The organism is Pseudomonas syringae pv. coryli str. NCPPB 4273, from assembly GCF_000972175.1.
Classification (GTDB): Bacteria; Pseudomonadota; Gammaproteobacteria; order Pseudomonadales; family Pseudomonadaceae; genus Aquipseudomonas; species Aquipseudomonas syringae.
In genome coordinates this window covers 1-54404 of sequence record NZ_AWQP01000028.1, presented here as the reverse complement: position 1 = coordinate 54404, position 54404 = coordinate 1, and the positions used below count along the sequence as shown (strand labels likewise).

Below are 54404 nucleotides of genomic sequence, written 5' to 3'. Positions count from 1 at the left end.
GTGGCTGCGCGTCGCCACTGGCTGGGCCGGAAATGCCTACGGTGGCATCGCCACTCCACGCGTGGGTATGGAAGTGCTCGTCACCTTCCTTGAAGGCGACCCCGACCAACCGCTGATCAGCGGCTGTCTGTTTCACAAGGAAAACGTCGTTCCCTACGACCTGCCGGCGAACAAGACCCGCAGCACCTTCAAGACGCTCAGCTCACCGGGCGGCAAGGGCTACAACGAGTTTCGTATCGAAGACAAGAAAGGTGCGGAACAGATCTACCTGCACGCCCAGCGCGACTGGGATGAAAACATCGAGCATGACCAGAAGATCCACATCGGCAATGAGCGGCATGACACGGTCGAGGCCGATGTGTTCAGCGAGTTCAAGGTGGAAGAACATCGGATCACGCACCTGGACCGCAAGACTGAAGCACGAGCAGATGACCACCTGACCGTCGGCGCGACCCGGCACGTGAAAATCGGCATCGCGCAGTTTGTAGAAGCCGGTACGGAGATTCACTACCACGCGGGCGACAAGGTGGTGATTGAGGCCGGAGTGGAACTGACCGCCAAGGCAGGTGGCAGCTTCGTCAAGCTGGACGCCGGTGGCGTGACAATCAGCGGTCCCGAGGTGAAGGTCAATACAGGAGGTTCTGCAGGTGTCGGGACCGGGATCGGTATTCTGACTCCACTCGTTCCGGGGGCCGCTGGCGCAGCCATTGCGGGGCAATTACTGAGTCCGCCCCCCGTGGGAGAGCTCAGTGCCCAGGCGCCGGCGGAAGAGGAGCTTGAGGAAGAGGAAGAAGAGGTTGAGCTGGAAGAGATCACCTTGCGAATCGGGATGTTCTTTGACGGGACGGGCAACAACCGCACCAACAGTGAGCGGGCGTTTGGCTGCTTTGCGTCAGACGTGAACCTGGAGGAAGCCGCTGAAGATATTCGTCAGTTCTGTGCGGCTCATGGTTTTGACGGCAAGGGAAGCAGCCCGGATAACAGTTATGGCAATGACGTCAGCAACGTCGCCCGGCTGTATGACCTTTACGTAGACCAGCGGAACATAACACTTCCGATTGACGCCAAAACCGCAAACCTGTCCGTTTATTTGGACGGGATCGGAACCAGCAGTACCGCAGGAGATTCCACCTTTTCGCAAGGCACGGGTATGGGGGTGCAGGGCGTCCGGGCGCGAGTTGAAGAAACCCCGCCGCTTATTCTTGAGGCTATACGAACATTTCAAGGCAACAACCCCGATAAGCGCGTGGCGAAAATCGAGTTCGATATTTTCGGCTTCAGCCGTGGTGCTGCCGCAGCCAGGGATTTTGCCAATGAAGTCCTCAAGGGCGAAGGAAGCATTCTGGCTAAGGCGATCCCCGCTGGCACTCCAGGGTTAGTGGACAGCTTTGCCTGGAAGCCGCATATCGATTTTTCCATCAATTTCATTGGCGTTTACGACACGGTCGCGGCCATTGCCAATCCGCTGAAGGGGGACTGGACGGGTAATAACGCTTATAACCCCGGCATTAACATTCATCTGGCGCCAGACGCGGCCCACAAAGTCGTCCAGTTGGTCGCTCGCAATGAACGCCGTTATAACTTTGCCCTCAACAGTCTCGGATCGGCCGATATCGTCCTGCCTGGCGCGCACTCAGACCTGGGCGGCGGCTATTTACCCAAGGCGATGGAGCGCATCCTGCTCAGCAAGCCGCGTAAAACCGCGGTCGAAGAAATGACGTCTTTCGCTGAAGCCAACAGTTACAAGCTTGCCCAGCAGGACTTGAGACGGCTTCAAGACCAACTGGCCCCCTATAACCTTCCGTTGGAAATCCGCACGTGGGAAGTGCCGTTTCGTAATACCGACAGAGACAACCGCAAAGACATGAAACACGTGTATGCCGCCGTAAGCAGCCAGCGCGAAGTCCGCGGTGATCTGTCCTTGATCTACTTTCGGATCATGCGCGAACTGGCCGTGGAAAATGGGGTGCCTTTCCGACAAGTTCCGGAGGACGATCCAAGACTTTCGTTACCTGCGGAGCTCGTTCCCATCTCCGAAAAATTGATGGCCTACACTCAAGGGAAAAGCAAGACAACCGGGCTAACCTCGCAGGAGGAGGAACTGCTGTTTCACCGTTATGTTCATATCTCGGATAACTGGAACGCTGCTAAAAATCTTAACAATAGCGACCTGAACGTTATCTTCATTAATCGACCAGACGAAAACTCTGTACGCACGGTGCATCCAAATGATTAATTTTATACGTATCGCGCTTGCCGCGTTTCTGCTCAGTGGCTGTACTTTCGCCAGTAGCCAGTCCATGCCTTACAAATCCTGGTACCTGGGGTTCTCGGTTCCCGACTATATGGAGGTCTGGATCGAAACAGCCGATGTTGTCGATATTCAGGAACAGTTATACCCACGCGCGATGAGTGGTACCGCGTCAATATCAACTCCCCCCAACAACTCAGGCGATCCACGTGGCTGGCCGAAAAGAGCCGGCATAGGTAAAGGTAAGCACGTAACAGGGGCCGACTTGCCCAAACAGATCTATGTCCGTTGGCAATCACTGGCCGAACCGCAAACCTACCAGATGGTGATTAAAATCCCCGAGGCGACCAGGGAGCTTATGCGCAAGGGCGAAAAAGTGTTCTGTGCATTTGATGGGAAATGGATCACGGGTTATCGTAATTCAATCGGCGTAACGCTAGTCCCCGGAGGTATTGCCAAAGTCTGGGTAGGCGGCGCCTGCATGACACCGGTCGAGGTGACTACGGTACACGCCGTGATTGATCCGCGCGGTCCGTATGAAGGTAAGTCTGGTGGTAAGTACGACTCTCTTTCCGATGTATCCAAAGCCTATATTGAGAAGTTTGGTGTGCCGTACGACTCTTGGAAGTAGATCAGCGATAGCCCTTTAAGCATCCTAGATGCGAAGGGCTGGCACGTCACATCTTTAATCGACCAGACGAAAACTCTGTGCGCACGGTGCATCCTAATGAGTAATTTTATCCGTATCGCGCTTGCCGCGCTTCTGCTCGGTGGTTGTACTTTCGCCAGTAGTCAGTCAATGCCCTATAAAGCATGGATGCTGGGGTTCTCGGCTCCTGCCTATATGGAAGTCTGGATCGAAACCGCTGATGTCGTCGACATTCAGAATCATATGTATCCACGCGCAATGAGTGGCATTGCGTCAATGATAAGGACCCCTAACAACACCGGTGATCCACGAGGCTGGCCGAAAAGAGGGGTCATCGGCAGCGGAAAACGAGTACTAGGGGCCAACTTGCCGCAACAGATCTATGTCCGCTGGCAATCACTGGTCGAACCGCAAACCTACCAGTTGGTGATAAAAATCCCCGAGGCCACTCGAGAGATCATGCGTAAGGGGGAGAAAGTGTTCTGCGAGGCTGATGGGAAATGGATCACGGGTTATCGTAGTTCAATCGGCATAAGACTGGCACCCGGAGGCATTGCCAAAGTCTGGGTAGGCGGCGGCTGCATGACACCGATCGAGGTGGCTACGGTAAAAGCTATTATTGATCCGCGCGGCCCGTATGAAGGTAAGTCTGGTGGCCACTACCGACCCCTTTCAGCAGTCTCCAAAGCCTATGTCGAGAAGTTTGGTGTGCCGTACGACTCTTGGAAGTAGATCAGTGATGGCCCTTTAAGCATCCTGGATGCGAAGGGCTGGCACGTCACATCTTTAATCTATCAGACGAAAACTCTGTGCGCACGGTGCATCCAAATGATTGATTTTATACGTATCGCGTTTGCCGCGTTTCTGCTCAGTGGCTGTACTTTCGCCAGTAGCCAGTCCATGCCTTACAAATCCTGGTACCTAGGGTTCTCGGTTCCCGACTATATGGAGGTCTGGATCGAAACAGCCGATGTTGTCGATATTCAGGACCAGATATACCCACGTGCGATGAGTGGCAATGCGTCAATATCAACTCCCCCCAACAACACTGGCGATCCACGTGGCTGGCCGAAAAGAGCCGGCATAGGTAAAGGTAAGCACGTAACAGGGGCGGACTTGCCCAAACAGATCTATGTCCGCTGGCAATCGCTGGCAGAACCGCAAACCTACCAGATGGTGATTAAAATCCCCGAGGCGACCAGTGAGCTCATGCGCAAAGAGGAAAAGGCTTTCTGTTCATTTGGTGGAGAATGGATCACCGGTTATCGTGATTCGATCGGTATAAGGCTGGCTCCCGGAGGTATCGCCAGGGTCTGGGTAGGCGGCGCCTGCATGACACCGGTCGAGGTGACTACGGTACACGCCGTGATTGATCCGCGCGGTCCGTATGAAGGTAAGTCTGGTGGCCACTACCGGCCCCTTTCAGCAGTTTCCAAAGCCTATGTCGAAAAGTTTGGTGTGCCGTACGACTCGTGGAAGTAGGTCAGTGCTGGCACTTTTATCATCCTGGATGCGAAGGGCTGGCACGTCACATCTTTAATCGACCAGACGAAAACTCTGTGCGCACGGTGCATCCAAATGATTGATTTTATACGTATCACTTTTGTCGTTTTTCTGCTCAGTGGCTGCACATTTGCTAGCAGTAGTTCAATGCCTTACAAATCCTGGTATCTGGGGTTCTCTGCCCCCGCTTACATGGAAGTCTGGATCGAAACAGCCGATGTCGTCGATATTCAGGAACACATATATCCACGTGCGATGAGTGGAGTTGCCTCTATGTTAAATCCTCCCAATAACTCCGGCGACCCGCGAGGTTGGCCAAAAAGAATAGCCCTCGGCAGCGGTAAGAATGTAACAGGGGCCGACTTGCCCAAACAGATTTATGTCCGCTGGCAGTCGCTGGTCGAGCCGCAAACCTACCAGATGGTGATTAAAATCCCTGAGGCGACCCGGGAGCTCATGCGCAAAGGGGAAAAGGCTTTCTGTTCATTTGGTGGAGAATGGATCACCGGTTATCGTGATTCGATCGGTATAAGGCTGGCTCCTGGAGGTATCGCCAAAGTCTGGGTAGGCGGCGCCTGCATGACATCAATCGAGGTGGCTACGGTAAAAGCCGTTATTGATCCGCGCGGCCCGTATGAAGGTAAGTCTGGTGGTGAGTACGACCCTCCCTCCAATGTCTCCAAAGCCTATATCGAGAAGTTTGGTGTGCCGTACGACTCTTGGAAGTAGATCAGTGATGGCCCTTTAAGCATCCTGGATGCGAAGGGCTGGCACGTCACATCTTTAATCGATCAGACGAAAACTCTGTGCGCACGGTGCATCCAAATGAGTAATTTTATACGTATCATTTTTGTCGTTTTTTTGCTCAGTGGCTGCACCTTTGCCAATAGCCAGTCAATGCCCTATAAAGCCTGGCGCTTGGGATTTTCTGCTCCCGCTTACATGGAAGTCTGGATCGAATCGGCGGATGTGGTCGATATCAAGGACCAGGTATATCCACGTGCGATGAGTGGCAACGCTGCAATACTAACGCCCCCCAACAACTCCGGCGATCCCCGAGGCTGGCCGAAAAGAGCAGGTTGGGGTAAGGGCAAGTACGTGACAGGGGCTGACTTGCCCAAACAGATCTATGTCCGTTGGCAATCACTGGTCGAGCCGCAAACCTACCAGATGGTGATTAAAATACCCGAGGCGACCCGGGAGCTTATGCGCAAGGGGGAGAAAGTGTTCTGCGCGGCCGATGCGCAATGGATCACCGGATATCGTGAGGCAATAGGTATAAGGCTGGTTCCCGGAGGCATTGCCAAAGTATCGGTAACCGGTCCCTGCATGACACCTATCGAGGTGACTACGATAAAAGCCGTGATTGATCCGCGCGGCCCGTATGAAGGTAAGTATGGTGGCCACCATCGGCCCCTTTCAGCAGTTTCCAAAGCCTATGTCGAGAAGTTTGGTGTGCCGTACGACTCTTGGAAGTAGGTCAGTGCCGGCCCTTAAGCATCATGGATGCGTAGGGCCATTGTGCTGTTTTCGAAATCGCCTTTCGCTGGACACTGCAACTAAAAAAGCCCCGACTCTCACGAGCCAGGGCTTTGTCATACCGCACAAACCACTATTCCTGAACCACCCGCACAATCCGTTGCGGCAGTGGGATCTCGATGCCTGCGTCCTTCAGGCGGTCGCGTGCTTCGATGTTGAACATCGACGTCACGTCGCCCATGTCGCCACTGCTGGTCCAGACGCGCAGGGACAAGGTAATCGCGTTCTCCCCCAGCGCTGCCACGACAGCCTGGGGGGCCGGGTCCTTGAGTACGCGCGGGTCATCGGCCATGTCCAGCAGGACCTGCAAGGCCTTCTTGAGATCGGCATCGTGGCTGACGCCGATGTCGAAGGTGATCTTGCGGGTCGGCTGTCGGTTGGTGTTGGTGATGATGCCGTTGGACAGGTTGCCGTTGGGAATGATCACGGTACGGTTGTCGCCGGTGCGCAGCACGGTGTGGAAGATCTGGATGTTGTCGACGGTTCCCGACACACCCTGGGCTTCGATCCAGTCACCGATACGGAACGGGCGGAACAACAGAATCAGTACGCCACCGGCGAAGTTCGCCAGGCTGCCTTGCAGGGCCAGACCGATCGCCAGACCGGCCGCACCGATCGCCGCCACGAACGAGGTGGTTTCCACGCCGATCATCGACGCGACGCTGACCACCAGCAGGATTTTCAGAATGACGTTGGCCAGGTTGCTGACGAAGCCCTGCAAGGCCAGATCGGCGTGTCGCAAGGCCAGCAAGGCGCCCAGTTTGCCGGTCAGCCGGTTGATCAGCCACCAGCCTACACACAGTGTGACGACTGCCAGCAGCAAGCGGCTGCCGTACTCCATGATCATCGGAATCCAGGCCTGCGATGCTTGCCACAGATGACCGACTTCTGCGTTTAAATCCATCGTTATCTCCTTACTCGTCACGAACTGCGATCAAAACCACGGCGGCCTGCCGTCATTTCAATGCTCAGGGCGATTCGGACTGGCGGGGGAACGCAGGGTTCCCCGGCTTTCAATGCAACGATCAGTCGCGGAAGTTGTTGAATTGCAACGGCATGCCCGAATCGTAGGCACGCAGCGCCGCGATGGCTTCTTGCAGGTCGTCGCGCTTCTTGCCGGTCACCCGCACCTGCTCGCCCTGAATGGCGGCCTGGACCTTGAGTTTGGCTTCCTTGATGTGAGCGACGATTTTCTTCGCCAGCTCCTTGTCGATGCCTTCACGCAGGATGACTTCCTGCTTCATCAATTTGCCGGAAGCATAAGCGTCCTTGATCTCGAGGCACTTCGCGTCGATCTTGCGTTTGACCAGCGCCAGCTTGAGGATTTCGATCATGGCCTCCAGCTGGAAGTCTGCTTCTGCGGTCAGCGTGACAGTCAGTTCCTTGAACTCGAACGTGCCTTTGCCTTTGAGGTCGTAGCGACGGTCCAGCTCTTTGATAGCGTTGTCGACGGCATTCGTGACTTCGTGTTTATCCAATTCGGACACTACGTCGAACGAGGGCATGTATGTTCTCCAGATAAACGGCGTGCGCACAATTCGGGCACGCATGACTTGACGGTGTGAAAGAACGCTCATTATAACGAGACTTTTCCGGCGTTCACTGTGAGCCTTCCATGCACATCCTTGTTTTCATCTTCTGCAGACCGCTTCAGCGCCATAACGTGCCGCTGTGAAGGCGGTGACATGGCATGTTCTCGGTGCGGGCAGCCTGGGCAGTCTCTGGGCGACGCGACTGGCACGCGCGAATCTGCCGGTTCGGTTGATCCTTCGCAACGCGGATCGGCTGGCCGCCTATCAAGCCAATGGCAGCTGCGTGACGCTGGTCGAGAACGATATTGCCCATGCGTACCCGGTCGAAGCGCAGACCGCCGACCATCGACAGCCCATCGAACGGCTGCTGGTGGCCTGCAAGGCTTACGAGGCCGAGCAGGCTGTCGCTCTGCTGGCTCCGCGATTGACGGCGCAGGCCGACGTCATCCTGTTGCAGAACGGCCTGGGCAGCCAGGACGCAGTGGCGGCGCGAGTCCCCCAGGCGCGCTGCCTGTTCGCCTCCAGCACCGAAGGCGCGTTTCTGGAGTCGGACTGGCGCGTCAGGTTCGCTGGCCACGGTTTCAACTGGCTTGGTGATGTATCCGACCCGACAGCCCCCGCGCTTGTGCAGGATTTGCACGACAGTGGCATTCCCCACGAATGGACGCCGGACATCCTGACCCGCCTGTGGCGCAAGCTGGCGATCAACTGCGCGGTCAACCCGCTGACGGTGCTGCACGACTGCCGTAATGGTGGCCTGCTCGAGCACGCCTGCGAGGTCGCCACGCTGTGCGCCGAGCTGAGCGATTTGCTGGGCCGCTGCGGCCAGCCAGCGGCTGCGCAGGAATTGCATGCGGACGTGCTGCGGGTCATCCAGGCGACCGCCGCCAACTACTCGTCCATGTATCAGGATGTGCTTCACGGGCGACGCACCGAAATCAGCTACCTGCTGGGTTACGCATGCGCAGCCGCAGCGCGTCATGGCTGCCCGGCACCGCACCTGCAGCATTTGCAGACGCGTCTGACCGCTCATCTGGCAAGCAAGGGTTTGCGTACCGACTAGCCCGCGCTACCCTGCTCGCATCACCCGCCACTGCGACTTGCCCAATGCCCTTGCGCCAACGCCTGGAAAACCTGCCCGTCGGCCAGAAACTGCTGGCCGCCCTGCTGGTCCTGATGACCACCGTGCTGCTGGTCGCCAACCTGACCTTCATCAGCGCGGCCTATTACATCTCTCAGGAGGCGATGGCTCCGCAGGCCCTGCAGACCATCGGCCGACTGATCAGCAGCGCCAACCTCAACGAGCGGGCCTTGTACTCGCCGGACGAGGCACGCGCGCTGCTCAAGGAGCTGAGAAGCTACGGGCCGTTGCGCGCCGCAGCCCTGTATGACAATGACGGCGAGCGGCTTGAACAGATGCATCAGGGCGAAAGCCTTGAGCTGCCCAGACACTTCAAAGACATGGACAACTGGCGCCTGACCGAATTTCGCAGCACGCAGGTCATTACCGTACCGAAGGGCGATGAGCCGCCAGGGCACTTGTTGCTGGTTGCCAGCAGCGAGCTGCCTCCTGCGTTCTACACCGGCACGCTGACCGCCAGCCTGGGCATTCTGGTGTTCAGCGTGCTGCTGTGGCTGGTGGTAGCGCGACAGATTCGGCGCCTGATCACCGAACCCATTTACCAACTGGAAGAACTGTCCCGGCAGGTGACCCGCGAAGAGAACTATGCACTGCGCGCAGAACCCGGTAACGAGGATGAAATCGGCAGCCTGGCCGAGGCGTTCAACACCATGCTGTCGCGTATCGAAGCACGCGAACAGCAACTCAAGCGCGCGCGCGACGACTCGCAGGAAGCCTACGATCAGGCTCAGGGGCTGGCCGAGGAAACCCGCCACACCAACCGCAAGCTGGAGCTGGAAGTCCAGGTGCGCAGCAAGATCGAGAAGAAGCTCACCGGCTTCCAGAACTACCTCAACAGCATCATCGACTCGATGCCCTCGGCGATGATCGCATTGGACGAACAGCTGTACGTCACCCAGTGGAATCAGGAGGCGACGGCCTTGTCCGGGACGACCCTGGACGAAGCGCTGAACCAGCCGATCTTCCTGGCCTTCGAGCCGATGCGCTCGTTTCTGCCGCAGATCAAGCACACCGTCGAGCGCCATAGCGTGACCAAGATCGAGCGCGTGACCTGGATCAAGAATGACGAGTCCCGCCACTACGCGCTGACGTTCTACCCGTTGACCGGCGATGCCGGGCGCGGCGTGGTGATCCGGATCGATGACATCACCCAGCGCATATCGCTGGAAGAAATGATGGTGCAGTCGGAAAAAATGTTGTCCGTCGGCGGTCTGGCAGCAGGCATGGCGCATGAGATCAACAACCCGCTGGGCGCCATCCTGCACAACGTGCAGAACATTCGCCGGCGGCTGTCCCCGGAACTGCCGAAGAACATCGAGCAGGCCGAGGCCGACGGCGTCGATCTGGCGCAGGTCAACCATTACCTGGAAAGCCGCGAAGTGCCGAAACTGCTCGACGGCATTCAGCAGGCCGGTGCCAGGGCTGCAAAAATCGTCAGCCACATGCTCAATTTCAGCCGCCTGAGCAGTCGTCAGTTATCGCCCTGTGACTTGCCGGCCCTGATCGATCAGGCCGTGGAGATCGCCAGTAACGACTTCGATCTGACCATCGGTTTCGACTTCAAGGGCCAGCACATCATCCGTCAGTTCGACCCCGAACTGGGTCCGGTGCCGTGCATTGCCAACGAGCTGGAGCAGGTACTGCTGAACCTGCTGAAGAACGCCGCGCAGGCCATTCACCAGCGGCCGGAGAGCGAAGAGCCCGGGCGCATTACCCTGCGCACGCGCCTCAATCCGCCGTGGGCCGAGATTCAGGTCGAGGACAACGGCATCGGCATGTCGGAGAACATCCGCAAGCGTACGTTCGAGCCGTTTTTCACCACCAAGGAAATCGGCCAGGGCACCGGACTGGGCCTGTCAGTGTCCTACTTCATTGTCACCAACAACCACAAAGGCCAGATGGAGGTACATTCCTCTCTCGGCACAGGCACCTGCTTTACGCTGCGTTTACCGCTGGTAGCCAACCAGGTGAGCGTTCAGCAGCAGGTCATTTCAAAATCCTGATCAGGAATCGCATCAATGGGCTTTCGTTTGTCGAAGATTTACACGCGCACTGGCGATGCCGGTGAAACCGGTCTGGGCGATGGCCGTCGGGTCTCCAAGGATCATCCGCGCGTCGAGGCCATCGGTGAGGTCGATACGCTCAACAGCCAGCTGGGACTGTTGCTGGCGGGGCTGATCGATGAAGCTCAGCGCGTCCCGGCCCTCAACGAAGTGATCGAGGTACTTGCACCCTGCCAGCACCGTCTGTTCGATCTGGGCGGTGAACTGGCCATGCCGACCTACAAGGCGCTGAACGAAGCCGAGGTCGAGCGACTGGAGGCCGCCATTGATGTCTGGAATGACGAACTGGGGCCACTGGAGAATTTCATTTTGCCTGGCGGTTCATCGCTGATCGCCCAGGCGCACATCTGCCGTAGCCTGGCGCGCAGTGCAGAACGTCGCTGTCAGCATCTGAATGCCGTCGAGCCGTTGGAAGGCGCAGGGCTGGCGTATATCAACAGGCTGTCGGACCTGCTGTTCGTCGCCGCCCGATTGATCGCCAGAAGACAGGGCATTGCCGAGATCCTTTGGCAGCCCGCGCCCAAGCCGGTTTGATGGGCATATCCATTAAACGGAGCATCACAGAAGACATCCTCACGCCAGCGTCCTGGCGTTAGGTATAGGTCTTGCGGGAGTGAGCGAGGCGGGCTCACGAAGACATCGGTCCAGACGCCCCATTTTCAGGGGTTTTACTGGCCTCTTCGCGAGCAAGCTCGTTCCCACGGCCTGCGGCCAGAATCAAGAGCAGACTTGTGTATAACGCTAGTTACTCCGCGTGGGCATGCCGTTCTGGACGCTCTGCGTCCTCTGCTGAGCGTCAGACGATCTCGTCAGGCCAGAACGCGCGAATCCCGGCCACGCCCTGTGCGCCGCTCTCCCAGGCCTGTTGGCGCTCGGCAGGACCTACGCCGCCCAGCAGAAAGGCCGGCCTGTTGAAATCTGCAATCAGTTGCGTTGCCTGCTGCCAGCCCAGCGGTTGCGCATCGGGGTGGGTCAGGGTTGGCTGAACGGGCGACAGGGTGACGAAATCCACGCCCATCTGCTCGGCCAAAGCCAGCTCTTCGGCGTTATGGCACGACGCAGCCAGCCAGCGGTTCTCAGGGAACGGACGCCCGCGACTGGCGTACTTGCGCAGTTGCTCCGCCGTCAGGTGCCAGCCGGCGGACGGAAAGTCGCCCAGCCACTCCAGAGGCCCTTTGAGCATGAGCTGCGCCTTGCCGGCACACAGGCCCGCCGCATCCACGGCCAGGTCACGGTACTTCGGGTCGTAACCACCCGGTGCACGTAACTGGACCAGCTTGATGCCGCCTGCGATGGCTTTCTGCATACCGCGCAACAGCTCGATATTGTCCAGCCCCTCAGGGGTGATCAGGTACTCGCCGGGCAAACGTGCCGCCGCGACGATCGGCTGATTGGCGGCCGGAAAGTCATAATTGGCCAGCTCACGCGGGCTGGCCCAGACCAGCGGCTGCCCTTCTGCACCATGCGCCTGGCCAGTGAAGGCCGAGACTTCCCAGACGTCCAGCAGCACCTGCTTGTCCGGATAGTCGTGACAGACCTTGATCAGCGGACGTGCCGCCGTCACCAGGATACCCAGCTCTTCCTGCAGTTCACGTGCGAGCGCGGCCTGGACGGTCTCGCCCTCCTCGACCTTGCCGCCAGGAAACTCCCAGAGGCCGCCTTGATGCTGAGTGTCGGCACGCCGGGCAATCAATACGCTGCCGTCAGCGCCACGAATGACGGCGGCGGCCACATGAACTCGTTTCACGATCAGGACTCCTCCAGACCGGCCTGCTGCCAGCGTTTGAAGGCAGGCCACTGGTAAATGGTTTCGATGTACTTCAGCGCTTCTTCAGGCAACTCGACACGGTAACTGCGCAGGCGAATGGCTACCGGGGCAAAGAACGCGTCGGCAATGCTCGGCTTACCGAACAGAAACGGACCGCTTTCGGCCGCCGCAGTGCGGCATTCGGCCCACAGTTCGACGATACGGTCGATGTCGTTCTGGGTATCGACCGGAATCACTTCCAGTGCCTGATCCTGGCGCAGGTCCATCGGCATGTTCGAACGCAGGCTGACAAAGCCGCTGTGCATCTGCGCGCAGGCAGAACGTGCCTGGGCACGCGCAGCGGTGTCACTTGGCCACAGGCCAGCGTCCGGAAAACGTTCGACCAGGTATTCGCAAATGGCCAGCGAATCGATGATCGTGCCGTGCTCGCACTGCAGCGCAGGGACCTTGCCGGTGGGTGAATACTTGAGAATGTTCGCGCGGGTGTCAGGCTGGTTCAGGCGGATGACCTGATCGGTGAACGGAGCACCGGTCATTTCCAGCACCAGCCAGGGACGCAGCGACCAGGAGGAGTAGCGTTTGTCGCCGATAATCAGATGCAGGCTCATGGTTCAGCTCCATTGAGCCCGGCGCGAAGACAGGATGCCGGCGCGCCGGGCATTGAATCAGGTGCGATATTCCGCGTTGATCTTCACGTACTCGTGAGAAAGATCGGTGGTCCAGATCGTTTCGCTGCAATCGCCGCGACCCAGCTCGATACGGATGGTGATCTCTTCTTCGGCCATTACCGCCGAGCCCTGCTCTTCGGTGTAGGTAGTGGCGCGGCAGCCCTGACTGGCGATGCACACGCCACCGAGGAATACGTCGATCTTGCTCACGTCCAGATCCGGCACACCGGCACGGCCGACAGCCGCCAGGATGCGTCCCCAGTTCGGGTCGGAGGCGAACAGCGCGGTCTTGATCAGCGGCGAGTGGGCCACGGCATAACCGACGTCCAGGCATTCCTGATGATTGCCGCCACCGTTGACTTCAACGGTCACGAACTTGGTCGCACCTTCACCGTCACGCACGATGGCCTGAGCGACTTCCATGCACACATCGAACACGGCTTTCTTCAACGCCTCGAACAACGGACCTTTGGCCTCGGTAATTTCCGGCAGATCAGCCTGACCGGTGGCGACCAGCATGCAGCAATCGTTGGTCGAGGTGTCGCCATCGATAGTGATGCGGTTGAACGACTTGTTGGCGCCGTCACGAATCAGGTCCTGAAGCACGCTCTGCGCCACTTTGGCGTCGGTGGCGATGTAACCGAGCATGGTCGCCATGTTCGGGCGAATCATGCCTGCACCCTTGCTGATGCCGGTCACCGTGACGGTCACGCCGTCATGGCTGAACTGACGGCTGGCGCCTTTGGGCAGGGTGTCGGTGGTCATGATCCCGGTCGCCGCAGCGGCCCAGTTATCCACAGACAGATCATCCAGCGCGGCTTGCAGGGCGCCTTCGATCTTTTCCACCGGCAACGGCTCGCCGATCACGCCCGTCGAGTAGGGCAGCACCGCCGAAGCATCGACGCCGGTCAGTTGCGCCAGCTTCTCGCAGGTCCGCCGCGCCGCCACAAGACCTGATTCGCCTGTACCCGCATTGGCATTGCCGGTGTTGGTCAGCAAATAACGCACGGTGCCCTGGACACGCTGTTTGGCCAGAATGACCGGCGCTGCGCAGAACGCATTCAAGGTGAATACGCCGGCCACGCTGGAGCCTTCGGCACAGCGCATGACCACAACATCCTTGCGCCCCGGGCGTTTGATGCCGGCAGAAGAAATGCCAAGTTCAAAACCGGGAACCGGGTACAACGCAGGCAAAGGACCAAGACCAACAGCCATCGGGGTGCTCCTCATGGAGTGTGGCGCCGTCCGCATCGGTACGGCAATCAATGAAAAAACGCCGCGACGGGCAAGCCGGTCGCGGCGCAGGTATTACAAAGTCAAAGGCTTAGTTGATCTGGCCGTGACAGTGCTTGAATTTCTTGCCCGAACCACACCAGCACAGTTCGTTACGGCCCAGTTTCTGGTCGTTGCGAACCGGCTCGGATGCAACGGCAACAGGCGCTTCGCCACCCTCTTCGTCGAGCAGCGGTTGCTCGATGCCCGGTGCAGGCGCGTGTTCGAACTGCATGCGACTGGCCAGCTCTTCGGCGTCCTGACGCAGGCGTGCTTCTTCTTCCTCTGGATCTTCGCGGCGAACCTGAACATGCGAGAGCACACGGATGGTGTCGCGCTTGATCGAGTCGAGCAGTTCCTGGAACAGCGTGAAGGACTCGCGCTTGTATTCCTGCTTCGGGTTCTTCTGAGCGTAGCCGCGCAGGTGGATACCGTGACGCAGGTGGTCCATGGTCGACAGGTGATCTTTCCACAGGTCGTCCAGCACGCGCAGGAGGATCTGCTTCTCGAAGGAGCGCAGAGCTTCGGCGCTGGCCTGGTCTTCCTTCTCGTTGTACGCCACCAGCAACTGCGCCATGATTTTTTCGCGCAGGCTGTCTTCGTGCAGGTTGTCGTCTTCGTCGAGCCACTGCTGGATCGGCATTTGCACCGCGAAGTCGGTATTGAGCGCCGATTCCAGGCCAGCAACATTCCACTGCTCCGGCAGGGACTGTGGCGGAATGTGCTGGATGATCAGGTTGTTGAGCACTTCCTCGCGGAAGTCGGCAATGGTCTCGCCAATGTTCTCGGCGGCCAGCAACGTGTTACGCATGTGATAAATCACTTTACGCTGTTCGTTGGCCACGTCATCGAATTCCAGCAACTGCTTGCGGATGTCGAAGTTGCGACCTTCCACCTTGCGCTGCGCTTTTTCGATGGCGTTGGTCACCATGCGATGCTCGATGGCCTCACCGGACTGCATGCCCAGCGCCTTCATGAAGTTCTTCACCCGGTCAGAGGCAAAGATGCGCATCAGGCTGTCTTCGAGCGACAGGTAGAAACGGCTGGAGCCGGTGTCGCCCTGACGGCCGGCACGACCGCGCAGCTGGTTGTCGATACGACGCGATTCGTGACGCTCGGAGGCGATGACGTGCAGGCCGCCCGCTTCGATCACCTGCTGATGGCGCTTCTGCCAGTCAGCCTTGATCTGTGCGATCTGCTCGGGAGTCGGGTCTTCCAGATTGGCGACCTCGACCTCCCAGTTGCCGCCCAGCAGGATGTCGGTACCACGACCAGCCATGTTGGTGGCGATGGTCAGCGCACCCGGACGACCGGCCTGCGCAATGATTTCCGCTTCCTTTTCGTGGAACTTGGCGTTCAGAACCTTGTGCTCGATACCTTCCTTGTTGAGCAGACTGGACATGTGCTCGGAGGTTTCGATGGTCGCCGTACCCACCAGCACCGGACGGTTTTCCGCGATGCAGGCCTTGATGTCGGTGACGATGGCGGCGTACTTCTCTTCCGCCGTCAGGTAGACCAGGTCGTTGAAGTCCTTACGCGCCAAAGGCTTGTTCGGCGGGATGACCATGACGGCCAGGTTGTAGATCTGGTGGAATTCGAACGCTTCGGTGTCGGCCGTACCGGTCATACCGGACAGCTTGTTGTACAGACGGAAGTAGTTCTGGAACGTGGTCGATGCCAGGGTCTGGCTTTCAGCCTGGATGTTCAGACCTTCCTTGGCTTCGATGGCCTGGTGCAGACCTTCGGACAGACGACGGCCCGGCATGGTACGGCCGGTGTGTTCGTCGACCAGCAGCACTTGACCGTCCGAAACGATGTATTCGACGTTGCGATTGAACAGCTTGTGCGCACGCAGACCGGCATAGACGTGGGTCAGCAGGCCCAGGTTATGCGCCGAGTAGAGGCTCTCGCCTTCGGCCAGCAGGCCGACTTCGGTGAGCATTTCCTCGATGAACTGGTGACCGGCTTCGTTCAGCTCGACCTGACGGGTTTTCTCGTCAACGGTGAAATGACCCGGCTTGGTGACTTCGCCTTCCACTTCCTCGATATGCTGCTCGAGCTTGGGGATCAGGCGGTTGATTTCGGTGTACAGCTTGGAACTGTCTTCAGCCTGGCCGGAGATGATCAGCGGCGTACGCGCTTCGTCGATCAGAATCGAGTCGACTTCGTCGATCACGGCAAAATTGAGTTCACGCTGGAACTTGTCGTCCATGCTGAACGCCATGTTGTCGCGCAGGTAATCGAAACCGTATTCGTTGTTGGTGCCGTACGTGATATCGGCAGCGTAGGCGGCGCGCTTCTCTTCTGGCGGCTGGAATGGCGTGACGATGCCTACGGTCAGGCCGAGGAATTCGTACAGCGGACGCATCCAGTTGGCATCGCGGCGCGCGAGGTAGTCGTTCACGGTAACGACGTGAACGCCCTTGCCGGACAATGCGTTGAGGTAGACAGCCAGCGTACCGACCAGGGTTTTACCTTCACCGGTGCGCATTTCCGCGATCTGACCTTCGTGCAGGGTCATGCCGCCGATCAACTGAACGTCGAAGTGGCGCATGCCCATGACGCGCTTGCCCGCTTCACGAGCGACAGCAAAGGCTTCCGGAAGCAATTGATCGAGGGTCTCGCCTTTGGCTATGCGGGCCTTGAACTCTTCGGTCTTGGCGCGCAGTTGCTCGTCCGAAAGGGCCACCATTTGCTCTTCGAAGGCATTGACGATCTGTACCGTCTTGAGCATGCGTTTTACTTCACGCTCGTTCTTGCTTCCAAAAAGTTTTTTCAACAAAGGCGCAAACATATCGACAGGATCTTCCACACATAGGAATGGAGGGCGGCCCCGTGAGTCGCCCGTGCAGCCCATATGGCCGCATGCGAACGAGCATTCTACCCGGAAACGATGGTGAGGAAAGTGGCGTTATTCCACGATGCTGGCACAGCGCTGTGACGGGGCAGGTTTACAATGGGGCCATTTTCAAGCACTTCAACCCGTTAGCCGGGGAAGTTACTCATTGATTTGCATATGAAAGCACGGAAATGCCCTGAAAAGCAGCCGTCAGAACGCTTTCTGTTAAGATGTTCATCTTGTTACCCAGGCATCCCTCCATGGCCTTTCGTCCTCTGAACGCCCGCCCGCCCGCGGTTTTGCTGCGTGAAGCCAAGCCCCTGAAGGCTATATTTCGCCACGCCGAGCGATTGAGCCACTTGCAGCGCCTGCTCGAAAGCCAGCTGCAGCCTGCGGCCCGCGAGCATTGTCGCGTGGCCTCGTGGCGCGAAGGTACCTTGTTGCTGATCGTGACGGATGGTCATTGGGCCACGCGCCTGCGCTACCAGCAGAAACGCCTCCACCGGCAAATGATGGCCTTCGACGAATTCATCAACCTGACGCGCATTGTGTTCAAGGTGCAGCCGCCTGAAGCGCCCCGCGGAGCCGCCACGCACACGATCGACCTGTCGGCAGTGGCTGCCGAAAACATTCAGGCCACCGCTGAAGGCATCACCGATCCGCGCTTGCGCGCCGCACTGGAACGGCTGGCCAGCCATGCGAAGGACAGGAAGTAGCCGTGTCTGATCGCTGCACGCCCTCCGCGAGCACTGACTTTCCCTGAAAAAGCCCATAAAAAAAGGCCACCCGAGGGCAGCCTTTAAAGAACAAAAGGAAAGAGAGTAAAGCTTGCTTACACCGCCGCGACAGGACGCATGTAAGAAATAGGTGCCGTACTGGCATCCTCGAAAGTCACCACTTCCCAAGCGTCTTTCTGGTCGATCAACGTGCGCAGCAGACGGTTGTTCAGTGCATGCCCCGATTTGAAACCCCGGAACTCACCAATCAGGCTGTTGCCCAGCAGGTAGAGGTCACCGATGGCGTCGAGGATTTTGTGTTTGACGAATTCGTCCTCGTACCGCAGGCCGTCTTCGTTCAGTACACCGTCCTTGTCGACCACGATGGCGTTTTCCACGCTGCCGCCGAGTGCGAGGTTGTGCTTGCGCAGGTACTCGATATCACTCATGAACCCGAAGGTCCGGGCACGGCTGACTTCCTTCACGAAGGAAGTACTGGAAAAGTCCACGCTTGCACTCTGGGTGCGGTCACGGAAGACGGGGTGATCGAAATCGATCTCGAAACTGACCTTGAACCCTTCGAAAGGCACGAAAGTAGCGCGTTTACCGCCCTCCTCCACTGTGACTTCACGCAGGATACGGATGAATTTCTTCGGCTCGTCCTGTTCTTCCAGGCCTGCCGATTGAATCAGGAATACGAAAGGGCCTGCGCTGCCGTCCATGATAGGAACTTCGGAGGCAGAGAGCTCGACGTAGGCGTTATCGATGCCAAGGCCAGCCATGGCCGAGAGCAAGTGTTCTACCGTGTCGACTTTGACATCACCATTGACCAGAGTGGTCGACAGAGTGGTGTCACCGACGTTTTCCGCACGCGCAGGGATCTGCACGACGGGATCAAGGTCAGCTCGGCAAAACACAATGCCGGTATTCACAGGTGCGGGCTTGAGGGTCAGGTAAACCTTCTCCCCGGAGTGCAGGCCTACACCTGTGGCACGGATAATATTTTTCAGGGTGCGTTGTTTTATCATGGCATGGGCCGCTTCAGCGCAAGTTGCGAACTGGTATCAACAAAGGCTGGCGATGATAGCAGACCATGCCTTTGCTGAACACCAATCACCCTAATACCCCTGATACATTTCATCAATCGGCCTGACGACGCAGGAAAGCCGGGATGTCCAGGTAATCAAGATCATCGTTAGGATTCATCTTCGCCGCGGCTGTAGCGCCTGCGTGTGCCTGGTTGCGCATCACGGTAGGACGATCCAGGTCACGGTAGTTGACCGACGGTGCTTCCTGGCGGGACGCCTGCTGGGCAGGAGCCTGCTGGGTGGTCTGCAGCGTGTTGTCGATGACCTTGACAGGTTTCTCGATTTTCGCGCCCAGGCCGGTGGCAACCACGGTCACGTGCAACTCGTCACGCATGTCCGGATCGATAACGGTACCGACCTTGACCATCGCGTGCTCGGAAGCGAACGCTTCGATGATGCTACCCACGTCCGAGTACTCACCCAGAGACAGGTCAGGACCGGCAGTGATGTTGACCAGGATGCCGCGAGCGCCCTGCAGGTTGACGTCTTCGAGCAACGGGTTGCGGATCGCCGCTTCGGTCGCTTCACGTGCACGGTTAGGACCGCTGGCGCAGCCAGTGCCCATCATCGCCATGCCCATTTCGCTCATCACGGTACGCACGTCGGCGAAGTCGACGTTGATCATGCCCGGACGCTTGATGATGTCGGAGATACCGCGAACGGCACCGGCCAGTACATCGTCAGCCTTGGCGAAAGCCGACAGCAGGCTGGCGTCTTTACCGAGGATGGTCAGCAGCTTCTCGTTGGGAATGGTGATCAACGAGTCGACGCTTTCGGACAGCATGCGGATGCCTTCATCGGCGATCTGCATACGCTTGCGACCTTCGAACGGGAACGGACGGGTCACGACTGCGACCGTCAGAATGCCCATTTCCTTGGCCACTTCAGCAATGATCGGTGCTGCACCGGTACCGGTACCGCCGCCCATGCCAGTGGTGATGAAAACCATGTTGGTGCCCTGCAGAACTTCTGCAATGCGCTCACGATCTTCCAGTGCGGCCTGACGACCGACTTCAGGGTTGGCGCCAGCGCCAAGGCCTTTGGTCACGCCGGTGCCCAATTGCAGAATGGTCCGCGCGCCGATGTTTTTCAGCGCTTGAGCATCGGTGTTGGCGCAGATGAATTCCACGCCTTCGATGTTGCTCTTGACCATGTGATTGACAGCGTTGCCGCCACCACCGCCTACGCCGATAACCTTGATAACCGGGCTTTGCGGGACGTTGTCTACGAGTTCGAACATTTTCTCTCTCCTTCCGCTTTCTAGTTAGTTTTGCCTACTGCCTGCCGATACTGCTGGTGAAGCCCTGAATCTGAAGCTGTGAAACCGTTGAACGTTGAAACTTAGAAATTGCCCTGCACCCAACGTTTGATACGCTCAAGCACCGGTGCCTTGGTTTCGTCGCTGTAACTGCTGTTGCCGACAATCCCGGACAGCGAAATGCCATCCGATTGTTTTTGCAGCCCGTACATCAACAGGCCTACGCCGGTTGAGTAGATCGGGTTGCGCACGACATCAGCCAGCCCTTTGACGCTGTGCGGTACGCCCAGGCGGACCGGCATGTGGAAGATTTCCTCGGCCAGTTCGACCGCACCTTCCATTTTCGCTGTGCCCCCGGTCAGCACGATGCCGGCCGGGATCAGGTCTTCGTAGCCGCTGCGGCGCAGTTCGGCCTGGATCAGGGTGAACAGCTCGTCGTAACGAGGCTCTACCACTTCTGCCAGGGCCTGACGCGACAACTCGCGAGGTGGACGGTCGCCCACGCTCGGCACTTTGATGGTTTCGCCCGCACCGGCCAGCTTGGCCAGCGCACAGGCATAACGAATCTTGATTTCTTCGGCGTACTGGGTCGGAGTGCGCAACGCCATGGCGATGTCGTTGGTCACCTGGTCGCCCGCAATCGGGATGACCGCCGTGTGGCGAATGGCGCCTTCGGTGAAGATCGCGATGTCGGTGGTGCCGCCACCGATATCCACCAGGCATACACCCAGTTCTTTCTCGTCATCGGTCAGCACGGAATACGCCGAGGCCAGTTGTTCGAGAATGATGTCGTCGACTTCCAGACCGCAGCGACGTACGCACTTTTCGATGTTCTGCGCCGCGTTCACCGCACAGGTCACCACATGAACCTTGGCTTCCAGACGTACGCCGGACATGCCCAGAGGCTCACGCACGCCTTCCTGGTTATCGATCACGTAATCCTGAGGCAGGGTATGCAGCACACGCTGGTCGGCAGGAATGGCCACCGCCTGAGCAGCATCGAGCACACGCTCCAGATCCGCAGAGCTGACTTCGCGATCACGAATCGCCACGATGCCGTGCGAGTTCAGGCTGCGAATGTGGCTGCCTGCAACGCCCACGAATGCCGAGTGGATACGGCAGCCGGCCATCAGTTGCGCTTCTTCGATTGCGCGCTGGATCGACTGCACGGTCGATTCGATATTCACCACCACGCCCTTTTTCAGGCCGCGGGAGGGATGGGTACCGATACCCACGATTTCCAGCGAGCCATCGGCCGCGACTTCGCCTACCAGTGCCACCACCTTGGAGGTACCGATATCCAGCCCGACGATCATTTTGCCGCTTTGCACATTTGCCATGGTCCTGCCTCTTATCAATTCTTCGCGACGGCGGGTTTTTCCGTCGCCGGCGCTGCCTGTTCGCGCCAACCGACCGCAAGGCCGTTGGAGTAACGCAAGTCGACGCGCGCGATATTCGTTATTTGGTCTTTCAGCGTTTTGTCGTAAATCGCGATGAAGCGGCGCATTTTTTCGACAAGGTGGTCGCGTCCAAGCAACAATTCGATACCCGGGCCAGCACTACCGGCACCTGTTGTCAGGAACCAGCTGCCACGCTCGCGCAGTTCCAGGCGCACGATGGAGAAGCCCAGCGGGCGCAACATCTGACTCAACACCTGATACTGCTGCATCACCTGCTGCTGGGCCCGCTGCGGGCCGAACAACTGGGGAAGATGTTCGTAATTGGACAGTTCACGCGGTGTGAAAGCCTGCCCCTGGTTATTCAACAGCGCTTCATCGCCCCAACGGGCAACCGGCAACTGCTCTTCAAGACGAATCACTACCTGATCCGGCCATACACGACGGACCTCGGCGTGCGCGATCCATGGCATCTGCTCAAGCTCGGTGCGCATGGCAGCCAGATCGATCTTGAAAAAGCTCGACGCCACATAAGGCGCAATCCGCTGCTGCACAGCCTGCTGGCTGATGTAACTCAAATCGCCCTGCACGTTGATGCGGGTAATCGGGCGGTCGGCGTACGGCAGCAGACGCTGTGCTGCCTCATAAGTACCGAAGCCCAGAACCACCAACAGCACAGGCCAGAGCAGACGCTTCAGAAAACTGAAGTTGGCCTTGGGCAAACGCGCCGACAAGGGCTCCTTGGCCACCATACGGCTGGCGCCGCGCGGCACCGGCTTGTTGCGGCCGGGTGCAGGTGGCTGAGGACGTGTCGACGGGCCGTACATGCCTTAACCCCTCGCCTGAACGCTGTCGGCCAGAATCGCCAACACCAGTTGTTGAAAATCCAGACCTGCCGCACGGGCCGCCATAGGCACCAGACTGTGATCGGTCATGCCCGGTACAGTATTGACTTCCAGTAACCAGAACTTGCCTTGTTCGTCCTGCATGACATCCGTGCGCGCCCAGCCTGCAATGCCGATGGCTTCGCAAGCACGTGCTGCAAGTTGTTTGAGTTCCTGTTCCTGCGCATCGCCAAGTCCGCACGGAATCCGATACTGAGTATCGGACGCCAGGTACTTGGCATCGTAATCATAAAAACTGTGAGGAGTGCCCAGGCCGATGGGAGGCAACACCTGGCCACGCAGAGACGCGACAGTGAACTCAGGTCCCTGAATCCATTGTTCGACTAATACTTGCGAATCGTAGGTACTGGCGGCTTTCCATGCGGCGATCAATTCATCGACGCTGTTCACCTTTGCCATACCGATACTTGAACCTTCATGGGCCGGTTTGACGATCAAAGGCAAGCCCAGTTCCGTCGCGGCGCAAATACAATCACTCTCGTTTTCAAGAACGGCATGCAGCGGTGTGGCGAGGCCGAGACTCTGCCAGACCTGCTTGGTGCGCAACTTGTCCATCGCCAGTGCAGAAGCCAGTACGCCACTGCCGGTATAAGGGATTTCCAGGCACTCCAGCAGGCCTTGCATGGTGCCATCTTCACCGCCACGTCCGTGCAGAACGATAAAGGCGCGGTCGATTTTCTCGCTGACCAGTCGCTGCAGGAAGTCATCGCCCACATCAATGCCGAACGCATCCACGCCTGCCTCGAGCAACGCACTGAGCACGGCGTTACCCGAGTTCAGCGAGACTGCCCGCTCGGCACTCTTGCCACCGAAGAGCACGGCGACACGGCCGAAGCTTTTCGGCTCGAGTGTCGAGCGCAGGGAGGACTGGGCGACGGCTGTCATTTCAGCTTCCCTTCGGTGGAGGCCACTTTGGCACCGGCGAACAGCGGGCTTTTCAGCAGCTGTGGCGCAAGACCGCCGATGTCGCCAGCGCCCTGGCACAGCAGGATGTCGCCCGCGCGCAGCAGCGGTTTGACAAGCGGCGCCAGCTCGACACCACGCTCGATGTAGATCGGGTCCAGTTGGCCACGCTGACGAATGCTGTGGCACAGGTTACGGCTGTCCGCACCGGGAATCGGTTCTTCACCGGCCGGGTAGACCTCCATCAGCAGCAGCACATTGGCGTCCGCCAGAACCTGGACGAAATCGTCGTACAAGTCACGGGTGCGGCTGAAACGGTGTGGCTGGTAGACCATGACCAGACGACGATCAGGCCAGCCGCCTCGCACGGCGTTGATAACGGCAGCGACTTCACGCGGGTGGTGACCGTAGTCATCGACCAGCATCACGTTGCCGCCATCGACCGGCAGCTCGCCGTAGACCTGGAAGCGCCGACCGACGCCCTGGAAGCCGGAAAGCCCCTGAACGATGGCCTCGTCGCTGACGCCCTCGTCAGTAGCGATGGCGATGGTCGCCAGCGAGTTGAGTACGTTGTGATTGCCGGGCATGTTCACCGACACATCCAGCGGCTCGCGGTCGCGGCGCAGTACGGTGAAGAAGGTCAGCATGCCGTCCTGACGCACATTGATTGCACGTATATCGGCAGACTCGCTGAAGCCATAGGTCAGCGTCGGACGCTTGACCAGCGGCAGAATTTCACGCACCACCGGATCGTCGATGCACATTACCGCCAGCCCGTAGAACGGCAGGTTGTGCAGGAACTCGACAAAGGTCTTCTTCAGTTTGTTGAAGTCGCCTTCGTAGGTCGCCATGTGATCGGCGTCGATATTGGTGACCACTGCGACCAGAGGTTGCAGGTGCAGGAAGCTGGCGTCGCTTTCATCGGCTTCGGCGATCAGGTAACGGCTGGTGCCCAATTGCGCATTGGTGCCCGCTGCATTCAGACGGCCGCCAATCACGAAGGTCGGGTCCAGGCCGCCGGCAGCGAATACCGAAGCGATCAGGCTGGTGGTGGTGGTCTTGCCATGCGTACCGGCAACGGCGATGCCGTGGCGATAACGCATCAGCTCGGCGAGCATCTCGGCACGCGGTACGACCGGGATGCGGCGCTCCAGCGCAGTGGCCACTTCCGGGTTGGAGGTGTTGACGGCACTGGACACTACCAGCACGTCGGCACCGATGGTGTTCTCGGCACGATGGCCAATGAAAATCTGTGCGCCGAACGATTCCAGGCGTTCGGTCACGGCCGAGCCCTTCAGGTCGGAGCCCGACACTTCGTAGCCCAGGTTCAACAGTACCTCGGCAATCCCGCACATGCCGACACCGCCGATACCGACGAAGTGGATACGACGGATACGGCGCATTTCAGGTTGTGGCATGGCGCGTTGATTCTCAACCATGGGCCACCTCCACACAGACGTTGACGACGGTGCTGGTTGCATCAGGCCTGGCCAGGCTGCGTGCAGTGCGGGCCATGCTGTTCAATTGTTCGGGTTGCATCAAAACCTCTTTCAGGCGTGCTGCCATCTCGGCGGCGCCAGTTGTCGCTTGCGGCATGACGAAGGCTGCGCCTTCGCGAGCAAGATAGTCAGCGTTACGTGACTGATGGTCATCAATCGCGTGGGGCAGCGGTATCAGCAACGACGGCAGGCCGGCGGCGGCCAGTTCGCTGATGGTCAATGCGCCTGCGCGGCAGACCACCAGATCGGCCCAGCCATAGGCTTGGGCCATGTTCTGGATGAACGGCGCAACCTGCGCCTCGACGCCCACGTTGCGATAGCGCTCGGCGGTGACTGCGTCATGATTCTTGCCCGACTGATGAAACACTTCGGGCTGGATGTCCTGAGGCAGCTGGGACAGCGCCTCGGGCAACAATTTGTTCAACGGCTCCGCGCCCAGGCTGCCGCCCAGTACCAGCAGACGAGCCTTGCGTCCGGCCAGTGCCTGACGCGGTGTTTCCAGAAACAGCTCGACACGCACCGGGTTGCCGGTGGTGCGACGCTTGGACGAATCCGCAAAGGTGTTCGGGAACGCTTCGCATACCCGGCTGGCAAACGACGCCAGACTGCGGTTGGCCGTACCGGCCACGGCGTTCTGCTCGTGAATGATCAACGGTACGCCTGCCAGCTTCGCCGCCAGACCGCCGGGGCCGGTGACGTAGCCACCAAAGCCGACCACGCAGACCGGTTTCACCTGACGCACGACCTTGCGTGCCTGCATCAGGGCCTTGAGCAACATGAAAGGCGCCTTGAGCAGCGACAGGCGGCCCTTGCCGCGCAGGCCGGTGACATTGATCAGGTGCAGCGTCAGACCGGCCTGCGGTACCAGTTCGTTTTCAATACCGCGCGGCGTGCCCAGCCAGTGGACCTTGTAGCCACGTGCCTGGAACTCGCGCGCGCAGGCCAGCGCCGGGAATACATGCCCGCCGGTCCCGCCCGCCATGATCAGCACGTTAGCGTCCATTGGGCGTGTCCTCGGCGAAGTCGCTTTCCTTGAACTCGGCTTCTTCACTGCCCATGTTGTTGCGCGATTCCCACTCGATGCGCAGCAGCAGCCCGAGACTCGCGCAGCAGATCACCAGCGAGCTGCCGCCGTAGCTGAGGAACGGCAGGGTCAGGCCCTTGGTGGGCAGCAGACCGACGTTCACACCGATGTTGATCAGGAACTGACCGATCCACAGGAACGACAGACCGTAGGCCACGTAGGCACCGAAGAACTGCTTGGCGCGCTCGGCCCACATGCCGATGTACATGCCGCGAATACTGACGAACAGGAACAGCGCGACGGTGATCAGCGAACCCACGACGCCCAGCTCTTCTGCAAGGACCGAAAACACGAAGTCGGTGTGCGCTTCCGGCAGGTAGAACTGCTTCTGCACGCTGTTGCCCAGCCCGACGCCGAACCACTCGCCGCGACCGAAGGCGATCAGCGCCTGGGTCAATTGGTAGCCGGAGCCGAACTGGTCGGCCCACGGGTCGGTAAAGTTGGTCAGACGCGCCATCCGGTAAGGTTGGGCCTGAACCAGCACCACAACAGAGGCAACCGCCAGTACCACCATCAGCGAGAAGCGGAACAGGCCGACACCACCGAGGAACAACATGGCCGCCGCAGCGCCCATCATTACCACGGTCGCACCGAAGTCAGGCTCCATGAGCAGCAGACCGGCCATCGGCAACAGCACGATGAACGGCTTGAAAAAGCCCATCCAGCTTTCGCGAACTTCCTGCTGCTGACGAATCAGGTAGCCGGCAAGGAAGATCACCACAAACACCTTGGCGATTTCCGACGGCTGCACGTTGAACGCGCCGAAGCCGATCCAGCGCATCGAACCGTTCACCTCGCGCCCGATCCCCGGCACCAGCACCAACAGCAACAGGCCGAACGCGCCAAGCAGCATCATCCAGCCCAGACGCTGCCAGGTGGCGACCGGGATCATCATGGTCACGCCGCAGGCACCCAGGCCGATCAGCAGATAAACCAGGTGACGGGTCATCATGTACAGCGTGTTGCCCGACTGCACTGCGGCCACTTCCGACGAGGCCGAGGTAATCATCACCAGGCCAAGGCCGAGCAGCGCCAGGCAGCCGACCAGCATCGGGAAGTCCAGGTCGATGCCGCGCCCGCTGATCAGTGGCGATGGATAAGGCTTGATCACACCGAAGATCATGACAAGCACTCCACTGCCTGCGCGAACACACGTCCGCGCTCTTCATAATTCTTGAACATGTCCAGACTGGCGCATGCAGGAGAAAGCAATACGGCGTCGCCACGTTGCGCCAGTTTTGCGCTGTGCTCGACAGCCGCCTGGACGGTGTCGACACGCAGCAGCGGAACGGCGTCGCCCAATGCCTGGGCAATCAGTTCGGCATCACGTCCGAGCAAGACCGCCGCGCGGCAATGCCTGGCGACTGGCGCACGCAAACCGCTGAAGTCAGCGCCTTTGCCATCGCCGCCGGCGATCAGCACCAGCTTGCCGTCGATATCCGAGCCCAGCCCTTCGATGGCAGCCAGTGCGGCGCCCACGTTGGTGGCTTTGGAATCGTTGTAGTAATGAATGCCGTCGTGCTCGCGCAGCCACTGGCAGCGATGCTCCAGGCCGGTGAATTCACGCAGGCTGGCAAGCATGGCGTCGAACGGCAGGCCGACTGCATGCCCGAGCGCCAAGGCGGCGAGCGCGTTGGCCTGATTGTGTGCACCGCGCACTTTCAGCTCACGCACCGACATGAGGTTTTCAAACTGGAAAGCCAGGTACTTTTCGCCTTTCTCTTCACGCAGGCCGAAACCATGGAAATCGGGCTTGTTGAGGCCGAATGTCCAGCACGGCAGGCCTTCGCCAATCAACGGACGGGACAGCGCGTCCTGACGATTGACCACCACTTGCCGCGCGCCACGGAAAATCCGGTGCTTGGCCAGGTGGTAAGCAGGCAGGCCGCTGTAGCGGTCCATGTGGTCTTCGCTGATATTCAGCACGGTCGCCACTTCAGCATTGAGCTGGTCGGTGGTTTCGAGCTGAAAGCTGGAAAGCTCCATCACATACAGCTCGACATCGTCGCTGAGCAGGTCCAGCGCCGGAGTGCCGAGATTGCCGCCCACTGCCACATGCTTTCCAGCGGCAGCGGCCATCTCACCGACCAGCGTGGTCACGGTGCTTTTCGCATTCGAGCCGGTAATGGCAATCACTGGCGCCTTCGCGTAACGCGCGAACAGTTCGATGTCGCCCGACAGTTTGACGCCGCGTGCGTGCGCCTGCTGCAGGGGCGGGGTCGCCAGGGCCAGACCGGGGCTGACATACAGCTCATCGGCACGGCAGAGGAAATCCACGTCCAGCTCGCCACAACGCACTTCCACCTGCGGATAGTCGCGACGCAAGGTCGCCAGCTCAGGAGGATTCTCCCGCGTGTCGGCCACAGCAAAGGACACGCCCTGGTTCGCCAGGAAGCGAACCAGGGACATGCCGCTTTTGCCTAGACCCACGACAATGCGGAAGCGGTCGGAAACGATCAGGGACACTCGTTCTACCTCAGTTTCAGCGTGGCAAGGCCAATGAGCACCAGAATCACGGTGATGATCCAGAAACGGACGATCACACGTGGCTCGGGCCAGCCTTTGAGTTCAAAGTGGTGGTGGATCGGCGCCATGCGGAATACGCGGCGGCCGGTAAGTTTGAAAGACGCAACCTGAATGACCACTGAAAGGGTTTCCATCACGAACACGCCGCCCATGATGAACAGGACCATTTCCTGACGAACGATCACCGCCATGGTGCCCAGCGCCGCGCCGAGCGCCAGCGCACCGACGTCGCCCATGAACACCTGCGCCGGATACGTGTTGAACCAGAGGAACCCGAGCCCCGCGCCAATCAGCGCGCCTGAGAACACAATCAGCTCGCCCGCCCCCGGCACGTAGGGAATCAGCAGGTATTCAGCAAATTTCACGTTACCCGACAGGTAGCAGAAGATGCCCAGGGCACCGCCCACCATCACCGTCGGCATGATCGCCAGACCGTCCAGCCCGTCAGTCAGGTTGACTGCGTTGCTGGAGCCGACAATCACGAAATAGGTCAGCACGATGAAACCGATACCCAGCGGGATGCGCACATCCTTGAGCATCGGCACGATCAGCGTGGTTTCAGTCGCCGACGGTGCAGTCGTATAAAGGAAGATCGCGGCACAGAGGCCAAACACCGACTGCCAGAAATACTTCCAGCGGCTCGGCAGGCCACGCGAATTCTTTTCGATCACCTTGCGGTAGTCATCGACCCAGCCGATGGCGCCGAACAGGAAGGTCACCAGCAACACAACCCACACGTAACGGTTGCTCAGGTCAGCCCACAGCAACGTACTGATACCAATGGACGAGAGGATCAACGCGCCGCCCATGGTCGGCGTACCCGACTTGGACAGGTGCGATTGCGGACCGTCATTACGCACCGACTGACCGATCTGACGCATCTGCAGGGTGCGGATCATCCACGGCCCCAGGCACAGCGACAGCGTCAGTGCAGTGAGCACGCCAAGGATCCCGCGCAATGACAGGTACTGAAAGACCGCGAAGCCTTTGTAGAACTGTTGTAAAAACTCGGCCAACAGCAGCAGCATTAATGTTTCTCCAGGCTAGAACCGCACAAGGCAGCCACGACGTGTTCCATCGCAGCGCTACGCGAGCCCTTGATCAGTAAAGTGGTATCAGGGTCCTGCTCGGCGCCCAGCGCCGCAATCAGTTCAGCCTGACTGGCAAAGTGGTAAGCGTGCTCGCCAAAGGCGCTGACGGCGTGAGTCATCAGCGGGCCGACGGCATACAGCGCCGACACCTTGCCAGCGGCATAGGCACCGACTTCGCGATGACCCTGCTCGGCCCAGTCGCCCAGCTCGCCGATATCACCCAGCACCAGTACGGTACGACCGGTGAAGCCGGTGAGGATGTCGACGGCCGCGTTGATCGAGGCAGGATTGGCGTTGTAGGTGTCATCGATGACGCGCGTGCCGTTGCTGGCGATTTGCGCCACGGCACGGCCCTTGACCGGCTGCACGTTGTTCAGTCCGGTGACAATCCCTTCCAGCGGAACCCCCATTGCGCAGCCGGCAGCCGCAGCGGCCAGGGCATTGGACACATTGTGCGTGCCGAGCAGGTTCAGTTGAACCCGGGCAGTGCCGAGCGGGCTGTTGAGGGTGAAAGCCGGGCAGCCCCGAGCATCACGGCTAAGCTCGCTGGCGTACACGTCAGCCGCAGAGTCGGTCAGTGCGAAGGTCAGGACATTACGATTGCCAGCGCGCTTGCGCCAGATCGGGAACGCCTTGTCTTCCAGGTTCAAGACTGCCGTACCACCCGCGTCGAGACCTTCCAGAATCTCGCCCTTGGCTTCGACAATTCTGTCCGGGCCGCCAAACTCGCCAACATGGGCGGTGCCGGCGTTGGTGATCATGGCGACGTGCGGCTTGGCGAGGCTCACGGTGTAGGCAATCTCGCCAACCCGCGACGCACCCAGTTCGATCACAGCCGACGTGTATTCAGGGGCCAGTTCCAGCAGCGTCAGTGGAACGCCCAATTCGTTGTTCAGGTTGCCTCGGGTCGCGAGCACAGGCCCGCGCGTGCGCAGGATGCTCGCGAGCATTTCCTTGACCGTGGTTTTGCCACTCGACCCGGTGACCGCAGCAACCGGCCGGTCGACGAACGCATTGCGATTCATGGCACCCAGTTGGGCAAGTGCCTTGCGGGTATCCAGCACGATCAGTTGCGGCAAGGCGGCGCCCTGCACTTCGCGCTCGACCAGAGCACCGACCGCACCTTTGGCAGCCACTTGATCGAGGTATTCATGACCGTCGAAACGCGGGCCGGTCAGGGCCACGAACAGCTGGCCAGGCTCGATGCCACGGCTGTCGGTGCTGACGCCGGCAAAGCTGCAGTCGCCGCCGACCAGACGGGCGTCGAGAGGCACAACCAGTTCGCTGAAGGTCATTGGCTTAAGCATTCGCAGGCTCCCATACAGCAAGCGCACTGGCGGCTTCTTGCAGGTCGGAGAACGGCTGCCGCTGACCGTTGATTTCCTGGTAGTCCTCGTGGCCCTTGCCGGCAAGCACCACGACGTCATCGGCATTGGCGCTGGCAATCAGCTCGGCAATGGCCTGACCGCGACCTTCGATGAAACGCACCTTGTCCGCAGCAACGAAGCCAGGGCGTATATCGTCAAAAATACTGACAGGCGATTCGGAGCGCGGGTTGTCATCAGTGACCCATACACCGTCGGCCAGACGCTCGACCACTTCAGCCATCAGCGGACGTTTGCCACGGTCACGATCACCGCCGCAGCCGAAAAGGCACAACAAGCGGCCCTTGGCGTGCGGGCGCAGTGCTTCGAGTACTTTTTCCAGCGCGTCCGGGGTGTGCGCGTAATCCACGACCACCAGAGGCTTGTCGGCACCACCCAGACGCTGCATGCGTCCGACCGGGCCTTCGAGTTTCGGCAGCGCCTTGAGAATTTCGTCCAGCGCGTAATCCAGGCCCAGCAGCGCGCCGACCGCAGCCAGCACGTTGCTCAGGTTGAAACGGCCCAGCAGGCTGCTGCGCAGGAAGTGCTCGCCCTGAGGCGTGACCAACGTGGCACGCACGCCATCGTCATCGAACTTCGCATCGCGGCAATACAGGTAGGCAGAGCTGTCCAGCTGGCTGTAGGTGATCAGGCGCGACTCTTGTTTGACAGCGGCCAGTTCACGGCCGAAATCGTCATCCAGGTTGATCACCCGGCATTTCAGATCGGGCCATGCGAACAGCTTCGCCTTGGCGGCAGCGTAGGCCTCCATGGTGCCGTGATAATCCAGATGGTCGCGGGACAGATTGGTCAGCACCGCCACATCAAAGGCCAGCGCCGCAGCGCGTCCCTGATCAAGACCGTGGGAGGAGACTTCCATCGCCACTGCGCGCGCGCCGGCCTGTCTCAGGTCGGTCAGCGTTGCCTGCACGGCAATCGGATCAGGCGTGGTGTGGCGGCCGCTTTGCAGCGAACCGTAGAAACCGGTGCCCAGCGTACCGACGATCCCGCAGCGTTGGCCGAGGGCATCAAGCGCCTGAGCCACCAACTGGGTCACGCTGGTCTTGCCGTTGGTGCCGGTAACACCCACCAGATTCAGACTGCGGCTCGAATCGCCATAGAAGCGACCCGCGATCGCGGACAACTGCGCGGCGAGCCCTTTTACCGGAATCAGCGGCACGTCAGTGATCGGCAGAACGATCGACCCTTCGACTTCATAGGCTACGGCAGCTGCGCCACGCTTGAGCGCGTCGGCGATGTGCGCGCGGCCATCGACCTTGATGCCCGGCACTGCCAGAAACAGGTCGCCCGGACGCACATTGCGGCTGTCGAGAGTCAACTCGCGAATCAGCGCATCGCGGTCGGTGTGAGCGAAAAGCTTGCTCAGATTAAAGGCCATCAACCACGCCCTCCTTTGGCTGCCGGTGCGGCGTTGACTTGTTCAGGTGGCGCAAGGTTGTCTGGCGTCACGTTCATCAGACGCAACGTGCCGGACATGACCTTGCTGAATACCGGGGCCGAAACCAGACCACCGTAGTAACCACCCTTGCTCGGCTCGTCGATGACCACCACGATGGCGTAGCGCGGGTTACTCATCGGGCCGAAACCGGCAAACAGCGAGCGATAGGAATTTTCCGCGTAGCCCTTGGTACCGATGGACGTCTTGCGCGCCGTACCACTCTTGCCAGCGACGTGGTAGGACGGCACACGGGCGCGATAGACGCCGCGCGGGTCCTCGATAACCTGCTGCAACATGCCTTGCAGGGTCTTCGCGGTTTTCTCCGGAATGGCCTGGGTCGATTCCGGCTCTTTATCTGTTTTGAGGATGGTCAACGGCACGATGCGGCCGTTGTTGGCCAGCGCGCCGTAGGCATGCACCAGTTGCAAGGCGGTAACCGACAGACCGTAGCCATAGGACAGCGTGGCGGTTTCGGCCTTGCGCCATTCGCGGTAGTTGGGCAGGTTGCCGACGCGCTCGCCAGGGAAACCGAGGCCGGTGTACTGACCGAACCCGACGCGCTGCATGGCACGGAAAATCGCCTCACCGCCCACATCGAACGCGACCTTGCTCATGCCGACGTTACTGGAGTTGATCAGAATGCCGGTCAGATCGAGAATCGGGCCTTCGGTCTTGGTCACGTCACGAATCGTGTATTTGCCGATCTGCAGGGTGCCCGGATAAACCTCGACCTTGTCGGTCGGCTTCCAGCGGCCACTGTCCAGCGCCGCAGTCATGGAGATCGGTTTCATGGTCGAACCGGGTTCGAACACGTCGATGATGGCCCGGTTGCGCATGGCGGCAGGCACCATGGTGCGGCGGTTGTTCGGGTTGTAGGTCGGCTGGTTGACCATCGCCAGCACCTCACCGGTCTTGACGTCCATGATCACCATGCTGCCGGCCTTGGCCTCGTTCTCGACGATGGCATTGCGCAGTTCACGGGTGGCCAGGTACTGCAGGCGCAGGTCAATAGACAAAGCCAAGGTCTTTCCGGCCTTGGCATTCTTGGTGACCTGAACATCCTTGATCAGTCGGCCACGCCGGTCCTTGATGACCTGACGCTTGCCGGGCACACCGGCGAGCCAGTCGTCATACGCCAGCTCGACGCCTTCCCGGCCATGGTCGTCAAGGTCGGTAAAGCCGACCATGTGTGCAGTAACATCGCCGGCAGGATAAAAGCGGCGGAACTCTTCGATGCCATAGACACCCGGCACTTTCAGGTCGATGACCGACTGGCCCTGCTCTGGCGTCAGGCCACGCACCAGGTAGATGAATTCCTTGTTCGCTTGCGAATCCAGGCGCTCGGTCAATGCCTTGAGATCCTGACCCAGCGCGGCGGCCAGCATCGGCCACTTGGACTTGTCCTGCTGCATTTCACGCGGGTTGGCCCACAGGGTGGTCACCGGCGTACTGACGGCCAGCGGCTCGCCGTTACGGTCGGTGATCAGGCCACGGTGTGCCGGAATAGGAATATGCCGAAGGCTGCGTGCATCGCCCTGCTCCTTGAGAAAGGTATGGTCGATGACCTGCAGGTCGACGATGCGCCAGCAAATGGCGAGCACGAGGGACACCAGCAGCCCTACGACTACGCGAAAGCGCCACGGATAAAGAGCACCATCGAGTTTCATCATGGCGCCACCATCCGTACTTCGGCTGCGCTCGGGATGCGCATCTTCAGTTGTTCGGTGGCCAGATTCTCGATGCGGCTGTGTGCAGTCCAGGTGCTCTGCTCAAGAATCAGCCGACCCCACTCTGCCTGCGCCTTGTCGCGCACGCTCATTTCCGAATACAGCGAGTTGAGCAGTTGACGATTCCAATGTGCACTATAGGAAACGCCAATCGCCGAAATCAGGACAGCAATGAACAGCAGCAGCATAATGAAGCTGCCGCCGGGCAGAGGTTTCAGAAACAGACGGCTCACCTGAGCTTCTCCGCTACACGCATGACAGCACTGCGCGAGCGCGGGTTTGCTTTTGTTTCGACATCCGAAGCGAATTGAGCCTTGCCGTGAATTTTGATTTTCGGTTCGAACGGTTTGAACTGGATCGGCAGATTGCGCGGCATGTTGTCGGCTTCGCCCTTGGCGAGCTTGCGCATGAACAGCTTGACGATGCGATCTTCCAGCGAGTGAAAGCTGATGACGACCAGACGGCCACCCACTTCCAGCGCATCCATTGCCGCTTCGAGGCCGGCTTCAAGATCGCCCAATTCGTTGTTTACGTGAATACGCAGGCCCTGAAAGGCACGCGTTGCAGGATTCTTGCCCTTTTCCCAGGCAGGATTGGCAACCTTGAGCACCTCTGCCAAATCGGCTGTGCGCTCGAAAGGCTGGACTTCGCGACGCGCGACGACCGCGTTGGCCATGCGCTTGGCAAACCGCTCTTCGCCGTATTCCTTGAAGACGCGGGCAATTTCTTCAGCCGGGGCAGTCGCGATGAACTCGGCAGCGCTCACGCCACGGGTAGGGTCCATGCGCATGTCCAGAGGACCGTCATTCATGAAGCTGAAACCGCGCTCGGGATCATCCAGCTGCGGGGACGACACACCCAGATCCAGCAGAATGCCACTGACCTTGCCCGCCAAACCGCGTTCCTGAGCCTCGGATCCCAATTCGGCAAAGCTGCGCTGCACAATGACAAAGCGGCCGTCTTCGGCCGCTAGCGCTTGCCCGGTGGCAATCGCTTGAGGGTCCTTGTCGAATCCCAGAAGCCGACCATCGGGGCCCAGCTGGCTGAGTATCAGACGACTATGCCCGCCACGTCCGAACGTGCCGTCCAGATAGCAGCCATCGGCGCGCACCGCGAGAGCCTCCACGGCTTCTTCGAGCAGCACGGTGATGTGGGTAAAGCCGCTATTCATAGTCACAGGATCAAATCACGTAATTCGTCGGGCATCGCGCCAGGTTTTTGAATGGCAGCCAGGTCAGCATCAGCAAGAGCATTCCAGGCGTCCTCGTCCCACAGTTGAAACTTGTTCAGCTGGCCCACCAGCATTACGCGCTTATCCAGCTTCGCGTACTCGCGCAGGCGCGGCGGTACCAGAAAACGCCCACTCCCGTCGAGTTCCAGATCGACAGCATTACCAATCAGAAGCCTTTGCAGACGGCGGTTCTCTTCACGAAACGTCGCCAGATCACGAAGTTTTGCTTCTATCAGCTCCCATTCGGAAAGCGGATAAAGGCAAAGGCATGGATCAACAGCATCAATGGTCACGATAAGTTGGCCGGCGCTACGCGAATCCAACTCGTCACGGTACCGGCTCGGCATAGCGAGACGGCCCTTGGCATCGAGATTGATCGCATTGGCACCACGGAACACAGGCGCATTCTCCGAATATTAGCTTTTTGCGCTAAAAAAACCCACTTCGTGCCACTTTCTGCCACTTGCGCACACTATAGGAACGCGCCCACCACACCGTCAAGGCACGGTCTTAAGGAAAACCCTTACATTTCGGAGATTTAGGAGAGGTATTGGGGATAAAAGGGTAATTCTGCGAAGGATCCGACGGATAAATCCCACGCTACTCAAATCGTTGCGACTCGAAGTTAATGTAATTTATGAGCTGTAAGATTTTTTTGGTATTACGGAGGGGTTTTGCTGCGTGAAACGAAGGGGAAGAAAAAAGGTGGAGAGTCGATCTGTAAGCCGGGTTCTGTCGAGAACAGTCATTCCTCTACGACGGCCATCACTGGACGCCTTTAGCAACCTACCCGGTTCCAGCGCGGGCCACGCCTAGGAACCCTATTTGGTCTTGCTCCGAGTGGGGTTTACCTTGCCACGAACTGTTACCAGACGTGCGGTGCGCTCTTACCGCACCTTTTCACCCTTACCGGCACCGAAGTGCTTAGGCGGTTATTTTCTGTGGCACTTTCCGTAGGCTCACGCCTCCCAGGCGTTACCTGGCACTCCGCCCTATGGAGCCCGGACTTTCCTCCCCCCCTTGTTGCGGAACAACAAGAGGCAGCGACTGTCCAATCGACTCTCCGCCGACAAGGTTAGCGGCACACGCCATCAAGAACAAGCTTTAATAGCATGCGTGTCCCCCTTACCCCTTTCAAAAGCAGGCCGCTACTCCTTCTGCTTCTCCAGCGCCACCTGATACAACAGGTTCTTGCGCACGCCGGTTATTTCGGCAGCCAGCGCCGCGGCACGCTTGAGCGGCATCTCTGCAAGCAACAGATCCAGCACCCGACGAGCCTCCTCACCAATGACGTCCTCGTCATCCGGCGGCGTCCAGCCAGCCACCAGCACTACGCACTCGCCACGCTGCTGATTACTGTCGGATTCAACGAATGCCCGCAGCTCACCTAAAGGCAGACCCTTGAGGGTTTCGAAAGTTTTGGTTATTTCACGCGCCAGCAACGCCTGACGGTCAGCACCGAAGACCAGTTCCATATCCTGCAGACACTCCAGGATGCGGTGCGGCGCTTCATAGTAGATCAGCGTGCGCGGTTCTTCTTTGACACGCTCGAGCCTGGCCTTGCGACCCGCAGACTTGGCAGGAAGAAAACCCTCGAAAATAAATCGATCCGACGGCAGCCCGGCCGCAGACAAAGCCGCAATCAAGGCACACGCACCCGGCACCGGTACGACCTGCACACCTGCGGCACGCGCCTGGCGCACCAGGTGATAACCGGGATCGGAGATCAGTGGCGTGCCCGCATCGGAAATCAGTGCGACGTCATCACCGGCCAGCAGACGCGTGATGAAACGACTACCCTCATCACGTTCGTTATGTTCGTGGCAGGCAGCCAATGGCGTCGAGATGCCGAAGTGCTGCATCAGCCGTGCGGAATGACGCGTGTCTTCAGCCGCAATCAGCGCGACGTCACGCAACACCTTCAAGGCTCGCACACTCATGTCGTCCAGATTGCCGATAGGAGTCGCCACTACATAAAGCGAACCCGGAGTGGAATTCGAAACAACCGGAACAGTCAAAACGCAAACCTCGCAGGTTAAAACAGGTGCTTGGAAAAAACGCATTGTACAGGCTGCGGCCCGGCGGAACGGTTCGCGCCTCAGGATGCCGACAAAAAAGGAATGAAAACATGTTCAGACCCGAGCCAGAAACGCGGCGCACCTCGCCAATTGAACGATTTGGCCGCCAGATGACCTTAACGCGACTGATATCACGGCTTTAAATACCATCGACATCGCACCCCGGCCAGCGCTTGGGTACAATCCCCCGTTAATTCGCTCGAGTTTCAGGAACATACCAATGATCGCTTGTCTGCGGCTGCTCTCTGCCCTCTGCCTCGCTGCCCTCCTCGCAGCCTGTGCCAGCTCGCCCTCGTCCAGTCTTGGCGAGCTGCCTCGAACCCCTGATGCCAGCATCGAGCAATTGCTCGAGCAGGCCGCCAGCGCCAAAACACCCGAGCAGGCCGCAACGCTGCGCTTGAGTGCTGCCGATCTGGCCAGCCGCCAGAATGACGCAGGACGCGCCGCGCAAATCCTCGGACAGGTGCAAATCGATCAACTCAAGCCCGGCTTGCAGGTTTTCGCCAGTACACTGTCCGCTGAGCTGGCGATGGGCCGTAATCAGCCCAAGGCAGCGCTGACCGCCCTGAATCATCCAAGCATGCAGCGCCTGGGCGAGCTGTCGGTCGAGCAGCAGATTCGTACACACATGGTCAAGGCACGCGCCCTGGAAGCCGATGGCCAGGCGCTCGCAGCCGCCAATGAACGTGTTTACGCCGGCCCGCTGCTGCAAGGCGCAGACGCCAGCGCCAACAATGACGCGATCTGGACACTGGTATCCGCCCTGCCTGCCGAACAACTGCAGAGCACAGCCACCGACGATATGGGCGGCTGGCTGAATCTGGCTCGCTCGATCAAGGGCGCAGGCACGCTTGAGCAACAACAGGCTGCCATCGACAGCTGGAAAGCGCAGAACCCTAAACACCCTGCTGCACTGCAACTGCCAACCGCCCTCGCGCAGTTGCGTGCACTGACCAGCGAGCCGATTACCAAAATCGCCCTGCTGCTGCCGCAGGACGGTCAGTTGGCCGCAGTTGCCAAGGCATTGCGCGAAGGCTTCATGGCCGCGCACTTCCAGGCTCAGCAAGCGGGCGAGAATCCTCCGGCCATCCAGGTCTTCGACAGCTCGCGAATCACCTCGATGGACGAGTTCTACCGTCAGGCTCAGGCCGCTGGTGTGCAACTGGTCGTCGGTCCGCTGGAAAAGAACCTCGTCAAACAGCTGAACAGCCGTCAGCAGCTGCCTATCACCACCCTGGCGCTGAACTACAGCGACACCAGCAACGAAGGCCCTGCCCAGCTGTATCAGTTCGGCCTGGCCGCAGAAGACGAAGCCCGCGAGGTTGCACGTCGCGCCTGGGCAGACGGCAAGCGCAGCGCCGTGGCGATGGTTCCGAAAGGCGAATGGGGCGACCGCGTACTGGACGCCTTCCGCAAGAGCTGGCAGGCCAAGGGCGGCACACTGATCGCTGCAGAGCACGTTGATCAGCCTGTAGAACTGGCACAGCAGGTCGCCGATCTGTTCCAGCTGCGCAACAGCGAAGGCCGCGCGCAGCGCCTGCAAAGCACGGCCGGCACTCAGGTCGCCGCTCAGCCAAGCCGTCGCCAGGACATCGACTTCATGTTCCTCGCCGCGACCCCGCAACAAGCGCAACAGATCAAACCCACCATGGTCTTCCAGTACGCAGGTGACGTTCCGGTCTACGCCACTTCGCACCTGTTCACCAACAGCAACGATCACGCGCAATACATGGACCTGAATGGCGTGCGCTTCTGCGAAACGCCATGGCTGCTGAACGCCGAAGACCCGCTGCGCCAGCAGGTCACCGCGCAATGGCCACAGGCCGCAGGCAGCCTGGGTCGTCTGTATGCGATGGGTATCGACGCCTATCGTCTGGCACCGCGCCTCGCCCAGCTCAAGGCGATGCCTGACAGCCGCATTGACGGGCTGTCCGGCAGCCTCAGCCTGAACCCTGGCCGTCGCGTCGAACGCCAGCTGCCATGGGCCGAGTTCGTCGACGGCAAGATCCAGCGCCTGCCGGACACCGCTCCTTGATGCAACGCAGCACCCGCCAGCAAGCAGGGCGCGAGGCCGAAGCCTTCGCCCTGCAGTTTTTGCAACAACAGGGCCTGCGCCTGATTGAACAAAACTGGTTATGCAAACGCGGCGAGCTTGATCTAGTCATGCTTGACGGCGATACAGTAGTATTCGTCGAAGTTCGCTACCGGCGCCATTCAGGCTGGGGCGGCGCCATGGAAAGCGTCGATTTTCGCAAGCAGGAGAAACTCGTCACGGCCGCACAGCTTTTTCTGCAGCACGCAACGGCCTGGGCCAATTCCCCCTGCCGTTTCGACGTGGTCGCCATTGAAGGCGAGCCCGGTAAGGCTGCACCGCTGAACTGGATCAAGAGCGCTTTTGACAGCTGACCTGGCGCAGTGAAGCAGCAATCCGACTTGAGTCATGACCTGCAATACACTACAGCCCTCACCGATTTCGCTATTTGTTTTGCCGGCTGCACACCTTGTGTGCCGGATAGCTCCCGGGAGAACCCGGCGCATCCGTCCCGCCGCCGTACGCTCTAATTAAGGTCACATTGATGGACATGCAATCCCGAATTCGCCGGCTGTTCCAGGCCAGCATCGAAACCAAGCAACAGGCGATGGAAGTCCTTGCACCCTTTATCGAGCAAGCCAGTCAGGTCATGGTTAATGCCCTGCTCAACGAGGGCAAGATGCTCGCGTGCGGCAACGGCGGTTCAGCTGGCGACGCACAGCACTTTTCCTCGGAACTGCTCAACCGCTTCGAACGTGAGCGGCCGAGCCTGCCGGCAATTGCACTGACCACCGACAGCTCGACGATCACCTCGATCGCCAACGATTACAGCTACAACGAAATCTTCTCTAAACAGATCCGCGCGCTGGGCCAGCCAGGCGATGTATTGCTGGCTATTTCTACCAGCGGCAACTCGGCGAATATTATTCAGGCCATCCAGGCCGCACATGATCGCGAAATGATTGTCGTAGCATTGACGGGACGCGACGGTGGCGGCATGGCCTCACTGCTATTGCCTGAGGATGTGGAGATCCGCGTACCCGCCAATGTCACGGCACGCATACAAGAAGTCCATCTGCTGGCGATCCATTGCCTTTGCGATTTGATCGACAGCCAACTGTTCGGGAGTGAAGAATGACCCCTAATCGTCTCAGCCTACTGGTTCTGACACTGTGCCTCAGCATCACCGGATGCAGTTCGGTGATCACGGCCACTCGCGAAAAACCGATCGAAGATGATCGCGGCACGCGCACCTTCGGCAGCAAGATCGATGACTCGCTGATCGAGACCAAGGCAGCCGTCAACATCTCCAAGGCCAGCCCTGACCTCGCAGAGGGCTCGCACATCGTCGTGACCAGCTTCAACGGCATCGTGCTGCTGGCTGGCCAGACACCGCGTGCCGACCTCAAGGCTATGGCCGAACAGGCCGCCAGCGCCGTTCAGCGCGTCAAGAAGGTCAACAACGAACTGCAGGTGATGGCACCCTCCTCACTGCTGGCGCGCAACAACGACGCCTGGCTGACCACCAAGGTCAAAAGCCAGATGATCGCTGACGCATCCATCCCCGGCTCACGCATCAAGGTAGTGACCGAGAACGGCATCGTGTTCCTGCTGGGCCTGGTAACCCAGGACGAAGCCAATCGCGCCACCAACCTGGTGCAGGGCGTCTCCGGCGTACAGAAGATCGTCAAACTCTTCGAGTACATCGACTGACGGGTAACCGACAGGCATGAAAAAGGCGATCCGAAGATCGCCTTTTTTATTGCCCGTTTTTTACTTCACGACCTTCAGACTCGGCCTGCCACTCGGACGCGGCGGTTCGCTGTCTGGCGGAGGCGTATCGTCTTCGATCTCGATCTCGATTTCTTCGCCCTCTTCCATGGAGGGCTCCAGATCGAAAACCATGCCCTGGCCGTTCTCGCGGGCATAAATACCCAGGATGGCAGCGACAGGCACATAAAGCGTATGCGGCACACCGCCGAAGCGGCCTTCGAAGCTCACCGCTTCGTTATCCATATGCAGATGACGCACGGCACTCGGCGAAACATTCAGGACAATCTGCCCGTCATTGGCAAACCCCTGCGGGACCTGCACAGCCGGGTAATCCGCATTGACCAGCACATGCGGGGTGCAATCGTTATCGACGATCCACTCGTAAAGAGCACGAACAAGATAAGGGCGACTGGAGTTCATTAACGGCTCCTTAAGCCTTAGCGCATTTCACGTTCGGCAGCAGACAGACTCGTCTGAAAAGCCTCACGCGCAAATTGGCGCTCCATGTAATCAAGCAACGGCTTGGCAGGCCGCGGCAATTCAATACCCAAAATTGGCAAACGCCAGAGTATGGGGAGTAGACAGCAGTCAACAAGACTTAGCTCGTCGCTCATGAAAAAAGCTTTTTCCGCGAACAACGGGGAAACCCCGGCCAGACTCTCGCGAAGCTCCTTGCGCGCCTGAACACGAGCGGGCTCTTTGCTGCGCGTATCCAGGATCAGGTCGACAAGGCCGCACCAGTCTCTCTGAATACGATGGATCAGCAAACGGCTATTGGCACGGGCAACCGGATAGACGGGCAGCAGAGGCGGATGTGGATAGCGCTCATCCAGATACTCCATCACCACGGTCGACTCGTACAACGCCAGGTCACGATCGACGAGGGTCGGCACGCTGCCGTATGGATTTACTTCAATCAGTTGCGGCGGATGACGACCTGCCACCACTTCAATGATTTCGGCGCTGACACCCTTCTCGGCGAGCACAATGCGTACGCGATGAGAATAGTGGTCGGCGGGGTCGGAATAGCAGGCCAACCGGTTGGTCACGCCCATGGCGATCCTCCTCGCTTGTTAAAATTTATCGGACAGACGAACGAACGCGCTTCAAGGGCGCATCCGATAATGAACGCAACAGGACAGGTGTTCGTCGCGGGCCACAAGATAGCTCATTTACGCGATGTAAATTCCGTAATCTTCGTCGACAGGCGGATAAATTTCACAATATCGACGTAAAACGAGCACCGCGAAAAAATCCTGACCGAAAAAATCACGACCATAAAAAAACGCCCAGCCCCGCGAGGGGATGGACGTTCTTTTTTCGAACGAAGAGCGTATTAACGCTTCGAGTACTGCGGACGCTTACGCGCTTTACGCAGACCGACTTTCTTACGTTCAACTTCACGAGCATCGCGAGTCACGAAGCCTGCTTTACGCAGAGCGCCACGCAGTGTCTCGTCGTACTGCATCAGAGCGCGAGTGATACCGTGGCGGATTGCGCCAGCCTGACCACTTACACCGCCACCGATAACGGTGACGTAGATGTCGAACTTTTCAACTGTCTCGGTCAGTTCCAGCGGCTGACGAACTACCATGCGGGCAGTTTCGCGGCCGAAGAAATTGTCCAGGGAGCGGTTGTTGATCGAGATGTTACCAGTACCCGGACGCAGGAAAACGCGAGCGGTTGCGGTCTTGCGACGGCCAGTGCCGTAATTTTGAGTCGCCGACATAATGAACTATTCCGTTAAAACTTCAGTTCTTGGGGCTGCTGAGCAGTATGAGGGTGTACAGCGCCCGCATAGACTTTCAGCTTACGATACATGTCGCGACCCAGCGGGTTCTTAGGCAGCATGCCTTTGACCGCGGTCTCGATCACGCGCTCAGGAGCTTTGGCGATCAGCTTTTCGAAGTTGATCGACTTGATCCCGCCCGGAAAACCGGAGTGTGAGTAGTAGATCTTGTCGGTGGTCTTGGCACCAGTAACGCGGATCTGCTCGGCATTGATCACGACGATGTAGTCGCCGGTATCAACGTGCGGAGTGTATTCCGGTTTGTGCTTGCCACGCAGACGGCTCGCGATTTCGGTGGCCAGACGACCCAGGGTCTGACCAGCAGCGTCGACGACGAACCAGTCGCGCTTAACTGTTTCCGGTTTAGCAGTAAAAGTTTTCATTCTTTATAGCCTCAGGGGCCGCCCTGAAAATTAGACGGCGGATCTTACTGAATAGTGCGTACTTTGACAAGTCAAAGGCAGCCGGAAACAGACGCTATCGGGGGCTCGGGTCAGCGCGTCCGTTATACGGCAAGATTCTTCGGCAGACGGCGCATCACTTCCACTGCAAAGAGCTGGCGGATTATACAGACTGTAAAAATAACCTCAACCGGATTTTTTGTTCACATTCTGTTTATTGCCTGCGAGGCGTGGATTGGCGGATATTGACCCCCTTAGCACAAAGCCATCATGGGTGCCCTGCCGAGGGCACCCACGTAACGAGGCTGGACAGTTTTGGCAAAAAATAAGACGATCCAGCCGTAGCATGACCATTTACCCATATAAGAATAACGATTATGCCGATCCGACACGCCACTCTTCTGCGCCGCGTAAGCATCCTGACCACAGACAAGATGTTTGCCTCCACTGTCATGCAGGCCAAGGATTTCTTCCATCTGGCGAGCCTGCGCTACAGCAAGCAACTGGGCCATGGCCTGGTACCCGCCTTCGAAACGCGCCTGGTCAGCCCGGACGGGCTTTCGGTCAGCAGCTTCAGCGACGTCACCCTGCCGGTCGACGGCGCGCTGTGCCAGAGCGACATCATCGTCATCCCGGCCTTCTGGGACGATTTTGAAACCCTCTGCCAGCGTTACCCACAGATCCTGCCGTGGTTGCGCGAACAGCACGCCAACGGTGCCGTACTCTGCGCCGAAGCCACCGGCGTCTACTGGCTTGCCGAAGCCGGCTTGCTGGACGGCAAGGAAGCGACGACCTACTGGCGCTTTTTCAGCGCATTCGCCGAGCGCTATCCCAAGGTCCTGCTCAATCAGGAAAAGCACCTGACCGACGCCGACAACGTGTATTGCGCGGGCGGCACGACCTCGGCCTGCGATCTGTACATTTATCTGATCGAGCGCTTCCGCGGCGCCAATGTCGCCCAGGCCGTCGCCCGCGACATCCTCTATGAAGTGCGTCGCACCTACTCGCCGGGGCGAATCGGTTTTGGCGGTCAGAAGCTTCATCAGGACGTGGTCATTCTGCAGATTCAGCACTGGCTGGAAGAGCACTTTGCCGACAAGTTCCGCTTTGAAGACGTGGCCCGCGAGCACGGCATGAGCATTCGCAATTTCATGCGCCGCTTTCAGACAGCCACGGGCGACAAGCCGCTGCATTACCTGCAACGGCTGCGGATCGAAACGGCGAAGGGGTTGCTCTCGGGGACGCGCAAGAGCATCAAGACCATCAGCTATGAAGTGGGCTACGACGACGCCAGCTTCTTTGCCCGACTGTTCCGCCAGCACACCGAGCTGTCACCCAATCAGTATCGGCAACAGTTCGAAGGTCATAAAGAAAGGCTTTGAGGTGCAAGCAGAGTGGTCGAGCTTCAGGCCTGTAGCCTGAAGCTCGCCGACTTTTCGTATACAGCCTAGGGCTTGTGTGCCCGCGAGAGGAATTCGTGGGATTGCATTTCCAGCAGACGGCTGAGGGTACGCTGGAACTCGAACATCAACCGGCCGCCGGTGTACAGGTCCTTCAATTCGACCTCGGCCGAGATGATCAGCTTGACGTTGCGATCGTAGAACTCGTCGACCATGTTGATAAAGCGTCGGGCAATGTCGTCAGTGGCGACGTCCATCTGCTCGACGCCGCTGATCAGTACGGCATGGAAGATCTTGCCCAGCTCGATGTAATCGTTCTGACTGCGCGGGCCGTCGCACAACTCACGGAAGTCGAACCACGCCACATCGTCACAGGTGCGCAGCGCACGGATCTCGCGGTTTTCGATCATCAACACATCGTTTTCGATGGTTTCCGCGCAATCCGGAGTCAGCGCCTTGAAGCTTTTACGCAGGCTTTCCTGTGCAACTTCGTTGAGCGGGAAATGGAACAGTTCAGCCTGCTCGAGGTGACGCAGACGGTAATCGACGCCACTGTCGACGTTGACGATGTCGGTGTTCTGCTTGATCAGCGCGATGGCCGGCAGGAAACGCGCCCGCTGCAGGCCGTCCTTGTACAGGCCGTCCGGAACGATGTTGGACGTCGCCACCAGCGTCACGCCGTTCTTGAACAGCTCTTCCATCAGCGTGCCGAGGATCATGGCATCGGTGATATCGGAGACGAAAAACTCATCGAAACAGATGACCCGCGCCTCGTCGGAAAACCTCCTGGCGATGATCGTCAGCGGGTTTTTCTCGCCCTTGAGGGTCTTCATCTCTTCGTGCACGCGCTTCATGAAGCGGTGGAAGTGCGTACGGACCTTGTCCTGAAACGGCAGTGCGTCAAAGAACGTATCGACCAGATACGTCTTGCCGCGGCCTACGCCACCCCAGAAGTACAACCCCTTGACCAGCGTCTGCTCTTTCTTGCCGAACAGTTTGCCGAATAGGCCGGGCTTGCTGTCGTGAGCGGCGATCAGATCGTCGTACAGGCGCTGCAGATGGCGCACAGCGTTTTCCTGCGCGGCATCGTGAAAGAAGTCCGGGCGTTTCAGATCAGCTTGATATCGTTCTAGGGGCGTCATAATTCGTTAGCAAGGCAACAAAAACGGGTCGTCACTGTAGCGACGACCCCGGGGATTGGCAATCAGTCCTGTTGAGGAGCGAGCGCCAGCTTGAGAGTTTCGATGGCACTGTCGCGCGCGGCAGCGTTGGCGAATACCGGACTGTCAGCCACGCAGGCGCCGTCCAGCCACAGCGTGAAGCGATCGTCTTCGCTGCGCAGGTCCAGTTCGCCGCCCTGCTGCAACTGCTTGCTGACCACGCCTGCAGCCTTGCCATCGGCAAAGTTGCGCGACAACAGCAACTGCTCGCCATCGGCTGCCAGCAGACGGAAACGGAAGCTGCCGTCGTCTTCACGGAAGCTGACGAAACGAGCGCCCTTACTGGCCTTTTTCTTGCCGGTGTCGGCGTTCTGCACCACGGTACGGAACGACCGCAGGCCTACCGCCTCGCGCAGTTCCTCGAGGAATGGGGTGGCGACACGTCGGGCTTTCTGCGCGCCAGCGAGCAGGATGTCTTCGAGATCGGCAGGACGCTCGATCAGCCCCAGATACTTTTCACGCGGCTCGCTCAGCTGTGCATCCAGCAACGTGAACAGACGATTCTTGGCTTCACCCCAACCCAGGCCCTGCAACAGGTCAGCGCGGAACTCGGCGCACTGCTCGGCCGTCGAGAAAGCCTGGTACAGGGTAAACAGGTGCGAGGTGTCCGGATCTTTCGCTTCGCCCGGCGCACGCGAGTCGGTGACGATGCGCGAAATCGCGCTTTTCATGTCCTTGGCACCGCTGAACAACGGGATGGTGTTGTCGTAGCTCTTGGACATCTTGCGACCGTCCAGACCTGGCAGCGTAGCCACGCTCTCTTCGATCAGCGCCTCGGGCATGACGAAGAATTCCTTGCCATTGCCGAACAGGTGATTGAAACGCTGGCCGATGTCGCGGGCCATTTCAACGTGCTGAATCTGGTCGCGGCCTACCGGAACCTGGTGTGCATTGAACATCAGGATGTCGGCAGCCATCAGCACCGGGTAGCTGTACAGCCCCATGGTGATGCCTGCATCCGGGTCTTCGCCACCTTCCACGTTCTTGTCCACCGACGCCTTGTAGGCGTGGGCGCGATTGAGCAGGCCCTTGGCCGCGACGCAGGTGAGCAGCCAGGTCAGTTCCGGGATTTCAGGAATGTCCGACTGGCGATAGAAGGTCACACGATCAACGTCCAGCCCCGCTGCCAGCCAGGTCGCGGCGATTTCCAGACGCGAGCGCTGAATGCGCAGCGGGTCATCGCATTTGATCAGCGCGTGGTAGTCGGCCAGAAAATAGAACGAGTCGAAATCGCTCTGACGGCTGGCGACAATGGCCGGGCGAATGGCGCCCGCGTAATTGCCCAGATGGGGAGTGCCGGTGGTCGTGATACCGGTCAGGATACGAGTGGTCATGGCAGGTCGCTTATCAATAGGATGCAATACGGGCTGCAATCAGCTGGAAAGTCGCGGCAGGAGCAGATCTTTAAGATCAGTCAGCTTGCCGTGAAAAAAGTGTCCGCATTCTGCCACTTTCAGCAGCTCATGGGGACGTTGCAACGCGGCGGACCATGCATAGACCGTCTCGGGGTCGATCACTTCGTCGTTCTCCGGCTGAATGATCGTCAGCGGGCAAGCCTTGGGCAGTACGCTCTGGTCCTCGAGGCGCGAGGCCGCAGCCGCAATCAGAAACACGTGCGTGAGCTTTTCACCCTGCGCTTCCAGCCTGCCACCCAGGTTTGCAGCAACGTAGCCGCCAAAGGAAAATCCGAACAGGGTCATCGGCAGATCAGGATGTTGCGCCCGCAGCCATTGGGCGGCAGCCTGGGCATCATCAATCTCGCCCGGCCCGGCAACCGAGGTACCGGCACTGGCACCGACGCCGCGATAATTGAAGCGCAATGTGATCAAACCCTGATCGCGTGCGGTACGCTGCAACGTCGAGACGACTTTATTGAGCATCGTTCCGCCCTGTATCGGGTTAGGATGGCAGATCAGTGCAACACCTCGGGCGTCGGGGACGTCCTGATACAGCGCTTCGAGCTGGCCTTCAGGGCCATCGATAAATAATGGGGTTTCACGCATGAGCAAAACAGAACTCCGTGACCTCGAAATGGGTCGACTCGTCTAGCTGATTGTCTGCGGCATGCATATCAACGATACGTCGCGGGTATACAGCGCAGGTTCGAGCCGTTAACGTAAAGCAAAGCCGTTTATAGAGGAAGGACTCGTGGAACACTCGCTCTTAGTCTGGTTGTTGCCGACGCTCGCCCTGGTGGCCGGTGTCGTCATTGGTTTTCTGGTGGCACGCCTGCTGCCCAACACCGTTCCGAACAGCACCCAGCGCCAGCTGGATGACATTCAGGAGCGTTTCGACGCCTATCAGAACGAGGTAGTCACGCACTTCAACAGCACGGCCAATCTGGTCCAAAAGCTCTCACAGAGCTATCAGGACGTTCAGGAACACCTTGCCGAGGGCGCCAACCGTCTGGCTCTCGACGAGCTGACCCGCCAACGCCTGCTGGCCGCCCTGCACCCTGAGGCCAATCATGCGCACCGCGATCATCGCGACCGCCTGACCCCGCCACGCGATACTGAAACACCCAAGGATTACGCCCCCAAGTCGCCCAACACCCCGGGCATGCTGGACGAGCATTACGGCTTGAAGAAGTAAGCTTTCGCAGCCACACAAAAAGCCCGCCGCAGAGATTGTCTGCGGCGGGCTTTTTTGTGGCCTACCCCTTCGCGAGCAAGCTAAGCGAAGAGGCTAGTACAGGCGCTGAAAACCATTGGTCATTCACGCCTGCATGCGTATCAGATCGCGCCGCGGCTGCGCAGCAGATCCAACACCTGCCTGACGCTTTCTTCCACGTTGAGTGTCTGCGTGTCGATCACCAGATCGGCATTCAGCGGCACGTCATACGGGAAGGACTCGCCAGGGATATTGTCGCCATCAGCGGCATACAGGCCCTGTGGATCACGCTCGCGGCAGACCGTTGGCGACGCCTGTACATAGACGGTGAGCAGGCGATCCTTGCCGATCAGCGCCTTGGCGCGCTCACGCCCTTCGGCGTCCGGCGCAACGAATGCCGCCAGAGTCAGCAGGCCGGCTTCGTTGAACTGACGCGCCACATGCGCGGCACGGCTCCAGTTCTCGTTACGACCGGCACGGTCCTGTGGCAAGCCCTTGTTCAGGTCATGACGCAGGTTCTGACCGTCCAGCACATAGACCGCACGGCCCATGTCAAACAGCTTGCGCTCGACCGCATAGGCCAGCGTGCTTTTGCCCGCGCCGGACAGGCCGCTGAACAACACGGTGGCCGGTTGCTGACCGAAGCGCTGCGCGCGCTCTTCGGTGGAGACGTGAGCCAGTTCGCCATGGTGCTGCGAGCCGCCACCTGAAACAGGCTTGGCGATGATCATGCCCGCCGCAACGGTGCCATTGGTCAAACGATCGATGACGATGAACGAACCCGTGGTGCGGTTGCTGCTGTAGCCGTCCAGCGCGATGGGCGCGTCGAGGCTGACCTTGACGCGGCCGATCTCGTTCAGTTGCAACGAGCTGGCAGGGCCTTCCTCCAGTGTGTTCACATCGACCCGATGGGTGATGCTGGCAATGGAGCCTGGCACATAGCTGGTGGCGCGCTTGATGTCGTACTTCTTGCCCGGCAGCATTGGCTCTTCGGCCATCCACACCAGCATGGCATCGAACGCATCGCTGACCTGCGGAACGTTGTCGGCATGCACCAGCAGGTCACCACGGGAAATGTCGATCTCGTCTTCCATGGTCAGTGTCACCGCCTGACCCGGCCCCGCCTGCTCCAGCTCGCCTTCAAAGGTGACGATGGACTTCACACGGCTGCTCTTGCCCGACGGCAGCACGACGATCTCGTCGCCCTTGTGCACGATGCCGCTGGCCAGCGTACCGGCGAAACCCCGGAAGTTCAGGTTCGGACGGTTGACGTACTGCACCGGGAAACGCAGGTCCGCATAGTTGCGATCGCTGGCGATTTCGACCGTTTCGAGAATTTCCATCAGCGACTGGCCGGTGTACCAGGGCGAACGCTCGCTCTTGTTCACCACGTTGTCGCCCTTGAGCGCCGACATAGGTACAAAAGCCATGGTGGTCGGTTTGAACGCGATGCCCTCGGCAAACTTCAGGTAATCGGCCTTGATCGACTCGAAAACGCTTTCATCGAAGCCGTTGAGGTCCATCTTGTTGATGGCGACGACGATATGCTTGATGCCCAGCAGCGAGGCGATATAGCTGTGACGACGGGTCTGGGTCTGCACGCCATAGCGGGCGTCCACCAGAATGATCGCCAGGTCACAGGTCGACGCACCGGTGGCCATGTTGCGGGTGTACTGCTCGTGGCCCGGAGTGTCGGCGATGATGAACTTGCGCTTGGCCGTGGAGAAATAGCGATAAGCGACATCGATGGTGATGCCCTGCTCCCGCTCGGCCTGCAGGCCATCCACCAGCAACGCCAGATCGACGTCATCACCCGTGGTACCGGACTTCTTCGAGTCACGGGTGATAGCTTCCAGATGATCTTCGTAGATCATCTTGGAGTCGTGCAGCAAACGGCCGATCAGCGTGCTCTTGCCGTCATCGACGTTGCCACAGGTAAGAAAGCGCAGCATTTCCTTGCGTTCGTGCTGGCCCAGGTAGGCGAGGATGTCCTCGCTGATCAAATCAGATTGATGCGACATGTGACACCCCTTAGAAATAACCCTGACGTTTCTTTTCTTCCATCGAGCCAGCGCCGTCATGGTCAATGACCCGGCCCTGGCGTTCGGAAGTTCGCGTCAGCAACATTTCCTGAATGATGTCGGTCAGGCTGGTCGCTTCGGACTCGACAGCACCGGTCAGCGGGTAGCAGCCGAGGGTGCGGAAACGGACCTTTTTCTTGACGATGCGCGACTTCTCTTCATCGGTGAGATGCTCGAGGATGCGCTCGTCGTCGATCATGATCAGCGTGCCGTTCTTCTCGATAACGTCGCGCTCGGCGGCGAAATACAGCGGCACGATCGGGATGCCTTCAAGGTAGATGTACTGCCAGATGTCCAGCTCGGTCCAGTTGGAGAGCGGGAACACACGGATAGACTCGCCTTTGTTGACGTTGCCGTTGTAGACGTTCCACAGCTCGGGACGCTGGTTTTTCGGGTCCCAGCGGTGCTTGCTGTCGCGGAACGAGTAGACGCGTTCCTTGGCCCGGGACTTCTCTTCGTCGCGTCGGGCACCGCCAAAGGCGGCGTCAAAACCATGCTTGTCGAGCGCCTGCTTCAGGCCCTCGGTCTTCATGATGTCGGTGTGTTTGGCGCTGCCGTGGGTGAACGGGTTGATGCCCTGTGCCACGCCATCGGGGTTGATGTGGGTGATCAGGTCCAGGCCCATTTCTTCGACCATCTGGTCGCGAAAGCGATACATCTCCTGGAATTTCCAGCGGGTATCGACGTGCATGACCGGGAATGGCAGTTTACCGGGGAAGAATGCCTTGCGTGCCAGGTGCAGCATCACGGCCGAATCTTTGCCGATCGAGTACAGCATCACCGGGTTATCGAACTCGGCGGCGACCTCGCGGATGATGTGGATGCTTTCCGCCTCCAGCTGTTTCAGATGCGTCAGTTTGTCAACCATGGCTACTCACGGATTGCGTTCGTTATGGACCGGGAAACCCCGGGGCGGCCAGCGGGCCGTATTCGAGCCGCGCACTTTAACATGCGTGATATCGCTAATCAGCGATGCAACTAGATCGAAACGATCTATGCATATGCCCTGCTGTTTGATCGTTCAAATCGGGTTCGGACAGTCGATAAAGATATGTTCGAGCGCAAATCGCCGCGCCAGATAATCGCCCAGTGCCTGAACGCCATAGCGCTCGGTGGCATGATGGCCGGCGGCGATGAAGCTGATGTCGTTCTCTCGTGCGCTATGAAACGTCTGCTCCGACGCTTCGCCACTGAGGAACAGGTCGACGCCCTCAAGCACCGCCTGATCGATGTAGTTCTGCCCCCCACCCGTGCACCAGCCGACACGGCGAATCATCTGACTGCCTTCGATGAGCAATGGCTCACGCCCCAGCGCGTCCTGCACGCGACGAGCGAAATCCCGCGCAGTCATGGGTTCGGACAGCGAACCGATCAGCCCGACCACGCGCGGGTTTTCGGGGTCCAGAGGACCTTCGACCGTGATGTCCAGTTGACGGGCCAGTTGCACGTTGTTGCCCACCTCGGGATGCACATCCAGCGGCAGGTGGTAGGCCAGCAGGCTGATGTCATGCTTGAGCAAGGTTTTCAGGCGACGCTGCTTCATGCCGACGACACACGGGTTTTCGCCCTTCCAGAAATAACCGTGGTGGACCAGAACCAGATCAGCCTGAGCGTCGACTGCCGCGTCCAGCAGGGCCTGACTGGCCGTCACGCCACTGACGATGCGCATGACTTGCGGCCGCCCTTCGACCTGCAGGCCATTGGGGCAGTAATCCTGAATCCGGGCACTGTTCAGATAGCGGTCGGCTTCTTCGACCAGGGTGCTCAGGGCAACAGCCATAAAAGACTCCTAAATATGCAGTTCAGAGCTGCGTTGTACTCGTATAATGCCCGCCATTATGGCGCACCCGTGGCAAAACTTTCTGCGCCCGCAACCATCAGGACTTGTTAAATGTTCAAGGCACTGCGTTTTTTCGGCTGGCCATTGCTGGCTGGCGTGCTTATCGCCATGCTGATTATTCAGCGCTATCCGCAGTGGGTCGGTCTGCCGAGCCTGGATGTCAATCTGCAACAGGCCCCACAGACCACCAATGTCATGCAAGGTCCGTCTTCCTATGCCGACGCGGTCATTGCCGCAGCGCCCGCGGTGGTCAACCTCTATACCACCAAGATGGTCAACAAGGGCAACAACCCGCTTTTCGAAGACCCGCAGTTCCGACGTTTCTTCGGCGATAACACGCCCAAGCAGAAGCGTATGGAATCGAGCCTGGGTTCTGGCGTCATGATGAGCCCCGAAGGCTACATCCTGACCAACAACCACGTCACCACCGGCGCTGACCAGATCGTGGTCGCGCTCAAAGACGGCCGCGAAACTATTGCCCGGGTCATCGGCAATGACCCGGAAACCGACCTGGCGGTGCTCAAGATCGACCTGAAAAACCTGCCGGCGATTACCATCGCGCGCTCTGACAGCATCCGCATCGGCGACGTGGCACTGGCTATCGGCAACCCGTTCGGCGTCGGCCAGACCGTGACCATGGGCATTATCAGTGCCACAGGGCGCAATCAATTGGGCCTCAACACCTATGAAGACTTCATTCAGACCGATGCGGCCATCAACCCGGGTAACTCGGGCGGCGCACTGGTGGACGCCAGCGGCAATCTGATCGGCATCAATACCGCGATCTTTTCCAAGTCCGGCGGCTCGCAGGGCATCGGCTTCGCCATTCCGACCAAGCTGGCCATGGATGTCATGAAGTCGATCATCGAGCACGGTCAGGTCATTCGTGGCTGGCTGGGCATCGAAGTTCAACCCCTGACCCAGGAACTGGCCGAATCCTTCGGGCTGAAGGATCGTCCAGGCATCGTCGTGGCGGGCATCTTCCGCGACGGACCGGCGCAGAAAGCCGGGCTGCAACTGGGTGACGTGATCCTGAGCATCAATGGCGAACCTGCCGGCGACGGGCGTCGTTCGATGAACCAGGTGGCGCGCACCAAACCCAAGGACAAGATTGCTATCGACGTAATGCGCAACGGCAAGGAAATGCGCCTTAGCGCCGAAGTCGGCCTACGCCCACCACCCGCCCCGACACCCGTCGCAGCACCGGAGTGACGCGTCAGTACCTGAAAGTACGGTACGACGCAGATCTGTGACGCCGGGAATAAAGGGCTTCCAGGCTTCTGTCCGAAGGGCGTGAGAGCGAGGTGTTTTCGGGCGATGTGAAACACTCACACAGGTCCGGGGTGTTTTCGGGCCATGTGAAGCACTCACACAGGTCCGGGGTGTCTTCAAGCCATGTGGATTACTCACACAGGTCGGCTGTGTTTCGAGCCGTGCGAATGCCCTGCGGCACTGATGACCTGGTGGGAGCCAACTGTCTTTCATCATCCCCCGATGAGTGGGCATTTTATAATGCCATCGCGGATAGATTCCGCGATGGCGGGCAAAGCCCGCCCCCATTCAAACCGCATGATCACGCCATGGTGTTCCGTCGCGCACCATGGCGTTCAGGCGTATCAGCAACACCCGCATGCAGGCCACAAGGGCCACTTTCGCGCACTTGCCTTTGGCACGCAGCCTCGCATTGCGCTCCTTGAAATCGGCGTT

The 54404-nt window shown here is 59.2% G+C and carries 50 protein-coding genes, 1 other RNA gene and 1 pseudogene; 17 read left to right on the top strand and 35 right to left on the bottom strand.

Going from position 1 to position 54404, the window contains the following annotated elements; all coding sequences use genetic code 11:
- The 6 genes from P406_RS13920 to P406_RS13895 all read left to right on the top strand — a co-directional run.
- Positions 1 to 2236: bacteriophage T4 gp5 trimerization domain-containing protein (locus tag P406_RS13920; protein WP_046236494.1), on the top strand; the 2236-nt coding region annotated here is incomplete at its 5' end.
- On the top strand, positions 2229 to 2882 hold the full coding sequence (locus P406_RS13915) for a DUF2931 family protein (RefSeq protein ID WP_046236493.1): 654 nt from the start codon (positions 2229 to 2231) through the stop codon (positions 2880 to 2882). The genes P406_RS13920 and P406_RS13915, both read left to right, overlap by 8 nt.
- A 96-nt stretch (positions 2883 to 2978) precedes the next feature.
- A complete protein-coding gene (locus P406_RS13910; RefSeq protein ID WP_046236492.1) occupies positions 2979 to 3632 on the top strand; it encodes a DUF2931 family protein in 654 nt (217 codons plus the stop codon).
- Between the two features lie 96 nt (positions 3633 to 3728).
- Positions 3729 to 4382 carry a DUF2931 family protein gene (locus P406_RS13905; RefSeq protein WP_046236491.1) on the top strand — a complete coding sequence of 218 codons (654 nt, stop codon included), beginning with the start codon at positions 3729 to 3731 and terminating at the stop codon, positions 4380 to 4382.
- 96 nt (positions 4383 to 4478) lie between these two features.
- A complete protein-coding gene (locus P406_RS13900) occupies positions 4479 to 5132 on the top strand; it encodes a DUF2931 family protein (protein WP_046236490.1) in 654 nt (217 codons plus the stop codon).
- A 96-nt stretch (positions 5133 to 5228) separates the two neighbouring features.
- Entirely contained in the window at positions 5229 to 5882 is a 654-nt protein-coding gene (locus P406_RS13895) for a DUF2931 family protein (protein ID WP_046236489.1), read from the top strand.
- Positions 5883 to 6015: 133 nt separating this feature from the next.
- Here P406_RS13895 and P406_RS13890 read toward each other — a convergent pair whose 3' ends face one another.
- On the bottom strand, positions 6016 to 6846 hold the full coding sequence (locus tag P406_RS13890) for a mechanosensitive ion channel family protein (RefSeq protein WP_003395337.1): 831 nt from the start codon (positions 6844 to 6846) through the stop codon (positions 6016 to 6018).
- Between the two features lie 121 nt (positions 6847 to 6967).
- Positions 6968 to 7447: a YajQ family cyclic di-GMP-binding protein gene (locus P406_RS13885; RefSeq protein ID WP_003304827.1), complete on the bottom strand. Its 480-nt coding sequence runs from the start codon at positions 7445 to 7447 to the stop codon at positions 6968 to 6970.
- 166 nt (positions 7448 to 7613) lie between these two features.
- Here P406_RS13885 and P406_RS13880 point away from each other — a divergent pair, with 166 nt between their 5' ends.
- Genes P406_RS13880 through P406_RS13870 form a run of 3 tightly spaced genes read left to right on the top strand, consistent with a single transcriptional unit; the run spans position 7614 to position 11212 of the window.
- The gene (locus P406_RS13880) at positions 7614 to 8537 is read left to right on the top strand and encodes a putative 2-dehydropantoate 2-reductase (protein WP_046236488.1); all 924 of its coding nucleotides are present in this window, start codon (positions 7614 to 7616) and stop codon (positions 8535 to 8537) included.
- Positions 8538 to 8581: 44 nt separating this feature from the next.
- A complete protein-coding gene (locus tag P406_RS13875) occupies positions 8582 to 10618 on the top strand; it encodes a sensor histidine kinase (RefSeq protein WP_003418768.1) in 2037 nt (678 codons plus the stop codon).
- 15 nt (positions 10619 to 10633) lie between these two features.
- Positions 10634 to 11212: a cob(I)yrinic acid a,c-diamide adenosyltransferase gene (locus tag P406_RS13870; protein ID WP_046236487.1), complete on the top strand. Its 579-nt coding sequence runs from the start codon at positions 10634 to 10636 to the stop codon at positions 11210 to 11212.
- A 262-nt stretch (positions 11213 to 11474) separates the two neighbouring features.
- Here the strand turns inward: P406_RS13870 and P406_RS13865 are convergent, their stop codons facing one another.
- The 4 genes from P406_RS13865 to secA form a co-directional block, all read right to left on the bottom strand.
- A complete protein-coding gene (locus P406_RS13865) occupies positions 11475 to 12425 on the bottom strand; it encodes a Nudix family hydrolase (RefSeq protein ID WP_046236486.1) in 951 nt (316 codons plus the stop codon).
- 2 nt (positions 12426 to 12427) lie between these two features.
- Positions 12428 to 13054 (bottom strand): glutathione S-transferase family protein, encoded by a 627-nt coding sequence (locus tag P406_RS13860; RefSeq protein WP_003313535.1) that lies wholly within the window; start codon positions 13052 to 13054, stop codon positions 12428 to 12430.
- A 57-nt stretch (positions 13055 to 13111) separates the two neighbouring features.
- Positions 13112 to 14329 carry a bifunctional glutamate N-acetyltransferase/amino-acid acetyltransferase ArgJ gene (gene argJ / locus P406_RS13855; RefSeq protein WP_046236485.1) on the bottom strand — a complete coding sequence of 406 codons (1218 nt, stop codon included), beginning with the start codon at positions 14327 to 14329 and terminating at the stop codon, positions 13112 to 13114.
- Between the two features lie 109 nt (positions 14330 to 14438).
- Positions 14439 to 17180: a preprotein translocase subunit SecA gene (gene secA / locus P406_RS13850; protein ID WP_003418776.1), complete on the bottom strand. Its 2742-nt coding sequence runs from the start codon at positions 17178 to 17180 to the stop codon at positions 14439 to 14441.
- Positions 17181 to 17485: 305 nt separating this feature from the next.
- Between secA and P406_RS13845 the strand changes: the two genes are divergently transcribed.
- Entirely contained in the window at positions 17486 to 17941 is a 456-nt protein-coding gene (locus P406_RS13845) for a DUF721 domain-containing protein (RefSeq protein ID WP_003313540.1), read from the top strand.
- 116 nt (positions 17942 to 18057) lie between these two features.
- On the opposite strand, the gene lpxC is transcribed toward P406_RS13845, so the two are convergent.
- From lpxC to rsmI, 18 genes are all read right to left on the bottom strand, one after another.
- Positions 18058 to 18969, bottom strand: coding sequence for a UDP-3-O-acyl-N-acetylglucosamine deacetylase (gene lpxC / locus P406_RS13840; RefSeq protein WP_046236484.1), 912 nt, complete (start codon positions 18967 to 18969; stop codon positions 18058 to 18060).
- A gap of 112 nt (positions 18970 to 19081) precedes the next feature.
- Complete coding sequence (gene ftsZ / locus P406_RS13835; protein WP_002555041.1) at positions 19082 to 20269, bottom strand: cell division protein FtsZ; 1188 nt, start codon at positions 20267 to 20269, stop codon at positions 19082 to 19084.
- 101 nt (positions 20270 to 20370) lie between these two features.
- A complete protein-coding gene (gene ftsA / locus P406_RS13830) occupies positions 20371 to 21627 on the bottom strand; it encodes a cell division protein FtsA (RefSeq protein WP_003364017.1) in 1257 nt (418 codons plus the stop codon).
- Between the two features lie 14 nt (positions 21628 to 21641).
- Positions 21642 to 22511, bottom strand: a complete 870-nt coding sequence (locus tag P406_RS13825) for a cell division protein FtsQ/DivIB (RefSeq protein WP_003395370.1) — start codon at positions 22509 to 22511, stop codon at positions 21642 to 21644.
- Positions 22512 to 22514: 3 nt separating this feature from the next.
- Positions 22515 to 23474, bottom strand: coding sequence for a D-alanine--D-alanine ligase (locus P406_RS13820; RefSeq protein ID WP_046236483.1), 960 nt, complete (start codon positions 23472 to 23474; stop codon positions 22515 to 22517).
- Positions 23471 to 24931 (bottom strand): UDP-N-acetylmuramate--L-alanine ligase, encoded by a 1461-nt coding sequence (murC, locus tag P406_RS13815; protein WP_003424493.1) that lies wholly within the window; start codon positions 24929 to 24931, stop codon positions 23471 to 23473. The genes P406_RS13820 and murC overlap by 4 nt, the downstream gene beginning before the upstream one ends.
- On the bottom strand, positions 24924 to 25994 hold the full coding sequence (gene murG / locus P406_RS13810; RefSeq protein ID WP_003418787.1) for an undecaprenyldiphospho-muramoylpentapeptide beta-N-acetylglucosaminyltransferase: 1071 nt from the start codon (positions 25992 to 25994) through the stop codon (positions 24924 to 24926). The genes murC and murG overlap by 8 nt, the downstream gene beginning before the upstream one ends.
- Positions 25984 to 27198: a putative lipid II flippase FtsW gene (ftsW, locus tag P406_RS13805; protein WP_003313551.1), complete on the bottom strand. Its 1215-nt coding sequence runs from the start codon at positions 27196 to 27198 to the stop codon at positions 25984 to 25986. The genes murG and ftsW overlap by 11 nt, the downstream gene beginning before the upstream one ends.
- A complete protein-coding gene (murD, locus tag P406_RS13800) occupies positions 27195 to 28541 on the bottom strand; it encodes a UDP-N-acetylmuramoyl-L-alanine--D-glutamate ligase (RefSeq protein WP_046236482.1) in 1347 nt (448 codons plus the stop codon). The genes ftsW and murD overlap by 4 nt, the downstream gene beginning before the upstream one ends.
- Positions 28542 to 28546: 5 nt before the next feature.
- The gene (gene mraY / locus P406_RS13795) at positions 28547 to 29629 is read right to left on the bottom strand and encodes a phospho-N-acetylmuramoyl-pentapeptide-transferase (RefSeq protein ID WP_003313553.1); all 1083 of its coding nucleotides are present in this window, start codon (positions 29627 to 29629) and stop codon (positions 28547 to 28549) included.
- Positions 29629 to 30999, bottom strand: a complete 1371-nt coding sequence (locus P406_RS13790) for a UDP-N-acetylmuramoyl-tripeptide--D-alanyl-D-alanine ligase (RefSeq protein WP_046236481.1) — start codon at positions 30997 to 30999, stop codon at positions 29629 to 29631. Before P406_RS13790 ends, mraY begins: the two co-directional genes overlap by 1 nt.
- Positions 30992 to 32455, bottom strand: a complete 1464-nt coding sequence (locus tag P406_RS13785) for a UDP-N-acetylmuramoyl-L-alanyl-D-glutamate--2,6-diaminopimelate ligase (protein WP_046236480.1) — start codon at positions 32453 to 32455, stop codon at positions 30992 to 30994. Before P406_RS13785 ends, P406_RS13790 begins: the two co-directional genes overlap by 8 nt.
- The gene (locus P406_RS13780) at positions 32455 to 34182 is read right to left on the bottom strand and encodes a peptidoglycan D,D-transpeptidase FtsI family protein (protein ID WP_162234414.1); all 1728 of its coding nucleotides are present in this window, start codon (positions 34180 to 34182) and stop codon (positions 32455 to 32457) included. Before P406_RS13780 ends, P406_RS13785 begins: the two co-directional genes overlap by 1 nt.
- Complete coding sequence (ftsL, locus tag P406_RS13775; protein ID WP_002555053.1) at positions 34182 to 34475, bottom strand: cell division protein FtsL; 294 nt, start codon at positions 34473 to 34475, stop codon at positions 34182 to 34184. The genes P406_RS13780 and ftsL overlap by 1 nt, the downstream gene beginning before the upstream one ends.
- Positions 34472 to 35413, bottom strand: a complete 942-nt coding sequence (gene rsmH, locus P406_RS13770) for a 16S rRNA (cytosine(1402)-N(4))-methyltransferase RsmH (RefSeq protein ID WP_004411650.1) — start codon at positions 35411 to 35413, stop codon at positions 34472 to 34474. Before rsmH ends, ftsL begins: the two co-directional genes overlap by 4 nt.
- 2 nt (positions 35414 to 35415) lie before the next feature.
- Positions 35416 to 35871: a division/cell wall cluster transcriptional repressor MraZ gene (gene mraZ, locus P406_RS13765; RefSeq protein ID WP_003406034.1), complete on the bottom strand. Its 456-nt coding sequence runs from the start codon at positions 35869 to 35871 to the stop codon at positions 35416 to 35418.
- Positions 35872 to 36178: 307 nt separating this feature from the next.
- Positions 36179 to 36536, bottom strand: an RNA gene (gene rnpB, locus P406_RS26810) — RNase P RNA component class A.
- A gap of 85 nt (positions 36537 to 36621) precedes the next feature.
- Positions 36622 to 37491 carry a 16S rRNA (cytidine(1402)-2'-O)-methyltransferase gene (gene rsmI / locus P406_RS13760; protein ID WP_016568902.1) on the bottom strand — a complete coding sequence of 290 codons (870 nt, stop codon included), beginning with the start codon at positions 37489 to 37491 and terminating at the stop codon, positions 36622 to 36624.
- A gap of 280 nt (positions 37492 to 37771) precedes the next feature.
- On the opposite strand from rsmI, the gene P406_RS13755 reads away from it, so the two are divergent.
- From P406_RS13755 to P406_RS13740, 4 genes are all read left to right on the top strand, one after another.
- Positions 37772 to 39586 carry a penicillin-binding protein activator gene (locus tag P406_RS13755; RefSeq protein WP_003418800.1) on the top strand — a complete coding sequence of 605 codons (1815 nt, stop codon included), beginning with the start codon at positions 37772 to 37774 and terminating at the stop codon, positions 39584 to 39586.
- Positions 39583 to 39957, top strand: a complete 375-nt coding sequence (locus P406_RS13750) for a YraN family protein (RefSeq protein ID WP_174518673.1) — start codon at positions 39583 to 39585, stop codon at positions 39955 to 39957. The genes P406_RS13755 and P406_RS13750 overlap by 4 nt, the downstream gene beginning before the upstream one ends.
- Positions 39958 to 40127: 170 nt before the next feature.
- On the top strand, positions 40128 to 40721 hold the full coding sequence (locus P406_RS13745; protein WP_003418801.1) for a phosphoheptose isomerase: 594 nt from the start codon (positions 40128 to 40130) through the stop codon (positions 40719 to 40721).
- Positions 40718 to 41296 (top strand): BON domain-containing protein, encoded by a 579-nt coding sequence (locus P406_RS13740; protein ID WP_003313570.1) that lies wholly within the window; start codon positions 40718 to 40720, stop codon positions 41294 to 41296. Before P406_RS13745 ends, P406_RS13740 begins: the two co-directional genes overlap by 4 nt.
- 60 nt (positions 41297 to 41356) lie before the next feature.
- Here P406_RS13740 and P406_RS13735 read toward each other — a convergent pair whose 3' ends face one another.
- The 4 genes from P406_RS13735 to rplM all read right to left on the bottom strand — a co-directional run bounded on the left by P406_RS13735 (position 41357) and on the right by rplM (position 43528).
- Positions 41357 to 41776, bottom strand: coding sequence for a ClpXP protease specificity-enhancing factor (locus P406_RS13735; protein WP_003418802.1), 420 nt, complete (start codon positions 41774 to 41776; stop codon positions 41357 to 41359).
- A 17-nt stretch (positions 41777 to 41793) separates the two neighbouring features.
- On the bottom strand, positions 41794 to 42411 hold the full coding sequence (locus P406_RS13730; protein ID WP_003406040.1) for a glutathione S-transferase N-terminal domain-containing protein: 618 nt from the start codon (positions 42409 to 42411) through the stop codon (positions 41794 to 41796).
- A 281-nt stretch (positions 42412 to 42692) separates the two neighbouring features.
- Positions 42693 to 43085 carry a 30S ribosomal protein S9 gene (gene rpsI, locus P406_RS13725; RefSeq protein WP_002555064.1) on the bottom strand — a complete coding sequence of 131 codons (393 nt, stop codon included), beginning with the start codon at positions 43083 to 43085 and terminating at the stop codon, positions 42693 to 42695.
- 14 nt (positions 43086 to 43099) lie between these two features.
- The gene (gene rplM / locus P406_RS13720) at positions 43100 to 43528 is read right to left on the bottom strand and encodes a 50S ribosomal protein L13 (RefSeq protein WP_002555065.1); all 429 of its coding nucleotides are present in this window, start codon (positions 43526 to 43528) and stop codon (positions 43100 to 43102) included.
- Between the two features lie 494 nt (positions 43529 to 44022).
- Between rplM and P406_RS13715 the strand changes: the two genes are divergently transcribed.
- Positions 44023 to 44928, top strand: coding sequence for a GlxA family transcriptional regulator (locus P406_RS13715; protein WP_162234462.1), 906 nt, complete (start codon positions 44023 to 44025; stop codon positions 44926 to 44928).
- 65 nt (positions 44929 to 44993) lie between these two features.
- Here P406_RS13715 and zapE read toward each other — a convergent pair whose 3' ends face one another.
- The 3 genes from zapE to P406_RS13700 form a co-directional block, all read right to left on the bottom strand.
- Positions 44994 to 46088, bottom strand: a complete 1095-nt coding sequence (gene zapE / locus P406_RS13710) for a cell division protein ZapE (protein ID WP_003340671.1) — start codon at positions 46086 to 46088, stop codon at positions 44994 to 44996.
- A gap of 62 nt (positions 46089 to 46150) precedes the next feature.
- Positions 46151 to 47500, bottom strand: coding sequence for a tryptophan--tRNA ligase (locus P406_RS13705; protein ID WP_024959683.1), 1350 nt, complete (start codon positions 47498 to 47500; stop codon positions 46151 to 46153).
- A gap of 39 nt (positions 47501 to 47539) precedes the next feature.
- Positions 47540 to 48169 (bottom strand): alpha/beta hydrolase, encoded by a 630-nt coding sequence (locus tag P406_RS13700; RefSeq protein ID WP_046236477.1) that lies wholly within the window; start codon positions 48167 to 48169, stop codon positions 47540 to 47542.
- Between the two features lie 145 nt (positions 48170 to 48314).
- Between P406_RS13700 and P406_RS13695 the strand changes: the two genes are divergently transcribed.
- Positions 48315 to 48758 carry a Z-ring associated ZapG family protein gene (locus P406_RS13695; RefSeq protein WP_003418807.1) on the top strand — a complete coding sequence of 148 codons (444 nt, stop codon included), beginning with the start codon at positions 48315 to 48317 and terminating at the stop codon, positions 48756 to 48758.
- Positions 48759 to 48898: 140 nt separating this feature from the next.
- On the opposite strand, the gene cysN is transcribed toward P406_RS13695, so the two are convergent.
- From cysN to P406_RS13680, 3 genes are all read right to left on the bottom strand, one after another.
- A complete protein-coding gene (gene cysN / locus P406_RS13690; protein WP_046236476.1) occupies positions 48899 to 50797 on the bottom strand; it encodes a sulfate adenylyltransferase subunit CysN in 1899 nt (632 codons plus the stop codon).
- Between the two features lie 10 nt (positions 50798 to 50807).
- Positions 50808 to 51725: a sulfate adenylyltransferase subunit CysD gene (gene cysD / locus P406_RS13685; RefSeq protein ID WP_003313577.1), complete on the bottom strand. Its 918-nt coding sequence runs from the start codon at positions 51723 to 51725 to the stop codon at positions 50808 to 50810.
- A 153-nt stretch (positions 51726 to 51878) separates the two neighbouring features.
- A complete protein-coding gene (locus P406_RS13680) occupies positions 51879 to 52637 on the bottom strand; it encodes a Nif3-like dinuclear metal center hexameric protein (protein WP_003364071.1) in 759 nt (252 codons plus the stop codon).
- A gap of 111 nt (positions 52638 to 52748) precedes the next feature.
- Between P406_RS13680 and algW the strand changes: the two genes are divergently transcribed.
- On the top strand, positions 52749 to 53909 hold the full coding sequence (algW, locus tag P406_RS13675) for a Do family serine endopeptidase AlgW (protein ID WP_003340656.1): 1161 nt from the start codon (positions 52749 to 52751) through the stop codon (positions 53907 to 53909).
- A gap of 348 nt (positions 53910 to 54257) precedes the next feature.
- Here the strand turns inward: algW and P406_RS29855 are convergent.
- Positions 54258 to 54404 (bottom strand): annotated as a pseudogene (locus P406_RS29855) (IS110 family transposase); the annotation flags it as partial.

Coding starts and splice junctions, on each gene's coding strand:
- P406_RS13915 (WP_046236493.1), top strand. CDS start 2,229: ATGATTAATTTTATACGTATCGCGCTTGCCGCGTTTCTGCTCAGTGGC.
- P406_RS13910 (WP_046236492.1), top strand. CDS start 2,979: ATGAGTAATTTTATCCGTATCGCGCTTGCCGCGCTTCTGCTCGGTGGT.
- P406_RS13905 (WP_046236491.1), top strand. CDS start 3,729: ATGATTGATTTTATACGTATCGCGTTTGCCGCGTTTCTGCTCAGTGGC.
- P406_RS13900 (WP_046236490.1), top strand. CDS start 4,479: ATGATTGATTTTATACGTATCACTTTTGTCGTTTTTCTGCTCAGTGGC.
- P406_RS13895 (WP_046236489.1), top strand. CDS start 5,229: ATGAGTAATTTTATACGTATCATTTTTGTCGTTTTTTTGCTCAGTGGC.
- P406_RS13890 (WP_003395337.1), bottom strand. CDS start 6,846: ATGGATTTAAACGCAGAAGTCGGTCATCTGTGGCAAGCATCGCAGGCC.
- P406_RS13885 (WP_003304827.1), bottom strand. CDS start 7,447: ATGCCCTCGTTCGACGTAGTGTCCGAATTGGATAAACACGAAGTCACG.
- P406_RS13875 (WP_003418768.1), top strand. CDS start 8,582: ATGCCCTTGCGCCAACGCCTGGAAAACCTGCCCGTCGGCCAGAAACTG.
- P406_RS13870 (WP_046236487.1), top strand. CDS start 10,634: ATGGGCTTTCGTTTGTCGAAGATTTACACGCGCACTGGCGATGCCGGT.
- P406_RS13860 (WP_003313535.1), bottom strand. CDS start 13,054: ATGAGCCTGCATCTGATTATCGGCGACAAACGCTACTCCTCCTGGTCG.
- argJ (WP_046236485.1), bottom strand. CDS start 14,329: ATGGCTGTTGGTCTTGGTCCTTTGCCTGCGTTGTACCCGGTTCCCGGT.
- secA (WP_003418776.1), bottom strand. CDS start 17,180: ATGTTTGCGCCTTTGTTGAAAAAACTTTTTGGAAGCAAGAACGAGCGT.
- P406_RS13845 (WP_003313540.1), top strand. CDS start 17,486: ATGGCCTTTCGTCCTCTGAACGCCCGCCCGCCCGCGGTTTTGCTGCGT.
- lpxC (WP_046236484.1), bottom strand. CDS start 18,969: ATGATAAAACAACGCACCCTGAAAAATATTATCCGTGCCACAGGTGTA.
- ftsZ (WP_002555041.1), bottom strand. CDS start 20,269: ATGTTCGAACTCGTAGACAACGTCCCGCAAAGCCCGGTTATCAAGGTT.
- ftsA (WP_003364017.1), bottom strand. CDS start 21,627: ATGGCAAATGTGCAAAGCGGCAAAATGATCGTCGGGCTGGATATCGGT.
- P406_RS13825 (WP_003395370.1), bottom strand. CDS start 22,511: ATGTACGGCCCGTCGACACGTCCTCAGCCACCTGCACCCGGCCGCAAC.
- P406_RS13820 (WP_046236483.1), bottom strand. CDS start 23,474: ATGACAGCCGTCGCCCAGTCCTCCCTGCGCTCGACACTCGAGCCGAAA.
- murC (WP_003424493.1), bottom strand. CDS start 24,931: ATGGTTGAGAATCAACGCGCCATGCCACAACCTGAAATGCGCCGTATC.
- murG (WP_003418787.1), bottom strand. CDS start 25,994: ATGGACGCTAACGTGCTGATCATGGCGGGCGGGACCGGCGGGCATGTA.
- ftsW (WP_003313551.1), bottom strand. CDS start 27,198: ATGATCTTCGGTGTGATCAAGCCTTATCCATCGCCACTGATCAGCGGG.
- mraY (WP_003313553.1), bottom strand. CDS start 29,629: ATGCTGCTGCTGTTGGCCGAGTTTTTACAACAGTTCTACAAAGGCTTC.
- P406_RS13790 (WP_046236481.1), bottom strand. CDS start 30,999: ATGCTTAAGCCAATGACCTTCAGCGAACTGGTTGTGCCTCTCGACGCC.
- P406_RS13785 (WP_046236480.1), bottom strand. CDS start 32,455: ATGGCCTTTAATCTGAGCAAGCTTTTCGCTCACACCGACCGCGATGCG.
- P406_RS13780 (WP_162234414.1), bottom strand. CDS start 34,182: ATGAAACTCGATGGTGCTCTTTATCCGTGGCGCTTTCGCGTAGTCGTA.
- rsmH (WP_004411650.1), bottom strand. CDS start 35,413: ATGAATAGCGGCTTTACCCACATCACCGTGCTGCTCGAAGAAGCCGTG.
- P406_RS13755 (WP_003418800.1), top strand. CDS start 37,772: ATGATCGCTTGTCTGCGGCTGCTCTCTGCCCTCTGCCTCGCTGCCCTC.
- P406_RS13745 (WP_003418801.1), top strand. CDS start 40,128: ATGGACATGCAATCCCGAATTCGCCGGCTGTTCCAGGCCAGCATCGAA.
- P406_RS13740 (WP_003313570.1), top strand. CDS start 40,718: ATGACCCCTAATCGTCTCAGCCTACTGGTTCTGACACTGTGCCTCAGC.
- P406_RS13735 (WP_003418802.1), bottom strand. CDS start 41,776: ATGAACTCCAGTCGCCCTTATCTTGTTCGTGCTCTTTACGAGTGGATC.
- P406_RS13730 (WP_003406040.1), bottom strand. CDS start 42,411: ATGGGCGTGACCAACCGGTTGGCCTGCTATTCCGACCCCGCCGACCAC.
- rpsI (WP_002555064.1), bottom strand. CDS start 43,085: ATGTCGGCGACTCAAAATTACGGCACTGGCCGTCGCAAGACCGCAACC.
- rplM (WP_002555065.1), bottom strand. CDS start 43,528: ATGAAAACTTTTACTGCTAAACCGGAAACAGTTAAGCGCGACTGGTTC.
- zapE (WP_003340671.1), bottom strand. CDS start 46,088: ATGACGCCCCTAGAACGATATCAAGCTGATCTGAAACGCCCGGACTTC.
- P406_RS13705 (WP_024959683.1), bottom strand. CDS start 47,500: ATGACCACTCGTATCCTGACCGGTATCACGACCACCGGCACTCCCCAT.
- P406_RS13700 (WP_046236477.1), bottom strand. CDS start 48,169: ATGCGTGAAACCCCATTATTTATCGATGGCCCTGAAGGCCAGCTCGAA.
- cysN (WP_046236476.1), bottom strand. CDS start 50,797: ATGTCGCATCAATCTGATTTGATCAGCGAGGACATCCTCGCCTACCTG.
- cysD (WP_003313577.1), bottom strand. CDS start 51,725: ATGGTTGACAAACTGACGCATCTGAAACAGCTGGAGGCGGAAAGCATC.
- P406_RS13680 (WP_003364071.1), bottom strand. CDS start 52,637: ATGGCTGTTGCCCTGAGCACCCTGGTCGAAGAAGCCGACCGCTATCTG.
- algW (WP_003340656.1), top strand. CDS start 52,749: ATGTTCAAGGCACTGCGTTTTTTCGGCTGGCCATTGCTGGCTGGCGTG.